This window comes from Noviherbaspirillum sp. (genome assembly GCF_035944575.1).
In the GTDB taxonomy this organism is placed as follows: Bacteria; Pseudomonadota; Gammaproteobacteria; order Burkholderiales; family Burkholderiaceae_D; genus Noviherbaspirillum.
Genome location: NZ_DASZBA010000093.1, coordinates 1 through 42102, shown reverse-complemented (window position 1 = coordinate 42102; position 42102 = coordinate 1). Strand labels below are relative to the sequence as shown.

Genomic DNA, 42102 nt, shown 5'->3' with positions numbered 1-42102 from the left:
TTGGGCTTGACGCTCCAGATGAGATCGTCCATCGTCTTCTGCGCGCTTTGCAGCACTTCCGGCTTGCTGTCCCGCACGCTATGCGCGAGGCCAAGGATGCGCACCCACTGGGTTTCGAGAAACGTTTCGACGAACCCGGCCACTTCGCCGGATTCGATGCGCATCGCCACATCGTTGTCGGCCAGCTCCTTTGCGCGCTGGATGTTTTCCTGGCGGGCTGCGTCGGCGATGGCCCGCGATAAGGCATCGTCGTCCACCAGCGCTTCGCGCGCCAGGAACGATTCGAGATCGGCGGCGGCGGTATCGAACAATTCGATCTGCTGGTCGTATTCCTGCTGCACCCGCTCGACCACCTGCTCGATCATCTGGTACAGCGGGTCATCCCGCCCCTTGGCCGGATCGCAGGCGACGCTCGCGCTGGCCACGGTTTCCACCAGCCGCCGCGCCGGATGGCTGTCGACGAAAAAGAATTCCTGATCGGCGAGGGCCGCCTTCAATACCGGCACCTGGAGGCGCACCAGCAGCCGCTTTATATCGGTCGGGATGTGCTGCTCACGGAAGACGAAATCGAACATCCTGGCCAGCAGTTCGATCGCGTTGCGGTCGGCCTGCGTGAGCGCGCCGCGCGGCGCATTTTTCCCGAGATGGCGCAACAGCGATGCATCGATGACGCCCGCCTTGCCCTTCGGCGGCTCCGGCGCTTCCTGCTGGATCGCGTCCAGGTATCCCGACAGGGCCGGACTGACGGAGCTGCCGCCGGCATCCTGGCCGCCGGGCGACAGCCATTGATTCAGCTTCTGGTACAGCGGCAGATGGCGCCGGCTTTTTGCGGACTTTTTCAGCCGGTATGCGCCGGCCAGTTTCGGCAGCACTCCCTGGCCGACCAGCGTGTCGTTGAGTGCCTGCAGAATCGGCTCCAGCGCCAGGAATACCTCCGGCCGGAGCTGCCGCAGGACGACTTGCTGGGCGCCGGCGAGATCGAAGCGGCTCCATGCGTCGGACACCGCCTTGAGGAAGACGCCGGGACGGAACGGATTCTGCCCGGTGGCGATTTCGTCGCGCTGCAGCAGATGAGCGATGCGCAGGTTCAGCGCATGCAGGGAGTCGGCATTGCTGTCTTCGAGTGCCTGGCCGAGGTTGTCGAGGAGAACCTTCTGCTCCATGGCCTCGAAGGTGACCAGCGACAAGTCCATCGCCTCGGATGCCGGCTGCGGTTTGACCGGCTGCTCGATGGTGCGGATTTCCTGCAGCAGGGCGTCGCTCAGGCAGGCCGCTGTCAGCCGGTGGAAGGTCGTCATGCCGCGGCGCAGGTGCTGCAGCGCGTTCCGGGCCATGTCCGTATCAGCGGATTGCCCGCCCTCATCGGCTTGTGCGGCGAGCGCGTCGCACAGCCGGGCGGCGAATGCCTCGAGCTGGCGCGTCGATTCCGCGGCGGCGACCGCGGCCAGCTTGTTGAATAGCGCCGCCCTGCCGGATGGCGAAAGAACTTGCTCGAGCGGGCGGGTGAGAGGCTCTGCCATGGTGTGCAATAGGGGAAGGTAACGGAGATTTTATTGCGTTCAAGCAATAAAACCTAGCCTTTTACCCTTTGCCTATGCGAAATATGCCACTTGTCTGATCAGGATCACAGTGGATTGACAGATCGACAATCCCGATCACGAGTAGAAGCGTTCAGCCGCAAACGTCAATGCCACGATCAAGGCCACCGCCGCGAGCAGGACGAGCAGCAGACGCCCGAACCTGGGCGGACCGTCCACGCCGGTCGGCTGCTGCTCGGCGGGATGATCCATGGGATTGTCGAGGGGATCTTTCATGGCGCTCAGGGGATCAGGATGGTGGAACCGGTGGTTTTGCGGGATTCGAGGTCGCGATGCGCCTGTCCGGCATCCTTCAGCGCATAACGCTGATTGATGCCGATCACGATTTTCCGGCTTTCGACCATGTGGAACAGGTCGGCCGCCATGCTGTCGAGGTCTTCGCGCTTGGCGGTGTAGTTGAACACGCTGGGACGCGTGATGAACAGCGAGCCGCGCGATGCGAGTTCATTCAGGCTGAATGGCGGCACCGGTCCCGATGCGGCGCCGAAGCTGACCATCATCCCGAGCGGCGACAGGCAATCAAGCGAACCCGTGAAGGTATCCTTGCCGATCGAATCGTAGACGACCGGCACGCCCTTGCCGCCGGTGATTTCCTTCACCCGCTCGACGAAGTCTTCCTTGTTGTAGTTGATCGTGTGCGTGCAGCCGTGGGCTTTCGCGAGTTCGGCCTTTTCATCCGACCCGACGGTACCGATCATGGTGACGCCCAGCGCCTTCGCCCATTGGCAGGCGATCAGCCCGACGCCGCCGGCGGCGGCATGGAACAGGATGGTCTTGCCACCTTGAAGCGGGAAGGTGCGGCGGAACAGGTACTGCACCGTCAGGCCCTGCAACATCATCGCCGCGGCGGTGTCGAAGTCGATCGCGTCCGGCAGCTTGACCAGCACGGACGCCGGCATGTTGCGCAATTCGGCGTAGGCGCCGGGCGGGCGTCCGGCATAGGCGACGCGGTCACCCGGCTTCACATGCGTCACGCCCTCCCCCACCGCCTCCACCACGCCGGCGCCTTCCATGCCGAGGCCCGCGGGCAGCGTCTGCGGATAGGCGCCGGTGCGGAAATACACGTCGATGTAGTTCAGCCCGATGGCCGCCTGCCGCACGCGTGCCTCGCCGGGCCCCGGCTCGCCGACTTCCACATCCACGTATTCCAATACTTCCGGACCGCCGGTTGCCGTCATTCTGATTGCTTTTGCCATGTTGATTTCTCCTTGCCTGGGTCGTTATTTATGGGAATGTCCGTGCGCCGCATGATGCGGCACCAGTTGCTGCAACACTAGGCGTGCGGTAGCCACGTTGGTGGCACAGGGAATGTCATGCACGTCGCAGGCGCGCACCAGCGCGTTGATATCGGGTTCATGCGGCTGCGGCGTCATCGGATCGCGCAGGAAGATGACGCAGTCGATCTTGCCCTCGGCCAGCTCGGCGCCGATCTGCAAATCGCCGCCGAAGGGCCCGGACAACTTGCGCTCGACGTTCAGGCCGACCTCCTGGGCCAGGCGCTTGCCGGTGGTGCCGGTGGCGAGCAGATTGCACTGGCGCAGCAGATCGGCGAACTCGGACGCGAGGTCGACCATGTCGTCTTTTTTCTTGTCGTGGGCGATGAGGGCGATGCGTTTTTTGTTCATGGTGCGGGTGGTCAAGAAGTCTGTCGGGGGATTGGGTTTGGAAACGATGATCTTGGGTGAGAGCGTGGATTCACAACAAAAAAAGCGCTGGAGGAAGTAGTTAGAAAATCTTGCCCGCTTTCGCGCCCATCTGTCAGGTCCCCTCCCCCTTGCAGGGGGATGGTTAGGGTGGGGTTAGCGAGGGCAAATTAATGTATGCAACAGCGCTCAACCTTCACTCCTACGCAGGCAGACGGCATGCTGTCCAAATTCCCCGCTACGCCCCCCTTGGAACGGGGGAAGGAGCCTTGCAAAAATATTAGGCTAGTTGTCAGTCAACATCACAGGTCATTCCTGCTCGCAAATTGCATCTGCACTACAGAACCAAACCGCTCCCTCTTTGAACCCCTACCCCTCAAAAAGTCCCCGGATAATTCCCGCCATCCAGCAATATATTCTGGCCCGTCATATATCCCGCATGCACGCTGCACAGGAATGCGCACGCCGCGCCGAATTCCGCCGGATTGCCGAAACGCTGCGCCGGGATCTGCTGGCGGCGCGCCTCGAAGACCTGCTCAATCGTCTTGCCGGAAGCGCTGGCCGACGCGCCGAGCGTTTTCTTCAGGCGGTCGGTGTCGAACTGGCCGGGCAGCAAGTTGTTGATCGTCACGTTGTGCGCCACCGTCTTGCGTGCCAAGCCGGCGACGAAGCCGGTCAGTCCGGAACGGGCGCCGTTGGACAAACCGAGGATATCGATCGGCGCCTTGACTGCACCGGAAGTGATGTTGACGATGCGGCCGAAGCGGCGGTCGATCATGCCGTCGACGGTGGCCTTGATCAGCTCGATCGGCGTCAGCATGTTGGCGTCGAGCGCGGCGATCCAGTCGTCGCGCGTCCAATCGCGGAAATCGCCCGGCGGCGGGCCGCCCGCGTTGTTGACGAGAATGTCCGGCTGCGGACAGGCTGCGAGCGCTTTCGCGCGGCCCTCCGGCTTGGTGATGTCGCAGGCCACCGCCTGGACGATCGCGCCGGTGGCGCGGCGGATTTCTTCCGCCGTGTTTTCCAGCACATCGGCGGTCCGCGCCACCAGCGTCACCTGCACGCCTTCCGCCGCCAGCGCCTCGGCGCAGCCGCGTCCCAGACCTTTACTTGCGCCGCAGACCAGCGCCGTCTTGCCCTTGATTCCGAAATCCATGTCTTCTCCTAAGTTTTCTTTTTCGACAGCAAATAAATGCCGCTCAATACCAGCGTGGTACCCGCAAGCTGGATCGCGGTGATCGGTTCGTCCAAAATCATTGCGCCCATGAACAGGGTCGACACCGGGCCGACCATGCCGGCCTGCGACGTCGTCGCCGGACCGATACGCTCCACCGCGATCATGGTCAGAAAAACGGGCAGCACGGTGCAAAACACCGCGTTGATCATGGACAAGCCATACACCGGCATCGGCTGCAGCAGTTCGGCCGGCAGCCGCAAGAGGAAGAATTGCACGATGCATGCGACGCTGGAGACGCACATCGCGTAAGCCACCAGCCGTAAGGCACCGACCCGTGCGACCAGTTCGCCGGACATCAGCAGATACAGCGCATAGGAAATTGCGCTTGCCAGCACCAAGGCGCTGCCGAGGGCGACATTGGTGCCGCTGGCCTGGGCGTCATGCATCAGTACAAGAACGGTGCCGAGATAAGCCGCGCCAAGCGCAAGCCACTCCACCAGTGAAATTTTCTTCTTCAGGAAAAAAAAGGAAATAAGCAGGACGAACGAGGGCGTGAGAAACAGGATCAGCCGTTCCAGTCCGGCGGATATGTATTGCAACCCGAGGAAATCGAGGAAGCTCGACAGGTAATAGCCGAGCAGGCCGAGCACGACGATCCTGCCGCGATCGCTGTTGCTCAGCGGCACAGCGGTGCGCGCTTTCCAGACCGCGACGACGGCAAAAAACGGCAGGGAGAACAGCATGCGGAAAGTGATCAGCGTGACGGCGTCGACCTGATAGCGATAGATCAGCTTGGCGACGATCGCTTTTGCAGAAAAGAAAATGGCGCCGACGATGGCGATGGCGAGACCGGTAAGAAATGCTTGTCGGGCGGAAGGCTGGATTGCGCTGGAAGTCATCCCCGGATTGTACGCCGGGCTGCAATTGCGCACATTGCGCCGCTCGCGGCCCGGCTGGGTATATCGGGAACAGGGAAAAAGCGGTGTTTACCGCTTTTTAATGATGGAACCCAACACGCCGCGGATGATCTCGCGTCCGACCGTCGATCCGATGGAGCGCGCCGCCGATTTGACGACCGCCTCGACCACCGTGTCCTTGCGCCGGGACGCGCCGCCGCCGGACCCGAACAGGCCGCCCATGACGTTGCCGAACATATCGCCCATTCCGCCGCCGGACGAGGTGCCCTCCTCGGCGGCAGGCTCCGCCTGCTGCGCACGCGCGGATTTCGATGCGGCCTTGTCCGGCGCGGCCTGCTTGACCACCCGGCCCTTGAGCTTTTCGTGGGCGGACTCCCGGTCCACCGTGTTCTCGTAGACACCGGCCACCACCGAATTGGCCAGGCATTCCTTGCGCTGCTCGTCGCTGATCGGCCCGAGCTGGGAAGCCGGCGGGATGATGAAGGCGCGTTCCACCATGTGCGGCCGGCCCTTTTCATCCAGGAAGGACACCAGCGCTTCGCCGACCGCCAGTTCGGTGATGGCTTGCGCGGTATCGAGCTGAGGATTGGGCCGGAATGTTTCCGCCGCCGCCTGTACCGCTTTCTGGTCGCGCGGGGTAAAGGCGCGCAAGGCATGCTGCACCCGGTTGCCGAGCTGGCCGAGGACCGTGTCGGGGATGTCGAGCGGATTCTGGGTCACGAAGTACACGCCGACGCCCTTCGAGCGGATCAGCCGCACCACCTGCTCGATCTTCTGCAGCAACGGTTTCGGCGCTTCATCGAACAGCAGGTGTGCCTCGTCGAAGAAGAACACCAGCTTCGGCTTGTCCACGTCGCCGACCTCGGGCAGATCCTCGAACAGTTCCGACAGCATCCACAGCAGGAAGATGGCGTACAGGCGCGGCGAGTTCAGCAGCTTGTCGGCCGCCAGGATATTGACGACGCCCTTGCCGTTGGCGTCGGTTTGCATGAAATCCTCGATGTTGAGCATTGGTTCGCCGAAGAAGCGGTCGCCGCCCTGCTCGCCGATCGCGAGCAGCCCGCGCTGGATGGCGCCGATGCTGGCAGCCGAGATGTTGCCGTATTCGGTCTGGAATTCGGACGCATTTTCGCCCACATGCTGCAGCATCGCCCGCAGATCCTTGATGTCGAGCAGCAGCAGGCCGTTATCGTCGGCGATCTTGAATACGAGCTGCAATACTCCTTGCTGTGTATCGTTCAGATTCAGCATGCGCGCCAGCAGCAATGGGCCGAGATCGGAGATGGTGGCCCGTACCGGATGGCCTTTCTCTCCGAACACGTCCCAGAACGTCACCGGACAGCCTTCCCAGGCAGGCTCGTCCAGCTTCAGCATGGTCAGGCGTTCCTTGATCCGTCCGCTCGGCGTTCCCGGCATCGCGATCCCGGACAGATCCCCCTTGACGTCGGCCATGAATACCGGCACGCCGATGTCCGACAAGGCCTGCGCCAGAGCCTGCAGGGTCACGGTCTTGCCGGTGCCGGTAGCGCCGGTGATGCAGCCGTGCCGGTTGGCGAGGCTGGGCAGCAGGGCCAGTTCCTTGTCCTCGTTCTTGGCGATCAGTAGTGGATTGGGCATGGGTGTGGGTACTTTCTGGGCGATTTATATGGGTATCGGTATGGTAAACTTCCGGCTTGTATCCGAGCGGTGAATTATTTTATTTCGGACCATGCAAAATGGCCAAAATTCCAATTTGTCAGTTCCACACTGACGTCGCCGCCGAAATCTAGCATACCCCACATCCGAAAGATCGCTCTCATGGCTGGACATAGCAAATGGGCCAATATCAAGCATAAAAAGGCTGCCACCGACGCCAAGCGCGGCAAGATCTGGACACGCCTCATCAAGGAAATCACGGTTGCCGCGCGCCTGGGCGGCGGCGATATCGCCAGCAACCCCCGGCTGCGCCTCGCGGTGGACAAGGCGGCCGATGCCAACATGCCGAAAGACAACGTCGCCCGCGCCATCCAGCGCGGCACCGGCGGCCTGGACGGCGCCAACTACGAGGAAATCCGCTACGAAGGCTACGGCATCAACGGCGCGGCGATCATCGTCGATTGCATGACCGATAACCGGGTGCGCACCGTGGCCGAGGTCCGGCATGCGTTTTCCAAGTACGGCGGCAACATGGGCACCGAAGGATCGGTTGCCTTCCTGTTCAAGCATTGCGGGCAGTTGCTGTTCTCGCCCGGCACGGATGAAGATGCGCTGATGGAAGCGGCACTCGAAGCCGGCGCGGAAGACGTGGTGACGGACGACGAAGGCGGCATCGAGGTCATCACTCCGCCACATGATTTTTCGGCGGTCAAGGACGCGCTCGAAAAGGCCGGCTTCAAGGCGGAAGTGGCGGAAATCCTGATGAAACCGTCCACCGAAACCGAGTTTACCGGCGACGACGCGGTCAAGATGCAAAAACTTCTCGACGCGCTGGAGAATCTCGACGACGTGCAGGAGGTCTATACCAATGCCATCATCGAGCAGTAATGTTTGCCGTGATTGCCTGTCCTACCGAATTACCTAACGTCGCGCAGGCGCGCTCGCCTGCACGACCCATACAGATCGTTATCCCATGAAAATTCTCGTAGTCGGTTCAGGTGGCCGCGAACATGCCCTGGCTTGGAAGCTTGCGCAATCCGAACGGATCCAGATGGTGTATGTCGCTCCGGGCAACGGCGGCACGGCGGCCGATTCGCGCCTGAAAAACGTGCCGATCACCGATCCGGCGTGGCTGGCGCAATTCGCGATCAAGGAAAACATCGGACTGACGGTTGTCGGTCCGGAAGTGCCGCTGGCAGCCGGTATCGTCAACATCTTCCGTGATCAGGGACTGAAGATCTTCGGTCCGACGAAGGAAGCGGCGCAACTGGAAAGCTCGAAGGACTTTGCCAAGGCGTTCATGAAGCGCCACCGCATCCCGACCGCCGATTACCAGACCTTCTCCGACGTGCAGGCGGCGCACCGTTACATCAACCTGAAAGGCGCGCCGATCGTGATCAAGGCCGACGGCCTCGCCGCCGGCAAGGGTGTGGTGGTGGCGCTGACCATCGACGAAGCGCGTTCGGCAGTGGACATGATGCTGTCGGATAACAAACTCGGCGATGCCGGCGCGCGTGTGGTGATCGAGGAATTCCTCAACGGCGAGGAGGCCAGCTTCATCGTGATGGTGGATGGCAAGAACGTGCTGCCGCTGGCGACCAGCCAGGACCACAAGCGGCTAAAGGACAACGACGAAGGACCGAACACCGGCGGCATGGGCGCCTACTCGCCGGCCCCGATCGTCACACCGTCGCTACATGCGCGGGTGATGCGCGAAATCATCAATCCGACCGTGCTGGGCATGATGAAGGACGGCATTCCCTTCACCGGCTTCCTGTATGCCGGCCTGATGATCGACGCGCGCGGCAACCCGAGGACGCTGGAATTCAACTGCCGGATGGGCGACCCGGAAACGCAGCCGATCATGGCGCGCCTCAAAACAGACCTGGTCACCGTGATGGAACACGCGGTCAACGGCACGCTCGATGCGGTCGAACTGGAATGGGACCGGCGCACCGCGCTCGGCGTCGTGCTGGCTGCAGCCGGTTATCCGGACGCACCCCGCAAGGGCGATGCGATCTCCGCCATCCCGGAAGAAACGCCGGATTGCGTGACCTTTCATGCCGGCACTGAGCTGAAGGATGGACACCTCGTCACCTCGGGAGGCCGCGTGATGTGCGTGGTTGGTCTTGGAGACAGCGTGCGGATCGCGCAGAAGCATGCTTATGACACGGTGGACAGGATTCGTTTCGATGGGATGCAGTATCGGCGGGATATTGGCTGGCGGGCGTTGAAGCGGCCGGGGTGAATGGCTTAAGAACGTCTACCCCTTTTAAATCCAGCCAAGTTGAAGCATCCAAGAAGCAAATTTTTATCCTTCGCAAATAGCGCTAGGGCAGTTGGGGTTCCGCCTGGACGGTGCCGGAAAAGAGGGTGTCAAAGCGGCTAAAGAAGCAAAACCTGTCTGAGCCGCAGGCGAGTTTGTTTCGCTTCCCGCTTTGGCACCCTCTTTTCCGGGTACCCCGCAGGGGCCGGTCCCGGCCAGCCTCGCCAGAGAGTCGCACACGTTGCATTACCAAAGACACTCCGTCGCTCTGGATTCCCGCCGTCACGGGAATGAAAAGCCTCTACAAATTGGCAAGCCTCAAGAATTGGTAAGTTTCTACAAGCGGCAACAAAAACATTGCCCATAATCCCGTGATCATAAATACCACCCAAGTCAAAACCTACCTCCTCGATCTCCAATCCCGCATCATCAGCGCAATGGAGGAAATCGACGGTAAATCATTCATCAGAGACGAATGGCACCGTCCCGAAGGCGAAGGCCCGATCGCCGGCGGCGGCATCTCGCGCCTGCTTGAGGAAGGCAATGTCTTCGAACGCGCCGGCGTCGGTTTCTCCCATGTCAGCGGCATCAGTCTGCCGCCGTCCGCTGCCGCCAACCGTCCGGAAATTGCGGGCCGCAAATGGGAAGCGATGGGCGTGTCGCTGGTATTTCATCCTCGCAACCCGTATGTACCCACCGTGCACATGAATGTGCGCTTCTTCAATGCGACGGAGGAAGGCAAGGACCCGGTCTGGTGGTTCGGCGGCGGCATGGACCTGACGCCCTACTACGGCTTCGAGGAGGATGCGAAGCATTTTCACCAGACCTGCAAGGACGCGTTGGCCCCGTTTCGCGGCGACCTGTATCCTCGCTTCAAGAAATGGTGCGATGACTATTTCTACCTGAAGCACAGGAAGGAACCGCGCGGCGTGGGCGGCATTTTCTTCGACGACTTTCATGCCCTGGGCTTCGACAGCAGCTTCGGGATGATGCAAAGCGTCGGCAACGGCTTCCTCGATGCCTACCGGCCCATCCTGCAACGCCGCAAGGACACGCCCTACGGCGAACGGGAACGGGATTTTCAGGCGTACCGGCGCGGCCGCTATGTCGAATTCAATCTCGTCTTCGACCGCGGCACGCTGTTTGGCCTGCAATCGGGCGGGCGCACCGAATCGATCCTGATGTCGATGCCGCCAATCGTGAAATGGCGTTACAACTGGTCCCCCGAGGAAAACAGCCCGGAAGCGAAGCTGTACACCGATTTCCTGATCCACAGGAACTGGGTATGAGCGCATGAACCGGCGCTGCATCGCCCTGCTGGGCGGAAGCTTCGACCCGGTCCACAACGGCCATGTCGCGCTGGCGAATTACTTTGCCAAACTGCTGTTCCCGGACGAACTGCGGATCATACCCGCCGGCAATCCATGGCAAAAGCAGCCCTTGCGCACCAGCGCCGAGCACCGGGTGGCAATGGTCCGTCTGGCATTCGAAGGCATGCGCATGCCAGTCAGCATCGATACGCAGGAACTGCTGCGGCAAGGACCGAGCTACACCGTCGATACGCTGCGCGCGGTACGCGCCGAGGTCGGTCCCGACGCTTCCGTCATGATGCTGGTAGGGGCCGACCAGTTGCAGCGCCTGCACACTTGGCACGCATGGCGGGAACTGTTCGGTTACACGCATATATGCGCGGCATCCCGGCCCGGATTCGGCCTTGAAACCATGGACCTCGCGCCTGAAGTGGCGCATGAAGTCGCACGGCGTACGGCAACACCGGACCAAATCCGCGCCACGCCGCATGGCCTGATGTATTTCGCCGCGAATCTCGCGGTCAATGTTTCCTCCACTCAAATTCGCACTGCGCTGCAAAGCGGCGATCAGCCCGTCTCGCTGATTCCGCCTGGGGTGCTAGACTATATAAAACAACATCACCTCTATAGAACCTAATGGATATCAAAAAACTGCAAACCCTGGTAATCGACGCACTGGAAGACGTCAAAGGCCACGACATCCGCGCATTCGACACCATGCATCTGACCAGCCTGTTCGACCGCATGGCGATCGCCTCCGGCACCTCGAACCGCCAGACCAAGGCATTGGCAGCATCGGTGCGCGACAAGGTAAAGGAAAACGGCGGCACCATCGTCAGCATCGAAGGCGAAGACACCGGCGAGTGGGTGCTGGTCGATCTGGGGGACATGGTGGTTCACATCATGCAGCCGGCGATCCGCGACTACTACCGCCTCGAAGAGATCTGGGGCGAAAAGGAAATCAAGCTCGGCGCCGCCAAGCGCATCTCCAAGCGTACCGCCTCCGAAGACGGCGGGGAAGCACCGGCAAGAAAAGTATCCCGCCACATCGCCGCCAGCCAGACCACGGTGGACGACGACGAACCGAAGAAGCCCGCCCGCAAGACACCCGCCAAGACTGCTGCCAAGACAGCCGCCAAGGTGCCGACCGGCGGCCGGGTCAAGGTGGCCACCCCGAAAAGCGCTGTCGCACCGAAAAAAGCCCCCGCAAAAACACCTGCAAAAGCACCGGCCAAGCGCGCACCGGCAAGGAAAAAGGCTGCCGAATAGCGTATTCGTTGCAGCGGGAGTGATGTGCGTGCAGAACAACGCGAAGGAAAGTGCGTCGCAGGGACTGCCCTGCATATGCCGGCGATGGCCCGTGGCGGGGTCATGGCCGGGAACCGTACTGCGACTCCGTGCACCCCGCGCGGCGCGTCGGTCCGCCCTGCCGGATTAAGTACCCCATGCAACTCATCATCGCCGCAGTAGGCCACAAGATGCCCGCCTGGATCGAAGACGGGTTCAATGAATATGCCAAGCGCATGCCGCCCGAATGCCGCATCCTGCTCAAGGAAATCAAGCCGGTCGATCGCTCGGGGAGCAGAACGGCGGAAACCGTCATGGCGCAGGAGCGTGCCCGGATCGAGGCAGCCATCCCCAAGGGTGCCCGCATCATTGCGCTGGACGAGCGCGGCAAGGATATTGCGACCGCTCAACTGGCCCAAATGCTGACCCAGTGGCAACAGGACGGCCGGGATGTTACATTCGTCATCGGCGGCGCGGATGGCCTGGATGCCGGATTCAAGGCATCGGCGGATATGCTGGTGCGCATTTCCAGCCTGACGCTGCCGCATGCCATGGTGAGGGTGATCCTGGCTGAACAACTGTACCGTGCGTGGTCGATCACGCAAAATCACCCCTACCACCGAGTGTAGACATCGATGAAACCGGCTGATAACAAGATTTACCTGGCGTCCAAGAGCCCCCGGCGGCGCGAGCTGTTGCGGCAAATCGGGGTCGACTTCGAACTGCTGCTGCTGCGAGACCAGTCGCCGCGCGGTCCGGAAGTAAGCGAAGAAGTCCATCCCGGCGAGAAGGCCGAAGACTACGTGACCCGCGTCACCCGTGAAAAAGCCGAGTACGCCTGCCGGACCATGCTCTGGCGGCGACTGCCGGTGCGCACCGTGCTGGCGGCCGACACCACCGTGACGATCGACGGCCGCATCCTCGGCAAGCCGGCGGACTCCACCGAAGCCGCCGAAATGCTCAGGGCCTTGTCCGGACGTACCCACCAGGTGCTGACCAGCGTGGCGGTGCGGCGCGACGAAACCACCTACGAGGCGCTGCAGATCTCGGACGTGACCTTCGCCGTATTGACCGACGCGATGATCAAGGCATATTGCGCCACATCGGAACCCTACGACAAGGCGGGCGGCTACGGCATCCAAGGCATGGCCGCGGTCTTCATCCAGCATATCAGCGGCAGCCATTCCGGCATCATGGGCCTGCCGTTGCACGAAACCGCGCAGTTGCTTCATCAGGCAGGCATCACGATCCTATGACCGAAGACATCCTCATCAACATCACACCGCAGGAAACCCGCGTCGCGCTGATCCTGCAAGGCGCGGTGCAGGAACTGCATGTCGAGCGCACGCTCTCGCGAGGCATGGCCGGCAATATCTGCCTGGGCAAGGTGGCCCGGGTGCTGCCCGGCATGCAGTCCGCATTCATCGATATCGGCCTGGAGCGGGCAGCGTTCCTGCATGTGGCCGACATCTGGGAAGCGCGCCCGCATGACACGCCCTCCTCGTCGTCGACGGCCCCGACGCCGATCGAGAAACTGCTGTATGACGGCCAATCGATCATGGTGCAGGTCATCAAGGACCCAATCGGCACCAAGGGCGCGCGGCTGTCGACGCAGATCTCCATCGCCGGCCGGATGCTGGTCTACCTGCCGCAGGATTCCCACATCGGCATCTCGCAGCGCATCGAGAACGAAGCCGAGCGCGACATGCTGAAGGAAAAAGTGAAACGCCTCGTGCCGCCCGACGAACGCGGCGGGTTCATCATCCGCACGATGGCTGAGGAAGCGTCGGACGCCGACCTGCAGATGGACATCGACTACCTGCGCAAGACATGGGCCGCGATCACGCAGCAGGCCAAGACCAAGCCCGCCCCTTCGCTGCTGTACCAGGATCTCAGTCTCGCGCAACGCGTGCTGCGCGACTTCGTCAACGACGACACCTCCACCATCCAGGTCGACTCCCGCGAGAACTTCGTCAAGCTGCGTGAATTCGGCACCACCTACACGCCGTCGGTGCTGTCCAAGCTGGTGCACTACACCGGTGAGCGGCCGCTGTTCGACCTGTATGGCGTAGAGGAGGAAATCCAGCGCGCGCTCGGCCGGCGCGTGGACCTGAAGTCCGGCGGCTACCTGATCGTCGATCAGACCGAAGCGATGACCACCATCGACGTCAACACCGGCAGCTACGTCACCGGCCGCAATTTCGACGACACCATCTTCAAGACCAATCTCGAAGCGGCGCATGCGATCGCGCGCCAGCTGCGGCTGCGCAACCTTGGCGGCATCATCATCCTCGACTTCATCGACATGGAAAGCGTGGAGCACCGCAACGCCGTGCTGGCCGAACTGAACAAGGCGCTGTCGCGCGACCGCACCAAGGTATCGGTCTCCGGATTCTCGGCGCTCGGCCTGGTGGAAATGACGCGCAAGCGCACGCGCGAGTCACTGGCGCATATCCTGTGCGAAACCTGCCCTGCCTGCGGCGGCAAGGGACAGGTGAAGACGGCACGCACGGTGTGCTATGAAATCCTGCGTGAGCTGCTGCGCGAAGCGAAGCAATTCAATCCCCGCGAATTCCGCATCCTCGCATCGCAGGTGGTGATTGATATGTTCCTGGAAGAGGAGTCGCCGCATCTGGCGATGTTGGGCGACTTCATCGGCAAGCCGATTTCGCTGCAGGTGGAGACGCTGTATCACCAGGAGCAGTACGACATTATCTTGATGTAGGGATGTGGTTTTACGAGCATCGAACCGCGAACTGACCGGTACGATTACGTGCCAATGTCGAATCAAAAATTGAAATGAGCCTGGAACGTTACTGTCCTGCTACAGGTCGTTTTATCCTGCAGCTACATCCGGTGGTTATAGAACAAACCTGAACTTCATCCTCAAGGCATCTTGCCAGGTCCCGCATAGCCATGTCTTTGGCCTGTCTTCCGGTAGTCAATGCTTTAAACACCTCTTTCGCGACGTTTTTGTCAATTTCTGCCCCTATGGCCGTCAACACATTTGGATGAGCTCGATCCGCAGGCAGACTAGGACGACCGGCTCCTTCAGGTTTCGTCGCGGTCACGCCAATATTCTTCTCAATGTTGTGCCCAATAATGGAACATGCTGCCAATGGCAAGACCATTAACCCGCATACCGCCGTGGAAAGTAAGTTCAGCTTCATCTGATTCTTATACATGCTTCAACCACGAGAATACGGGGTTAGGGAAACACCACCCGAGGATGCGGGATTCCATTCTTGAATCCCATAAATTACATCAACCCTGTTTGGATTGTATTCGCGCTTGAATGACATTAGAGCGCTTTCGGTCTGACTGTGCTAGGCGAGGCCGAGGTGGTTTGCCTGCGGAACAAGGGTGGAGCGGGCAATCAGGCAGCATGCTGCCGCCCGCGAAACGGCATCCGCTTGCAAGCGGATGCGCGCCCTGCAAGGGGGGGGTGACGCGACATGGCGGGCCATGGCAAGGAAGCCTCGGCGGTCCCGCACAACGCAGTGCCGCTGGTAAAGCGCCCGGCATCGACGGTACGGTCAGACCGAAAGCGCTCTAGCGTGAGTTCCGGTTTCTCGACTATTGGATGCAATTCGAGGAACAGGCCAAGCAGAGAATTTGTGATGTACACATCTAGATCATAGGTCGGTTTATGGGTCGTCCGAACTGCAGTCGACTGTATGCGGTGGAATCTTGTCGATCTGTCCCATTCTCAAATTAAACCGCCAGGCTTGCTGTATGTTCTTTACTTCATACCCATCTATTACCTTTTTCCATCTACCTAAAGCAATTATTGGATCGCTTTTGTAGGCAGATGAGGAGCAAAACAGATGGGGAATCAGTTCATATCCACGCCTTGGTTTGGGCAAACGTAATTCGTCAATCACTTGGATATTCCTTATTTTAATAGGCCCAATGAATTTTTCGAAGGTAATCAATTCATGATCCCTGCATGTCAAATGGGTATAGCCAAATTCACTCCTTTCCCCCAGTACCGCGCCGGCAGCTCTGACACATCCTGGCGCCTCTGATGAGCGAGCAGATGTTGTTGCTCCGGAAATTGAAGGAATGTAAAAGGAACAGAGGAGCAATATTCGTAAAAGATTGTGGATCGCTTTTTCTTTAAGCATAGATTTTTATCAGCCGGCTTCTAATTTTATGGCCCGGGATCGAGCAAATAACTGGTGTCATTCCTACAATTTTCATCGCTACACGAGCTAGTTAGAGCTCTCGTGGTCGGCGATGCTCACACAGACAAGGTCGATACGTGTGGTTTCGATTCAATTGCCACATACGAGCCGACGTCTTCAGCAATAGCTTTCTCAACGCCGAGGCTACTTGCGCAATGTACGAAGGAAAGCCATTGGGCCAAAGTCTTTCCAAAGATGCCCGGATTAGTTGCCTTCATCCTCGCCGGGAGCCGTGGCGAGCCTATCGGACTTGAACGCAAGCAGCGAACTCTGTTTCATGAAATTTAACATTTGACATCGGCGTAGCCTTTGTGACGTCCTCTCGATGGAAGGGTTGGGCGTCATTGCTTTCGAGCCCTCTTTTCAAGTACTTCATTGACCAGAGCAGCAGTTTGCTTCCCGTTCGGCCTGGCCTTCTCCAAAAGTTCGGAGAGCTCGGTTGAGTTGGCTCGCAGGGTCTCTGGAGAAGCCTTGCGTAGGACAACAAGGGCGTTTATGACGCCGCTTTGGTTCGCTAGTCGGGTGCTAGCAGCTTCGATTACCTCAGGAACAACCTTTGGATCGCTAGACCATTGCCGAACAAGTTCTGTGGTTGCTTCAATTCTCTTTTGCTTCTCGGAGTTGAAGATGTTCTCTATGAGGTCTTTTCTTTTTTGTCTAGCGCTGTGAGCGCTTCGGACGCTTGGGTCTTCTCCTGTTCGTTGCCCTTGTTTTGGAGAGTTTCGAGGACGCTAGTGGCCTTCAACTTCTCAGCCGAGTTGTGTCACGAAGTTCTGATCAGTAAATGCTGCCATGGTTAGCAGAGCCGCGTCTCTGGTTTCTTGCTTCTGCAGATGTGGAATGAACTTCTCTACGGTCTGTGCGGTAGCAAGGCGACTTTGAAGGAAAGCCACTCCAACCTGCAGCAGTGAAACTACAACGGCTACAGCGGATATCGATATGGTTAGGCGCTGCAACTTCTTCTGCTCAAACTCGAGCTTTTCGCGCTCAAGCTTTGTTCTATCTGCAGCGAGTTGTTCCTGCTTTGCTGAAAGTTCTGCTTCAGTCATAGAGGCCTGAGTGTTAAAGGTAGAACGGTGTTGGTGACGCTCAACGCTTCGTTAATCGGCGCATTCATACGCCCGAATTGAATACCGAGTTAGAGCAGTGTTTCCCCTGACACCCACTGCCCAAATCACCAAGGCACTCGCTATACCACCTGAGATTGCAACCAACCCAACGACGATAGCAAGTGGCCCTGTACCGACCGCCGCAATTCCAAACAGCGCGGCGTGCAGACCGCATGCAACCCCAAACAAGACAAAATTCATTGCTGTGAGCCATCCCTTGCGTACCATTAGAACCAGCAACGGAATACCAGGGAAAACAGCACAGGCGTATGCAAGGGGGACCACCGTGAAGAGAAAAAATAGTCCAAGAGTACCTAGCACTATCACCGCAACTGATCCATGAATCAGCGGAGCAACAAGGTAGCTAGCAACAAGGAGATCCATAGTTCTAACGAGGGTGCAGATTAAATCGTGGCGCGTACAGCACCCGATGGTGCTGCATGACGGTATGCTGCTTCATTGCCATGCCTTGTTCTTCTCCATTCTGACGACACGTCCCCTACGTAATGCCATAGCGGTGGATCTTCAGCAGGTTATGCACCATGCAGTACAGCTTCCACTGAATATTGACCTTTATTTCGCCGCGCAGGCTGAACCGTCGTAATCCCAGGTTGCTGGTTATATTACCAAACACCGGTTCCACAACCGCCAATCGCCGCCCGTACTGTTGCTTGCCTTCGTCACTGTCGATACGCTCCTTCATAAGCGCGGTGTAGCGGCATGCGGGTGCAGTCGCTTTCGCCTTTAGAAACACGACTTGCCGTACGGCTGTTCGCTGCGGATGCCTCAGGCATTTCTCTATTAATGCAAATGGCACGCAGTGCATTTTCCGGCCCGCTGAACTTCACATACTCACTTCCCTTGATATGGCAGCTATGCCCGTTGCGGTACAAAGCTTTACCAGCCGGGCAAACGCAGGTCTGCCAGTCTGGGTCATAAGCGAAATCTGCTGGACGATAGATGCCATGGCGGCTCTGCCTGAGTTCGGACCGGTGCCGTTGCTTGTATTTGGCCACACCGCTGAAGCGTTCATCCCTTTTGCGAAACAGCTTGTCGGCCACATATGCCTGGATGCGCTGGGCGAACAACGCAGTGGAATTGGCTTCGGTATGAAAGCCGCTATCGGCTGCCAGGGCAGTACGTTGGAAGATGTTGGCATGACGGTCTATGGCGATAAAATTCTCTCTGGTGGCTTCCACCATCGGCATCAATAGGTCATGCTCCTGCGGCACCCCAAAGGCTTGCGCATGCACCACCACTTGATGCTTCGCATCGACGGTCGCCACCCCGTCATAGCCCTGCAACGTGCCGTGCGCCGTCTTCATCTTGACCGAGTCGTTGTCCACCACGTTGCTTTTGCGTGGCCCGCCACTACCCTTGCCGGGCTTGTCGTCATGGTCCATCAAAAAACGCTTGATCTTGTTGATCTTGCGGCGCAGCGCCTGCACGCACTGTTCCTGTCTCTTTCTATTGCTATGAGTCTTGTTGGTACTGTCGGCATGCTGATGGGTGGCGAGCATGTTGCGGACTGCCCGCTCCATCTTGCGTACCTTGGCGGCCAGTTCTTCCCTGGTGTCGCTCCATTCCCGCGAGACATTGGCCGGCACCTTGCAGCCATCAATGGCAAACATATCTTTACCAATGAGCCCCATGTCATCACACACCAGCAGCACTTCAAGAAACAGCGGCATGATCTGCTCGTGCATGGTGCTGATGAAACCAGCAATGGTCGTGAAATGGGGACGGCTGTTGCCCGACAGCGCCATGAAGGTGATGTTCTCCCGGCAAGCACGTTCTATCTCGCGGCTGGAAGTCATGCCTCTGGCATACGCGTACAGGATGATCTTGAGCAGCACGCCAAGGTGCCAGGCCGGTGCGCCGCGACCATCGTTGTGGTAACGCGAGTCGAAGATGGACAGGTCGAGTTCGTGATCAATGAGCTCGGCGAGCGTGTGTTCGAAGGTGCCAGGAAAGACTTGTGCGGCAAACGAAACGGGGATGATGCAAGTCTGGTGGTAATCCACCGATTTGTAGCGGGCCATTGTTGCCTCCTCAACGGTTGAGGGGTCTTGCTTCACAATAACCCGGCTGAAGGCAGGTGCTTCAGTCTGAACAGATTCTTATTCTACAGCCTCAACGCCTACGTTGACCGGCGACCTTGGTCACCTGCGTCGAATGAAGGGTTAGCTTCAAAAGCAAGCTCACTCACGCATGGGTCAGACAATCTGTAGCTAATCCGATCTTCAACTCTTTTAGCACCGAGACGCTCGTAGAAAGAAATTCCTCTTTCATTCCATGTTCTAACGGGCCAGTCGATACGCCTACAACCCTTGTCATAAGCGAATCTTGCCATCCACGACATAAGCGATTTTCCTACACCCTGGCTTCTCGCTGAAGACGATACAAATAGTTCTTTCAGCTGACAGTGCTTACGCTGGTCGACTGCAAAGTCTACGAGCGAATAAACCAGCGTAATTGCTGCCAACCCGACTACCTTTCCGTCGTCATTTGTTGCAACGATCAAGTGATGGGGAGATTTTTCGCTTAGCAAGTTTTCAAAGAGATGTTCACGGACCATATCTTGAGATATGACAGAGCCGTTGTTGTAATAGGCATGTACCTCGCACAGAAGCTCTACTAGCGACTCGTGCTGCTTTTCAGAGACTAGCCCAACCCACATATGTTTTCCTTTGAAGCTAACGTTTGACATAAAAGGCGGCGCCCAACTTGCCGGGCGATGTCCTCTTGATGGAAGGGTTAGGCCGCAGCCACATCACTGGCTGTGTGAGGCCAAACCACCTTAAAGCACTGACACAGGACAGGAGTTGAAGCGTCCAGCTTGCCACCCAGTCTCTCGCAAACTTGACCAAAGTACCAGGTATGCGCTTCTCGCCAGTACTTGAGACTACCGTCGCCTTCGCCTTCTATGGCCGCGAACTCAGCGGTGACATCCTGGAACGGCACGACCTCTACTGAGGTGCGTTCGATGATGGCGACCGGGTTTCCGCTGCCGTCAAGGATGATGCTTAGGTCTCCGGACTTGGGAATCGCTTCGCCAATGGACGTGTACTCCACTGGCAGGCTGGCTGTTGCTCGCTTCTTACCTGCCAGCACGAGCGCTGCCAGTTTATCTGCGATTTCGCCTTCGCCGCCGAAGCCAAAGGCATTGGGCTGGGCATGAGTTCTTGGGTCGCCGTCAGGAAGCGAACTAACGAACGCAGTCCAGTAGGCCTTGCATTTTTCTTTGTCTATCGGCATATCGAATCTCGCTTGCCTCGCTATAGCTGCGGTCTACCGCTAAGGTAACCGGCTCGCGGTAAGCGAGTCGGTGTTCACCGCTGTGTTAGGCGCAATCTGTGTACGAACAAAGTCCCAAATCATCCTCGCACCTTCTTCCGGGGTAACTTTTGAAGTGTCAATCTTCATTGAATATTCCCGGTCATAAGCGGGATGCCCAAACTGCGACCGAGCCATACCGTTGCCCCGATCGGATCGATTCCGTTCCCTTTCTTCGAGTACCTCAAGCGGGCAAAAGACACCGATCACAAACGTAGGTCGTCCCGACGATGCATCCAGACAAGCTGAGATCGCAGATTCGTCACGTAGTACCAGGTCGAGCACAATATTGAAATGACTTTCGTTTATTCGGGTTAAGGTTGATGCCAAGTTGTGATGATAGATCGACAACGCCTGGTTTAACTCGTCCTCTGTCCTCATGTCTCGTCTGCGGGACATCTCCACAAATGCATCAAGCGAGACGTGGAAGACGGGCACATCCGAGCCATCTTGAAGCGCTCTTGCGAGGCTACTTTTTCCGGCACTTGTCTTACCGTGTAAGACAATCGCAGTTCGGACCATCGGAAAGCCTAACGCGGAGATGACCGGCGCTCCGCGACCGTGTCAATTGTTGGGTTATGTGACATAGCTAACCCGTGCCGCGCCACTTGCGCTCTTTGGATCATAGGTCGCAGACACTTCACCCCAGGCATGTGTTCCAACCGGAGCACCGCACGCCATGAGATAGGCAACTAACCAACTTACCCCTTGCTTTTCCTTTTCCTCCGACCAGTCGTCCAAACCGGTCCCAAACTTTTCGTGTGCCGCATAAATTTGAAGCACAGGACGGTCTTGCATGTTCCATAATTTGACTGAAACGCTCATACCACCATCTTCTTCACCTTTGAATAGAGGTGTTACAGGACAAGAGCCATTAACACTTTTCGGAAGTGTTCTGCGCCTGTCACGCGGATCAAAAACCGGCTCTCCAGCATTTGTCATGAGACCGCCAGACGACGGATCAAACTTCAACGATGTAGTCATGACGCAAAACTTCACTTAGGGTAAAAAAATTTCTGTCTAACCTGGCGACTTGTCCGCCTAACCTGAAATATTAAATCGCGCAGAAGCGTTATCAGAACTGCATTTCGTCAACAGGCTGTTTTTCATACACTACTAAATAACCACGGAATGCAGACACCTTCCATACATGCCAGCGACACGGCGCATCTGCTCGCTGCCGCAAAGCCTTCGAAGCTCCTTGATCAAGTCAAACGTTGCATTCTCGACAAGCACTATAGCTTACGGACGGAAGAAGCCTATGTCTATTGGATCCGATGGTATATCCATTACCATGGCCTTCGGCATCCCATGGATATGGGAGCAACGGAGGTCGCGGCTTTTTTATCGCATCTGACCAATGAACGGAACGTGAGCGTTTCCACCCATAAGCAGGCCCTGTGTGCGCTGCTGTTCCTGTACAAGCAGGTTCTTCAAACCGATTTCCCCTGGCTGCAGGATATTTACCGCCCCAACCGGCCAGCGCGCCTGCCGACCGTCCTGACCGAGTGGGAAGTGGCTGCGGTGCTGGAGGAGATGAAAGGCGTTCATGCCCTGATGTTCAGACTGCTGTACGGCACCGGCATGCGAATGATGGAACGCATGACGTTGCGGATCAAGAATGTCGATCTCGGTCGGCGCGAAATCATGATTCGTGAAGCTAAGGGTCGTAAAGATCGCGTGACGATGCTGCCGCTTGCACTGGTTGCGCCGCTCAGGGAGCAGATTACCCGGCTCGGCTGTTTTACGATGCAGACCGGGCCGGATCCCGTCCCGGTGTGATGTCGGCCGATGCCCTTGACCGCAAGTATTTGAAGGCGGCGACGCAATGGGGATGGTTCTAACTTTTCCCTTCGGACCACGAGTCGACCGATCCGCGCTCCGGCATCGTGCGTCGTCATCATATGTACGAGCAGACGTTTCAGCGCGCCATCAAGCGAGCTGGCCAGGTAGCACGCATTCAAGGTTCGGACGCCGCTGCTGGAGTAAAATCTTTTTATTCATGATTGGGCGCAACTGTCTTCCTGACATGGGCGTCAAACAGATCGACGCATCACCATGATTAATTCAACATGCCCGAGCGCACGCAAAGCCTACGCAAATCACTCTTCAAGCTGGCCGCCATCGGCCTGATTCCGCTGGCTATCGTCGGAACATGGGGTATCGGCACGACGATCAGCCAGCAGGAACGGGAAATGAAGCGGTCCGCTCTGGATTTATCCCGCGCGCTGGCGTCAGCAGTGAATGCGGAACTCGATTCGACCGTCAGTTCCCTTCGCACGCTTTCCTATACGACGGCGCTCAATGAACACGATACCAGGCAGTTCTACGACATAGCGCAAAAAGCGGTAAAGGCAAAAGAAAGCTGGAGCGGAGTCATCCTCACCGATGCGGGCGGCGAGGTCATATTTAAAACGGTTCTTCCTTTTGGTGAGCCAGGCGGCCGGGTCATCGACCCGAAGAGCCTGCAGCAGGTCATTCAAACCAATGCGCCAGCCGTCGGACCGATCGCCATGGGACAAGTGCCCGGTTATGCATTTCCGGTGAGAGTGCCCGTCATCGTCGACGGACGGCTTACCTACATTCTTACAGCGGCCATAAAGCCCGACCGGCTGCTGGAAATCGTCCAGCGACAAAACGTCCCGAGGAGCTGGGCCATCTCGGTTTTCGACCAGGAAGGGAACCGCGTCGCGCGCTCCAAGGATCATGAAAAGACGGTTGCCACCAAGGCAACCCCGTCCCTTGCGGCACTCATGGCGGAGAATGCTTTGGAAGGTACGGGCATGTCGAAGACGCTGGAAGGCGATGAATCGCTTACCGGCTATTCAAAGCTGGTCGACTACAACTGGAGCGTCGCCGTCGGCATACCGACAGCCGAACTGAGGACGGCTACGTACCGGACGCTCGCCGTCTACGCCTTCGGCATTCTGGTGTCGCTCGCCCTGTGTACCCTACTCGCAATCCGGATGTCCAGGAAGATTCTGGATTCCCTGGAGACGGTACGGAAGCAGGCAGTTCTTTTCGAGCAGGGAAAACCGGTCGATATCGCGCAAAGCCCTTATCCGGAAATCGACGCACTGGCAAACGCTTTAAGGAATGCTTCCCTCGAGCGAGCGGACGTGGAAACGGAGCGCGAGCGATTGCTCGCGTCCTTGAAGGAAGCGCTTGCGCGGGCGGAGGAAGCCAGCCAGGCAAAGGACCAGTTCCTGGCGATCCTGGGACACGAGTTGAGGAATCCGCTTGCGCCGATGGTCACCATACTTCATCTGATGGAGCTGAGGGGCGATACGGCCATGAGCCGCGAACGCCAGATCATGAGCCGGCAGGTTGCGCACATGAAGAGGCTGGTGGACGATTTGCTCGACGTGTCGAGAATCACCCAGGGCCGTCTCGAGATGCAGAACGAGGAAGTATCGCTTGCAGCGGTGATCGAACAGGCAATGGAAGCAGTGGCTTCGCTGCCGTCGGCGAAGGACATCAATGTCCGGCTGCCGGAAAGCCCGGTATGGCTGCGCGGCGACATGTCCCGCCTGGTCCAGGCAATCACTAATCTATTGACCAATGCATTGCGGTTCGATCCATCAGGGAATATTTTGCTTACCGCCACGACCGAAGGCTCCACGGTGCGTATCGCCGTTTCCGACCACGGCACCGGGATTTCGAAGGAAGCGCTGGCGCGGATTTTCGAGCCGTTCTTTCAGGGTCCCCAACAACTCGCCCGCGCATCGGGAGGATTGGGCCTCGGCCTGGCGATCGTCCGGCATATCGTTGAGCGCCACGGCGGCACCGTATCCGCCGCAAGTGGCGGGTCGGGCAAAGGCAGCACCTTCGAAATCCTGCTCCCGACATGCGCGCAGCCTTCCACACGCGTCGACGACAGCGAGCCGCCCGAGAGCGAACATCTCGGACGCATCGCCATTATTGACGACAATGTCGACGCCGCCACCACGATCGCCGAGGCGCTGCGCATCGCCGGACATGATGTATGCATCGGTCACAGCGCCGCGCAGGGATTGCGTCTGGTCGATGAATTCAACCCGGATATCGCCATCCTGGATATCGGACTTCCCGATATGGACGGCTTTGAGCTGGCGCAGTCGATCCGGTCGCAGAACAAGGAATGGAAAGGACGTCTGATCGCTCTCAGCGGCTATGGACAAAAAGCGGACAAGGTGAAAGCGGCCAGTCATGGCTTCGAGGCACACCTGACCAAGCCGGCGAGCATCGCCGAACTGCTGGCGGTCACGGAAGCGCTCCTGGCATCCGGTAAAACGTGATGCGTTGATCGGCGGGCACGGAGGGCTGATGAAGAAGCATGGCAAGCTTGCCTGCCGCGGTGCGCGATTGTCGTATCGTTCTTTCGCCGGCGAGCCGCCTGACCGCCGAGCGGAGTAAACGCTGCGCGCAGCAATGCAAGTACATCAGCACGGCCGGAAGTTCGCCGGCCGTGCTGTGCTTCCGACACTTACCTCAGCGCTTACTTCAACGCTTACTTCAGCGCTTACTTCAGCACATCGCTGGCCTCAGCCGCCGCGATGAGCGCATCGGCATCCTCCTTCAGCAGGAAGCCGCGTGCCATCGCGTTCGCCGCGGCTTTCTTCACCGCTTCCACGTAGCCGGCATGGGAACCGTAGCGCTCCTCCAGCGACGGACGCGGGTCGTTGCTGGCGAGCCGCTGCGCCCTGGTCTTGGCGAACGGCACCATGCCGCCGACATAGTTGCAGATCTGGCCCGCATGAAATGGCCGTGCGCCGCCGGCGGTGATGTTCCATCCAAGGTAGGTGCCCAGTGGTGCATCGAGCAGCACGACCGGCACGCCGCCCACTTCGTTGCCATCCGCATCCACGCGCGGCACCAGCATCTTGATGACCTGCTTGATCGGTGGCGGCGCATTGGTCGGCACACCGGAGGCATCGGTGTAGTTGAAGAGCGGGCCCCAGTCATAGTCCAGCACCGGCATGATGAAGCCGGGCTCCGGTGCCGTGGCACGCAGTCCGGGGATGGTGGGGAAGCCCATCGCCTCCTTGTTGGCCTCGACCAGGTCGGGGATATTGCGGCCCCGGTTCTGCTCGCCGTCCGCCCTTCTGCCGTTCAGGGTCGGATAGACGCTGTCGGGCGGCGCCGTGTTCTTCATCACCCAGTTACGGAAATGCACGCGCAGCGCGTTCACGGTTTGCGTATGCGGCACCGGGTTGGCGGGCAGCACAGCCGAGCCATAGTTGTTGCCCGGGCAGTTGGCGACCGGGGTCGGATTCAGGCTGGTGTTGAATCCGCCGGCGCCGCCGCCATGGGTGGAACTGGCGATGTAGTAGCGGCGCACGTTGTCCGGCAGCGGCAAGTCATTGCGGGCATCGGTGCCGACCCACTCCGGCGTGAGTTTCAGCGCCCACACTTCTGCCGAGCCGAAATGCTCGACGATCTTCGGACAGGTCTTCGTGGCTTCGCAGCGGTCGAGAATGCCGGCGGGCGGCAGGCCGCGCACCTGGTCCGGATGCTTGCTCCACCATTGCGGCCCTTCGCTGCCGGCCTGATAGAGCTCCAGCACGCCGTCGGGTTGGGCCCAGCGGAAGTTCAGGGCGATGCGCCGGCCGGCAATGATCGGCCACATGCCGTCATGCACCTGCCGCCTGTCCTCCGACTGGTTGAAGCCCATGTGCAGCCATCCGCGCAGGTAATTGCCGGATTGCGACACGCCGCGGGCGATGCTGTGGGTGACGCGCCCGGCGATCGGATTGGCCGTGCCGCTATCGTCGGCAGCGGCAGTCTTGAAGAATGCGCCAACGTCGCGCCAGGCGGCGAAGCCAATGCCGAGCACGTAGGGATCTTTCGCCTTGAAGGTTACCTGGTACAGCTTGGCGGGATCGAAGCCGCCCTTGACGCAGATCTGCGTCGGGTCCGGCGTGCCCGGGAACGGATTGGTTTCGCTGCAGCGCGCCCATGCCCAATCCGTGCGCGGCACCTCGACCTCGCCCGTGACGACGCCTTCCATGCTTTCGCCGGTGCGCGTTACCAGCTTCGCGTACTGCGGACTGTTGTCCAGCGTGACGGGCTGATACGGCACCGGATTGGACTGCACGATCAGCGGCTGGGATGCGACGCCCGAACGGTTGATGATGCGGCCGAACACCATGCCGGTGATGGTCGAGCCGTCCGGGTTTTTCGCGATCGGGACCTTGAGCCAATGACGGCCATCGACCGTCATCGTGTCGCGGACCAGCGTTCCGGACGCGGTGGGTCCGTCCGGGCCGGCGGTCACCGTGCCGGCGTTGTCACCCTGCCATGCGCTGGCCAGGCCGATGTCGCCATTGTTGCGCTCCGCCACGACGATGGTCGTCGGACTTCCCCGGTTGGGCACGTCGTGCCACAGCAGGCCGCTGGCCTGATCCATGTTCACCGGCTTGGTTACCACGAAGCTGGCGACATAGCGGACCTTGCCGTCCGGGTCCTTGCCGAGTTCGATGTCTTGGATCAACGCGTTCAACGGATCGCGCGGATCGAGTTCGCCAAACGCGCGGCCGGAGATCTGTTCATAGGCGATGGTCTGGCCGGTTGCATTGGCGAGTGGTTTCTGTTCGTCAATGACGATGCGCGTCACGCGCGCATCGGCAGGCAGCGTGAACGCTGCCGCGCAGCAAGCGGCGGTGAGGGTGAGCATCAGCCGCTTTGGTTGTCGTGAAGATTGAGCATGAATCATTCTGGTCTCCTGATTATTGGTGGTCGGCATCGACGTTGCCGATATCGATTGCGCAGAGCCTTATTCACTACGTATGGATTGGCTCGTTGCGCGTTGGTGCTCCTCCCAATTCGATGACGCATAGAAATGATCCCTCACTCGTCGAAGTGACGGTCCACCCATTTCCTGATTCCCTCCAGGGAACGAAACTCCGTGACTGACCGGCAGTCGATATGCGGATGCGCACGCCGCATCATGTTGGACAACGCAGCACCCGGTCCCAGTTCAAGCGCGATGGTGACGCCCGCTTCCGCGCAGGCATCCATACAGTCCTTCCAGCGGATCGTTTGATCGAGCTGGCGCGCGAGCGTGCCGATGGCGTCGGCCTTGCGCCGGATGACTTCGGAAGATACGCCTGCAACGACTGGATGATCCGGGTCCGCGAAAGGCATCCTGTGCAGTTCTTCCAGAAACGGCGCGACCGCAGGGGTCATCAACGGCGTGTGCGACGCGATGCCCACGGGCAGGAGCGTCGCCGTGCAGCCGGTCTTCAGCAGTTCTTGCTCATACGCCAGCGCGTGCTCGCGCAGTCCCCCGACGATGGCGCTGTCCGCGCCGGTCTCGATGGCGACGAACAATCCGGCACGTGTCGCCGAGTCGGCGATGGATGACAGGTGCATGCCGCTCACCGCCAATAGGCCTTGAGGCTTATCGTTTCCGCAGCTGTCCATCAGGCATGCGCGGACCGCCGCCAGCGACAGTGCTTCGGGTGGCGTGATGGCACCTGCAACTGCATAGGAAGACAGCTCGCCGATGCTGTAGCCGGCGACGATGACGGGTAACGGAAGGGCTGGCTTCAGTGTTTCCCATGTGGCGAGTGTCGCGGCGACGATCAGGGGCTGGGCGATGCGGTTGGAAAATAGTGCTGACGGATTACTTAGGGCGGTATTCAAGGGAAGGTTGATTTTTTCTTCGATCGACCATTGGGCGAGCAGCGTTGTGGCGCGGGCGGCGTTATCGAGGATGTCGAACATCCGCGCATGCTGGCCGCCTTGGCCTGGGCACAGCAGTGCGAGATGTTTTGTCATGGTGATGCTCCGAGCGGTGCTGCGGGGTGTCGATGTATTCGTCAGTACAATGAAGTGCGATTGCGGCCTAAACACGTTCCGTAAGAGGAGGAAGGAGCAGTCCGGAGATGGTTTGTGACGCAGTTGTGCAGTGCTACCCAAACCGCCGCACCGCCTTATACACAAAGCAGGCCGCCCCCAGCAAATCAGCCGCCCCACCCGGCGACAGCCTTTTCTCCATGAAGTACCGATGACAGGCAACCGCATACTCCTTCCAGTCGGCGGCCGCCGTACCGCCGCGTGCCAGGAAGTCGCTGCCACACAGCTTCACGATCTGCGCGCCCGCTTCCCCGCCCCGGTAATACACATTCGTATCACTGACGCTCGCCATCAATGCAAACATTGCTTCGATGCGCGCCCGCTCCCAGCATCCGGTCGTCGCCATCGTGACCTGCAGCCTCGGCAGCGCGACCTTGAACACCGACGGCATGCCCAGCGCCGCTTCCTCGCGTGCCCCGGTGACTGCGTGCCGCTTTGCCACCTGCACCCCGTGCGACCCGGCATCGCCATGCCGCGTATGAGCGATCAGGTCCGTGCCCCATCCGCCGATGAGCGTCTGCCTGATTGCGGGCGGAGAAAAAGAAACCCCTCTACCGTGACAACGGCCCGTGGCTGCGCACAGCATGCCGAGCGCGAAGATCGCGCCGCGATGCGTATTGATGCCGCCGGTCGCCCGCAGCATGCGCGCTTCCGCTTCCATGCCGAGCGCCTTCAATGCATGAAACGGCGCGTCGCGCAGGCCTGCCTCGGTCATCCGGACGAAATAGTGGCGCAGCGAGAACAGGCTGCGGAAGAACGTCTCTGCATTCATGTCCTCATGACTGCCGTTGTCGACCAACGAGACCAAACCGGGCTTTGGATAGAGCACGAGTTCGTCATGCAGGCTGGCGATGGCGATGCGCCCGACTTCCACGCAGAAACTCCTGTCCGGGTTCACGGTCGATCGCAACGGCGACGGCAATCGTTTCGCGGGAAGATGCAATACCATGGCCATGCCGTTTGTCATGCCGTCTCCAGCGTGTCGCGCAATTCCGAAGGCTTGGCGAGGTAGACGCTGCGATAGTCCTTCACCAGGACACGCACGCCGGTTGGCCCGTTGTCCGCCGCCAGCCATTCTTTCCACGCCACCGCCTGACCGGAAGGGAAAACAATCTCGCCATCGAGCGGCACCTGCGCCGCCGTCGCCTGCAATAGCCCAAGCATCACGGTCAGCTGCTCGCGTGTGACCGGATAGCAGAGCACATCGATATCCGATGACGCCGTCAGGTAGGACTGCCCGGTGAGCGCCTGCAGCGCAAGCGATCCGTAGACACGCAGCGCCACGCCCGCCTCGCCGGCCGCCAGCTCCAGTTCCGCGAGCGGACTCCGCCATGACGCCGGGGCGGCGGGAATCGCCTCCTCCATTGCCAGCGGCGGCAGCACTTTGGCGACGTGCGCAAGCGTGGCTTGCAAGGCGAGCCGCCGTTTGTATCCGCTCGCCGGGTCCGGCGGCAGCGCGAGTCCGACAGCGCATTGATCGTCCGTGGCATCCACATCGCGCCTGCGCACGATCGCGGGCCAGTCTGCCTGCCGCCACCGCGCGATGACATCACGGCAACCCGCGCCACATGCTGTTTCGGCCTCCCGCCATCCTTCCGGCGTCAGCCAGGCAAGGCTATGCCGCGCGAGCATGGCCGTCCGCCAATACCGCCTGCACGACCCGCTGCGACCACTTCCTGCCGCCGCGCGCCGCGCCGAGTTCGCTGCGCCGGTCCGCCTGTGTCACCGTGTCCAGCGCCCGTCGCAGGTTTCCGGCGAGATCCTTGTCCCAGATGGCTTCCAGTCCGCCCATCACAAGGTAGTTGTGCGCGCCGGGTGCGAATACCGGGTTGTCCTTTGCGAGTTCGGTGAGTCTTTCCTCCGGCACCTTGGTGATGCGCGCCATCGCCGGCAGGCCCATGACGCGGATGGTGGCGTCCGGCAGCGCATAGCAGGCATCGGCCAGCAGGCCGCTGGTAATGAAGCCGCCGGACAGCGCCTGGTCGTACACCAGTCCGATCACCTTGTGGCCGCGCCGCCGCGCCAGTTCGATGCATTTGCCGAGATGGGCCATATAGCTGTTGATGCCGAGCATTTCATCGCGATGCCGCAGGCGCTGCCCCTGCGTGTCGACCAGGATGACGATGGGCCGACCGGGATGCGAGCGCACCGTGTCCAGCACCGCCTTCGCCTGCGCCAGCGCGATCTCGATGCCGATCGGCGTGTGCCCGGTGGTGCCGATGATCGTCACCGTTTGCGTGGACACGTTTGCCGTACCCGACAGGAAAAAATCCTGTTCGGTGATGTCATGCCCTTCCGGGAACAAGTGCGAAGCGAGCGTCTGCCAGTCCATGTTCAGCGTCCTGTCCGATAGGTTTGCGACACCGTGTTGAATGTCTCGGCGTCCAGCATGGGCACCGCAGCCGGATCGGGAATGCCGAGATCGGTCCATATCTCGACCGGATCGGATAGTTCACCGAACCGCGCAAGCCGTTGCTGCAGCAGGTCCTGTTCGGCTTCCAGTTCGGCCAGCGTGAGTGCCACCTCCGACAGGTCGGCCTGCTGTATCGCGCGGAAGGCGGCGTCGCGGAATGCGCCGATGTCGTCCGGCACGATGACGTGGCAATCGCCCAGCAGATAGCGGTGCTTGCCGCCGGTGGTGCGCCACACCAGTGCGCGGTCACGCGAATCGAATTCCTCGACGCCCGCCGCGGTTTCGATGACTTCCGGTCCCGACATGGCGAGCCGCCCTTCCTCCGACATGATGATGGTGTTGGCGCAGCGGGCGACGATGCCCATGCCGCCGAAGCAGCCGTTGGCGCCGCCGATGAGGACGATGACTGGAATGCCGGCGGCGCGCGTGTCGAGCACCGCGCGCATGACTTCGGACACGGCGATCAGCCCCGCATTCGCTTCATGCAGGCGCACGCCGCCGGTCTCCAGCAGCAGGATGACGGCGCCTGCCTTTTCATTGATGGCTCGTTTGAGCAGGCCGACCAGTTTCGCGCCATGCACCTCGCCGACCGCGCCGCCCATGAACCCGCCTTCCTGTGCCGCCGCCAGCACCGCTGTGCCATGCAGGCGCCCGCTGCCGATCACGACGCCGTCGTCGAACGATACCGGGGCATCCAGTTGTTCGAGATGCGGGCTGGTGAAACGCGTGGCGGGCGGCAGGATTTCCGCGAAGCTGCCCGGATCGAGCAGGCGGTGGATGCGCTCGCGGGCGCTCGATTCGAGATAGCTGCTCATGGCGTTCCCCGGAACATCGATTCAGCGGCCTGGTCGAGGCGCAGGCTGACCACCGCAGGAGTTGCCCCCATGTCGTTGATGGAGATGCGCGTATCGGCGAGCGGCCAGCGCGCATGGAAGTCGGCCATCACCGCGTTCCATATCGGCCCGAAGCCGACGGCGGCGGTTTTTACCTCGATCTCGCAGGCGCCGCCGAGAGACGCCGGTTCCATCAGCACTTCGAGATTGCCGGAGCTCACGACGCCGACCAGCAGCGGCTGCACGCCGCTTTTGCGATTGCCGTTTTCAAAGCGGAATGTCAGTGTTTCCATGATGTGCCTACCAGTTCCTGAAGCGCTTCGGCGGGTCGTACAGTCCGCCCGACGCGCGCACCAGTTCCTTCATGTTCCGTGCGGCGAGCAGGTCGCGCGTGGCAAGCCGCTTGTCGATGCCGAGGTCCTCCGGCCGCCGGATGATGCCCCGGTCGCGCAGGTTCTCGACCATGCGTTTGTCGCGCGCGAGGCCGATCGCGGTATATCCGGCAACGCCGCGGATCGCCTGCTCCCGTTCCTCGTCGCTGCGGCACAGCAGCAGGTTGGCGATGCCCTCCTCCGTCAGCACGTGGGACACGTCTTCGCCGTAGATCATGACCGGCGGAATCGCCATGCCCGCCTGTTCCGCAAGCTGCCAGGCATCCAGTTTTTCCACGAACGCCGGCTGCATGTGTTCGCGGAAGGTTTCCACCATCTGCACCACCAGCTTCTGCCCGCGCGGCATCAGGTTCCTGCCGTCGCGCGCCTGCCGTCCGGCCTGCAGCCACGCCGGGCTGATATGCCGCCGCCCGCGCGCGTCCGCGCCCATGTTCGGCGCGCCGCCGAAGCCGGCGACCCGGCCGATGGTGGCCGTCGATGAATTGCCCTGCAGGTCGATCTGCAGCGTCGATCCGATGAACATGTCGCAGGCGTAATGGCCGGCGGCCTGGCACATCGCCCGGTTGCTGCGCATCGAGCCGTCCGGGCCGACGAAAAAGATGTCCGGCCGGGCGCGGATATAGGCTTCCATGCCCAGCTCGGAGCCGAAGGAATGCACCGATTCGACAAAGCCGGATTCGATCGCCGGGATCAGCGCCGGATGCGGATTGAGCGCCCAGTGCCTGGCGATCTTGCCTTTCAGTCCGAGCGACTCGGCATAGGTCGGCAGCAGCAGTTCGATGGCGGCAGTGTCGAAGCCGATGCCGTGGTTGAGGCGCTCGACGCGGTACTCGGCGTAGATGCCCTTGATGGCCATCATCGCCATCAGCACCTGTATCTCGGATATCTGCGCCGGATCGCGGGTGAACAGCGGCTCGATGTAGTACGGCGTCGGCGACTGCACGACGAAATCGACCCAGTCCGCCGGGATGTCCACCCGCGGCAGGGTGTCGTCGATCCGGTTGACCTGGGCGATCACGATGCCGCTCTTGAATGCGGTCGCCTCGACAATTGCCGGCGTGTCCTCCGTGTTCGGCCCGGTGTACAGGTTGCCGTCCCGGTCGGCCGCTTCCGCGACCACCAGCGACACGCGCGGCGTGAGATCGATGAAGTAGCGCGAAAACAGTTCGAGGTAGGTATGGATCGCGCCGATGTTCAGCTTGCCCGCCGCCGTCAGCCTTGCAAGGCGGGCCGCCTGCGGTCCGGAAAAGGAGAAATCCAGGCGGGAGGCGATGCCGCGTTCGAACACCTCGAGATGCTCGGGCAGCGCGATGACGGACTGCAGCATATGCAGTCCGTTGATCCGCACCGGATCGAGGCCTGCCAATGCCTTGGCGAGAAAATCGGCCTGCTTCTGGTTGTTTCCCTCGATGCAGACCCGGTCCCCCGGCTCCAGCACCGCATGCAGCAGATCCCCGATGCGGCCGGCCGGGCACGCCTTGCCGGACAATGCGCCGTCCAGTGCGCTGCGCACGCGTTCCAGGCGGAGCGCCCGGTTGGCCTGCTGCTGGTTCCAAATGCGGTCGGGCGCACCCATTCGTTTCTCCGGCTCGGGTTGGACTTGTGTACCTGCGCGTGCTCGCGTCAGTCGAGCTTGACGTTTGCGGTTTTCACGACCTTGTTCCACCGGGCCACGTCCGATGCCACGAATTTGCCGAACTCGTCGCGCGACATCGTCGGCACCTCGGAACCCGCATTGGTCCAGTTCGCCTGCAGCTCCGGCGTCGCCAGTGCTTTTTTCACCTCGGAAGCCATGCGCTCCACGAGTTCCGGCGGCGTGCCCTTGGGCGCGAACAGGCCATACCAGGTCGACACTTCATAGTCGGGGACGCCTGCCTCGGCGGCGGTGGGAATGTCGGGGAAGCCCGGTGCGCGCTTGGAGGAAGCGACGGCCAGCGCCTTGATGCGACCGCCCTTGAGATGGGAAGCCGACGATCCGAGCCCGTCGAACATCATGTGGACCTGCCCCGCCACCAGGTCCTGCAGGGCCGGGCCGGCGCCGCGATAGGGAATATGCGTCAGCTGGGTCTTGGTCTGGATCTTGAACAGCTCGCCGGCGAGGTGATGCGACGTGCCGTTGCCGGCGGAGGCGAAATTCACCTTGCCCGGATTCTTCTGCGCATACTCGATGAACGATTTGAGGTCGTTCACCGGGACCTGCTGCGCATTGACCACGATCACCTGCGGCGGCGTTGCCACCAGGGCGACGGGAATGAAGTCCTTCAGGATGTCATAGTCAAGCTTCGGATAGATCGACGGCGCAATCGCATGGTGCGCGGCCCCCATGAAGAAGGTATAGCCGTCAGGCTGCGCTTTCGAGGCCACGCTGGCGCCGAGGGTGCCGCCCGCGCCGCCGCGGTTATCGACGATCACCGATTTTCCAAGCTGCTTGGTCAATTGTGCCGACAGGGGTCTCGCAAAGGCATCGGTGCCGCCGCCCGCGGGGAACGGCACGATGATGGTGACGGGGCGGTCGGGCCATGCCTGCGCGGCACATGTGGCTGAGAAGGCAAGACCGGCTAACAGGAGCAATGCGCGTTTGAACATCATGGTTGTCTCCACCAGAAAGGAGGTTGGTCGGGGCCGCTTCGCGGTCTGTTTTCAGTAAATTTATACAAAATGCGGTTTCATGTATACATAAGCCATTTTTGAATATGCAATTTGCTTGATAAAACTCAAAAAAGGCTTTGCTTTTGAAAATTTGCTAATAAATTTCCCTGGTTTTTGAAGGCGGTTTGCTGTTGGAAATGCCAAAATCATGCAAAACCACGCTTTGCACATACATATCGGGTGATGATGTATACAAAAGCGCGTCAACATCGTCGTACCGATGCTCAACCCTATCCTTGCCTGATTCATGAAGAGCCGCTCCCAATTTCTGCGCGATGCCATCGAAGAACAAATTGCCGTCGGCGAGCTGCGCCCCGGCCAACATCTGGATGAAACCGAACTCGCCGCGCGGTTCGAGGTTTCCCGCACGCCGATCCGCGAGGCGCTGATCCAGCTTGCCTCCATGGGCCTGGTCGTCATTCGGCCGCGGCGCGGTGCCGTCGTCGCGGAAATCACGCCGCAGCAACTGGTGGAAATGTTCGAAGTGATGGCGGAACTCGAAGCGGTGTGCGGCCGGCTGGCCGCGCGGCGCATGTTTTCCGAAGAGCATGCCGAGCTGCTGAAAGCGCACGAGGCGTGCCGGGAGGCGCATGAATCGGGCGATACGGATAATTACTACTACCTGAACGAGGTGTTCCACCACCTGATCTATACCGGCAGCCACAACACCTTTCTGGCCGAGCAGGCGCGCAACCTGCACCGCCGCCTGCGGCCGTACCGGCGCCTGCAGCTACGGGTACGCAATCGGGTCGCGACCTCGTTTTCGGAGCACGACGCCATCGTCAACGCCATCGTGTCCGGCGATGGCGACCGCACCGCCGAGCTGCTCCGCGACCACATCATGATCCAGGGCCAGCGGTTCGCAGATCTCGTCGCCTCGCTGTCGCATCTGGCGACGAAGGCGGCGTAAGGCGCTACCCGCCGATCTGGCGGAACGGATCGAGCGCCAGGTCGATCAGCCGGCGCTGGCGCACCACCATCTCCGACGTTGCCGTCATACCGTAACGCAAGGGATACGTCTGTTCCCCGACCACGTAATGGTCCTGGTCCAGCTTGACCCGCCCTTCGTAGACCGGCTGCTTGGTCTGCTGCGAGGGCTTGGTCGTCAGCGAGATGAATTCGAGCGTACCCTCGATGAGGCCGTAGCGCTGATATGGAAACGCGTTGAACTTCAGCTTCACCGGAATACCTTCGCGCAGGAAGCCGCGGTCGTTCTCCGCGATCTCGACCTTGAGGATGGGGCGCGCATCCTTGGGCGCGATGCCGCCCAGCGGCGTATTGGCCTGCACCTTGTCGCCCTGCTGGGTGGAGATCACGTCGGTGACGACGCCGTCGACCGGCGCAACGACAAGGAGGAAATTATCCTTGTCGATATTTTCGAAGCGGATGCGCGCGGCCGCATCCGCCAGCAGGCGCGCGGTCTGCACCTGGAGACGCAATTTATCTTCCGCACCGGTCATCTCCCGCACCGCCGCTTCATATTGCAGGCGCAGCTTCGCAAGCTCCTGGCCGCTGACTTCAAGCTGGGATTTCGCCTGCTCGAATTCCAGGCTCTGCCGCGCGCCGATTTCGCTCAAGCGCGCCTGCGCGACGCGATAGGCGTTCTCGGCGGCTTGATACGCATTCTTCTTGGCCTGCACCTGCAGCTCCGACACGCCGCCGCCGCCCGGCAGGGATAGCAGGCGGCCGAACTTGTCGGCCTCGTCCTTGGCGGCATCGCGGGCGCGGCGCGCCTCCTCCACATTGGTCCGCGCCTCCTGCGCCTGCGCCCGCTGCCCTTCCGCCAGCTTCGATGTCCCGTCGGCCATGCGCTTCTCGTGCTGGCGTTCCTCCACCTCGATCTGCTGCTTGAGGGCCGCCACCCGGCGTTCCAGCATCGCCTTCCGTTCCGGGAACTGCTTCCATTCGCGCTCCGCGTCTTCGAGCTTCAACTGCGCCTCCAGCGCCCGCGTCGCCGCCTCGATCGCGCCCCGTGCATTCAGGCGCGCGACGACATCGCCCTTCAGGACCGGCTGGCCGGAAGCGATATAGAGATTGGCAAGCTCACCGTCGATAGGCGCATACAGGCGGCGCACCTCGGAGTCCGGCATCAGGCTGCCCTGCGCCGACACGATCACATCGGCACGGCCGAAGAACGACCAGCACAGTGCGGTCAGCACGAGACCCAGCATCGCCAGAATCACCGCCTGCATCAGACGCCACGGCTCGGAACTGAGCAGGGCGATTCCCTCCGCGCTGTGGTCTTCGAGCGCTTCGGACAGGGGTTTGAGAGGGGTGTCTTTCATGGGTCAGGTGCTCCGGGCGACAGGGCCAATCTTCGCGAGGTGAAAAGCTTGCAAGCGGAGCGGCTTCTTCCCCTTTGCTGAGCGGAGGAACCGTTCTCTGATACTTTTAAAGCCAACGATCGAAATCACATTCATACAAGCCTTTCTTTGCACCGTATCTGTTCTCCCCTTGATGGCAGCAAGTCGCTGTTAAGGGGATGAGGTTTATTTCCCTGCCACCTTTAACAAGTCCATCTTCGCCTTCAGTGCAGCTCCATCCGCATTGCCCTGCAATCCCAGCAAGGCATTGCGCTGCTGCGCCATCTCCGCTTCGATCTCGAATTGCAGCGTCTCCCATTGCGCCGGATGCGCCGCCTTCATCTGTTTATGAACCCGCACACCCTGGACCGCGTCATCATGCGCCCGTGACAACAGCCCGGCCTGCGTGCGGAACCGTTCCGATATGCCGGATTCGATACGCAGACCCGCATCGATCGCACCGTTCTCCTGGTATTCCCGCCAGAGCGCCGCGGCGCGCGCGACCTTTTCCTCGGCGCGCTTGAGCACCCTGCCCTTGTTGGCGACGAGATCGCTCTCCACGGCGCGGATGAAGTAATTGTCTTCCCGCGGGTCGAGTACGCCATAGAACGACAACAGGCGTTCGTCGAACCCTTTGTCAGCGCGTGCGCCCTGCAACGCCGCGAACTGCTTCACCACGTTCTGCCTGCGGGCCAGATCGTTCACGACGCTGTCATTCCATGCGCCGCCTTTCACCTTCTCCAGTATGGACAAGGCAGCTTTCGAATCCCCCCGGCTCCATGCATTCGCCGCCTCGGTGTAGCCGGCGAGCAGGTCAGGCGGCGGCAACCGTCCGGACGTTGCCAGCGATTCCATTTTTGCCTTGAACGGCGGCGTCGCGAACTGCACGGTCGCAAGATGATGGGCGAGCGGCGCGATCTGCCGGTCACGCATCGCTTCGTCTATCCGGATGTACTGCTGCAGATCCCGGCGCAGCACATCCATGCCGCCGATGCGCGGATACTTTTCCGCATAGTCGTCGAGCACGGCGGTCAGCGCCGCCGGCCTGTCGCGGCCAAGTTCGGTATCGATGGTGGATTTGAGCCGGTCCATCGCCGCCAGATACACCGCGTTTTCGCTTTGCAGCCGGCGCAGATGGCTCAACGCGGTTGCATACGGCTCCCTGAATTCAGGAACATGCGACACGATGCGCGCGAGCGACCGCTGGTGCCCGCTGGTGTCCTCATCCCAGTAGGCGAGCAGCGCTTTGATCTGCTCTTCATCAGCGAAGATCCGGATCGGCGCGTCGGCCTGCTTCCGGGTAGCGGTGAATTCGCTTAGCTTGCCCATCCACTCCAGCTCGGCGAGCAGCGGCTGCACATCCTTGTTGCTGTTTCCGATCTCCCTCATCGCGGCGAGCATCGTGCCTGCCTGCGCATAATCGCCTTTCTGAAGCGCTTCGAGCCAGCGCGGCAGATGCGCCTTGAGCAAGGCTTCCGTCGCGAGCGCCTGCAATCCGCCATTGTCGGGATCGCCTTCCAGGTCACGGCTGGCCAGCACCGCGGCCTGCTCGTATTCCCCCTGCGCGACCATCTCCTTCAACTGCCCTTCGCCGCCGGCATGAAAATATGCCAGCACGGCAACCACCGACACCATTGCGAATGCGATTGCCGCCCACCAGCGCGTGCGCCGCTTGCCCTTCGTTTCGCCATCGTGAAGCGCCTGTGCGGCGCCCCGCACCATCGAGCTGAACTTCCCCCTGGACCGCGGCTTGCGCGATTCCTTCGCCGCTCCGTCGGCGTCTTTCCTTTCCTCGCTGACCGGTTCCTCCTCCGTCTGTCCGGCCGGTTCGATGCAGAAAATGTCGAGAAAGGAATCCGGCGCGGCGATGAAGGTCGTTTTGTCCATCGCGTCCGGCACCGGCGGCGCCACCTTGGGCGGCGGGTCGCTGATCTTGGTGACGGTCGGGTCGATCGCGGTAGTGTCTTTCTGCAGGCTGACGACGTAGACGAAATGATGGCCGCCGAATGCGAGCACATCGCCGTCGGAAAGGCATGCGGCATGCTCTTCGAGCCGCTTGCCGTTGACGAAGGTGCCGTTGGTGCTGCCGAGGTCTTCCACGCAGGGCGAACCGCCGCGCATGAAGATGTGCGCATGCCGTCGCGACAGGTATTCCACCTGGTGCGGGAACTCGTTCTTGTAGCGGCCGAACACATCGTCGCTCTTGCTGACGAGGAAGGGAAGCTGGGTGATGACGATCGGCTGGATGCCTGTCTCGGTTTTCTGCGGCGTCAGGGTCATGCTGACAAGGCGGGTCGTGTGACGGGGGGCGCGTTCGCGCGTACCCAGCTTCAGCTTGTAAGTCAGCGAGCGGCCGAAGCAGATTTCGTCGCCGTCATGCAGCCTGCTGATCTTCTGCTGGATATTGACGCCGTTGACGGTCGTGCCGTTCTTGCTGTCGAGATCGGCGATGTAGAGCACGCCATACTCGCAGAAAATCCTGGCATGCCGGCGCGACAGGTCCGCCACCTTGTCCTGCGGGTAGGAAACGAAAGGCGGCTCGGTACGGCCGATGGCGAACAGGTTGTCCTCGATGCGTATTTCGCCGAGATCCGGATGGGATACCGGCTGCAGCACGATATCGAAATCGGCGAATCCCTGCTCCGCCCGCGGCGGCATCTCCGCAATTGCCGCGGAATCATTTTTCATTTTGATTCGCCGCCTCCGTAATCCCCGATGCGCCGCTCGCCGCCGCCACCTCCACCGGAGGCCAGCCGCCGCCGAGCGCCTTGTACAGCGTGACGGTATCCGACAGGATCTGTTGATGATTTGCCAGCAGCGCGAGCTGGGCCCCGAGCAGCGAGCGCTCAGTTTCGAACACTTCGAGCTGCGACACCACGCCCTCCTTCACCTGCGCCCGGATCTGCGCCGCGACCACCTGCAGGTTGTCGATCTGCTGCTGCAGTTCGACACGCTGCTTCTTATGGGCATCCAGGTTGACCAGGGCGTTTTCCACCTCTTCCAGCGCGCCGATGACCGTGCGCCGGTATTCTTCCTCCACGACTTTGGTCTGTGCCTCGGTGGTCTTGATGCGGGCCTTGACGCCAGGATCGAAGATCGGGATGTTGATGCTGGGCAGAATGCCGAAGGTGAATGATTTCAGCAGGTCCGTCAGGGCAAAGCTCGACGTGCCGCCCCGGCCGGTAAGGCTGATCGAGGGAAGCTGCGCCAGCTTCGCCTGGCCGACCATGTTGTAACCTTCCAGCACCCTGAACTCGGCAGCGACGACATCCGGCCGGCGCTTGAGCAGTTCCGCGGGCAATCCCGCCGGCACCGGCGGCAACTGCACCTTCTCCTGCAGAAAGCCGACCGGCACCCGGAACTCCCCTGCCGGCACGCCGAGAAGGGTCGCCAGCGCATTGCCCGCAAGCTCCCGTCCCCGCGCCAGCTCGAGCGCATCGTTGCTGAGCCGGTTGATCTCGGCGCGCTGCTGCAATACCCGGGTATTGGGCAGGAGGCCGGACCGGTGCATCGCTTCGTAGGTGACGAGAATCTCCCTGCTCTTTTCCAGCGTTCGCTTCTGCTGCTCGATCTGCTGGTCGAGCTGGAGAATCTGGAAATAGGTAGTGGCAACGCCAGCGACGAGATTCAGATACCCGGCGCGCCAGTCCGCCTCGGTCGCGCGGTATTGGGCGGTTTGCGCCTGCACGCCCCGTTGCGCCTTGCCCCAGACATCGATTTCCCAATTGACCTGGGTGCCGAGATTGAAGTCCTTCGAGAACTTCCGTCCGGTGCTCTTCTCGAAGCTGGCGCCCGCGCCGGCGTCCAGCGTCGGCAGCGCACTGGCGCGGACCTCGCCGATCTGCGACGAGGCAACCTGGATGCGGGCGGCGAGGATCCTCAGGTCAAGGTTGTTCTGGATTGACCTCGTGATGAGGGAGTCGAGATAAGGGTCGCGAAATTCCCTCCACCAGTCGAGCGTGACGGTTGCCGTCGGCGATACGGCAGCCTCCTGCCGCTCCGTCCAGGCTGTCTTCATCGGTGCTTCGGGACGCTGGTAGGGCTGCATGCTGACATCCGCGCAGCCGCCGAGGACGGCGGCGCATAGTCCGGCGACCACGCATTGCCGCCGCAACATGGTCGCATGCGGGACAACCCGTCGCCCCCGCTTCCGGGTCGCATTGCATGAAAGTATGGTGTTAAGCATGTTGTCCTCATCCCTGGCGGAAATCCCGGCGTCGGGCCGGTGAAGATTGGCAAGTCGGCATCGTGTGTTGTCGGGATCGGTCAGGGCGTGGCAGTCATACGGTCCTGCGTGGCCTCCCACGCTCTCGATTCGACGAACACCCGGAACAGGTTGGCGTCGAGCTTTTGCGCGCGGCATTCCGCCGACAGCAGGTCGAGCGCCTTTTCCACCGGCACGGCCTTCTTATACGGCCGGTCGGAAGCGGTCAGCGCATCGTAAATATCGCAGATCGTCAGGATGCGGGTCTGCGTGCTGATCTGCGTTCCCCGCAGTCCCATCGGATAGCCGGAGCCATCAAGCTTCTCGTGGTGCCCGTGCGCTATCGACGGCACGCCCGCCAGGTCTCTCGTCCATGGAATCAGGATGAGAAACGAATAGGAATCCGCCACATGCGATTCGATCTGCCGCCGTTCCTCCGGCGTCAGGCATCCCTTTGCAATGCCCAGCGCATCGAATTCGGAACGCGCCAGCAGCGACAGGAAGGATTCGTCAGATTCATGGCAGCCGTAATCGAGGACGTTCTGCAGGTCGAATGCCTGTTCGCCCGCCGATATGGATGGCTCGTTGGCGCGCCGTATCGAGTCGAGAAAGGTGTCCAGGCGGGCAAACTCGAGCTGCAGACCCTCGTCGATCTCGCGCTTGACCTGCCTGAATGCGGTGATGCTCAATTCCTGCTGCGCATGCATTTCCGCCAGCCTGCGGTAGGCCTGCTTTTCAAGGCAGGCCCGCGCATACTTGAAGCGGTGTTCCAGCAGCAGCATCTCATGATGATGCAGCTTCTTTTCTTTCTGAAGCACATTTTCGCGCACGCCGACCTTGCCGAAGTCGTGAAGCAAGGCGGCGTAGCGGATCTCGCGCAACTGGTCCCTTGTGAAACGGACCTGCCGCAGCACGGGTTCCTCCGAGCGGTCCACTGCCCGCGCGAAGTGCTCGGCATAGGTGGCGACCCGGAAGGAATGGCCGGCCGTGATCGGGTCCCGTTC

General features: G+C 60.6%; 40 protein-coding genes. 11 read left to right on the top strand and 29 right to left on the bottom strand.

Features of this window, described 5'->3' with window-relative positions:
- The 7 genes from VGU61_RS05795 to VGU61_RS05765 all read right to left on the bottom strand — a co-directional run.
- Nucleotides 1-1520: DUF1631 family protein (locus VGU61_RS05795; protein ID WP_326858153.1), on the bottom strand; the 1520-nt coding region annotated here is incomplete at its 3' end.
- A gap of 135 nt (nt 1521-1655) precedes the next feature.
- Nucleotides 1656-1814, bottom strand: coding sequence for a hypothetical protein (locus VGU61_RS05790; RefSeq protein ID WP_326858152.1), 159 nt, complete (start codon nt 1812-1814; stop codon nt 1656-1658).
- A 5-nt stretch (nt 1815-1819) separates the two neighbouring features.
- Entirely contained in the window at nt 1820-2794 is a 975-nt protein-coding gene (locus VGU61_RS05785) for a quinone oxidoreductase (RefSeq protein ID WP_326858151.1), read from the bottom strand.
- A 24-nt stretch (nt 2795-2818) separates the two neighbouring features.
- Entirely contained in the window at nt 2819-3223 is a 405-nt protein-coding gene (locus VGU61_RS05780; protein ID WP_326858156.1) for a methylglyoxal synthase, read from the bottom strand.
- 394 nt (nt 3224-3617) lie between these two features.
- Nucleotides 3618-4397 carry an SDR family oxidoreductase gene (locus VGU61_RS05775; protein WP_326858150.1) on the bottom strand — a complete coding sequence of 260 codons (780 nt, stop codon included), beginning with the start codon at nt 4395-4397 and terminating at the stop codon, nt 3618-3620.
- Between the two features lie 8 nt (nt 4398-4405).
- Nucleotides 4406-5317: a DMT family transporter gene (locus VGU61_RS05770; RefSeq protein WP_326858149.1), complete on the bottom strand. Its 912-nt coding sequence runs from the start codon at nt 5315-5317 to the stop codon at nt 4406-4408.
- Nucleotides 5318-5404: 87 nt separating this feature from the next.
- Nucleotides 5405-6952: a DUF853 domain-containing protein gene (locus VGU61_RS05765; RefSeq protein ID WP_326858148.1), complete on the bottom strand. Its 1548-nt coding sequence runs from the start codon at nt 6950-6952 to the stop codon at nt 5405-5407.
- A gap of 180 nt (nt 6953-7132) precedes the next feature.
- Here VGU61_RS05765 and VGU61_RS05760 point away from each other — a divergent pair, with 180 nt between their 5' ends.
- From VGU61_RS05760 to rng, 8 genes are all read left to right on the top strand, one after another.
- A complete protein-coding gene (locus VGU61_RS05760) occupies nt 7133-7858 on the top strand; it encodes a YebC/PmpR family DNA-binding transcriptional regulator (RefSeq protein ID WP_326858147.1) in 726 nt (241 codons plus the stop codon).
- Nucleotides 7859-7943: 85 nt separating this feature from the next.
- Nucleotides 7944-9218 carry a phosphoribosylamine--glycine ligase gene (purD, locus tag VGU61_RS05755; RefSeq protein WP_326858146.1) on the top strand — a complete coding sequence of 425 codons (1275 nt, stop codon included), beginning with the start codon at nt 7944-7946 and terminating at the stop codon, nt 9216-9218.
- Between the two features lie 389 nt (nt 9219-9607).
- The gene (gene hemF, locus VGU61_RS05750; RefSeq protein WP_326858145.1) at nt 9608-10525 is read left to right on the top strand and encodes an oxygen-dependent coproporphyrinogen oxidase; all 918 of its coding nucleotides are present in this window, start codon (nt 9608-9610) and stop codon (nt 10523-10525) included.
- A 4-nt stretch (nt 10526-10529) separates the two neighbouring features.
- Nucleotides 10530-11183, top strand: coding sequence for a nicotinate-nucleotide adenylyltransferase (locus tag VGU61_RS05745; RefSeq protein ID WP_326858144.1), 654 nt, complete (start codon nt 10530-10532; stop codon nt 11181-11183).
- Nucleotides 11183-11815: a ribosome silencing factor gene (gene rsfS, locus VGU61_RS05740; protein WP_326858143.1), complete on the top strand. Its 633-nt coding sequence runs from the start codon at nt 11183-11185 to the stop codon at nt 11813-11815. Before VGU61_RS05745 ends, rsfS begins: the two co-directional genes overlap by 1 nt.
- A 176-nt stretch (nt 11816-11991) precedes the next feature.
- Complete coding sequence (gene rlmH, locus VGU61_RS05735) at nt 11992-12462, top strand: 23S rRNA (pseudouridine(1915)-N(3))-methyltransferase RlmH (protein WP_326858142.1); 471 nt, start codon at nt 11992-11994, stop codon at nt 12460-12462.
- Between the two features lie 6 nt (nt 12463-12468).
- A complete protein-coding gene (locus VGU61_RS05730) occupies nt 12469-13089 on the top strand; it encodes a Maf family protein (protein ID WP_326858141.1) in 621 nt (206 codons plus the stop codon).
- Nucleotides 13086-14558: a ribonuclease G gene (gene rng / locus VGU61_RS05725; RefSeq protein ID WP_326858140.1), complete on the top strand. Its 1473-nt coding sequence runs from the start codon at nt 13086-13088 to the stop codon at nt 14556-14558. Before VGU61_RS05730 ends, rng begins: the two co-directional genes overlap by 4 nt.
- A gap of 88 nt (nt 14559-14646) precedes the next feature.
- Here the strand turns inward: rng and VGU61_RS05720 are convergent, their stop codons facing one another.
- The 9 genes from VGU61_RS05720 to VGU61_RS05685 all read right to left on the bottom strand — a co-directional run bounded on the left by VGU61_RS05720 (nt 14647) and on the right by VGU61_RS05685 (nt 21449).
- Nucleotides 14647-15003 (bottom strand): hypothetical protein, encoded by a 357-nt coding sequence (locus VGU61_RS05720; RefSeq protein WP_326858139.1) that lies wholly within the window; start codon nt 15001-15003, stop codon nt 14647-14649.
- Between the two features lie 477 nt (nt 15004-15480).
- Entirely contained in the window at nt 15481-15960 is a 480-nt protein-coding gene (locus tag VGU61_RS05715; RefSeq protein WP_326858138.1) for a hypothetical protein, read from the bottom strand.
- An 809-nt stretch (nt 15961-16769) separates the two neighbouring features.
- Nucleotides 16770-17069, bottom strand: a complete 300-nt coding sequence (locus tag VGU61_RS05710) for a hypothetical protein (protein ID WP_326858137.1) — start codon at nt 17067-17069, stop codon at nt 16770-16772.
- Nucleotides 17070-17628: 559 nt separating this feature from the next.
- A complete protein-coding gene (locus VGU61_RS05705; RefSeq protein WP_414691601.1) occupies nt 17629-17883 on the bottom strand; it encodes a transposase in 255 nt (84 codons plus the stop codon).
- Nucleotides 17810-19171 carry a transposase gene (locus VGU61_RS05700; RefSeq protein ID WP_326858136.1) on the bottom strand — a complete coding sequence of 454 codons (1362 nt, stop codon included), beginning with the start codon at nt 19169-19171 and terminating at the stop codon, nt 17810-17812. The genes VGU61_RS05705 and VGU61_RS05700 overlap by 74 nt, the downstream gene beginning before the upstream one ends.
- 98 nt (nt 19172-19269) lie before the next feature.
- On the bottom strand, nt 19270-19839 hold the full coding sequence (locus VGU61_RS05695) for a GNAT family N-acetyltransferase (protein ID WP_326858135.1): 570 nt from the start codon (nt 19837-19839) through the stop codon (nt 19270-19272).
- Between the two features lie 47 nt (nt 19840-19886).
- Nucleotides 19887-20387 (bottom strand): ASCH domain-containing protein, encoded by a 501-nt coding sequence (locus tag VGU61_RS05690; RefSeq protein ID WP_326858134.1) that lies wholly within the window; start codon nt 20385-20387, stop codon nt 19887-19889.
- A gap of 39 nt (nt 20388-20426) precedes the next feature.
- Nucleotides 20427-20987: a chloramphenicol phosphotransferase CPT family protein gene (locus VGU61_RS22615; protein WP_414691600.1), complete on the bottom strand. Its 561-nt coding sequence runs from the start codon at nt 20985-20987 to the stop codon at nt 20427-20429.
- Between the two features lie 54 nt (nt 20988-21041).
- Nucleotides 21042-21449, bottom strand: a complete 408-nt coding sequence (locus VGU61_RS05685; protein ID WP_326858133.1) for a hypothetical protein — start codon at nt 21447-21449, stop codon at nt 21042-21044.
- Between the two features lie 147 nt (nt 21450-21596).
- Between VGU61_RS05685 and VGU61_RS05680 the strand changes: the two genes are divergently transcribed.
- Complete coding sequence (locus VGU61_RS05680; protein WP_326858132.1) at nt 21597-22247, top strand: phage integrase N-terminal SAM-like domain-containing protein; 651 nt, start codon at nt 21597-21599, stop codon at nt 22245-22247.
- Nucleotides 22248-22537: 290 nt separating this feature from the next.
- Nucleotides 22538-24742, top strand: a complete 2205-nt coding sequence (locus VGU61_RS05675; protein ID WP_326858131.1) for a hybrid sensor histidine kinase/response regulator — start codon at nt 22538-22540, stop codon at nt 24740-24742.
- 224 nt (nt 24743-24966) lie between these two features.
- On the opposite strand, the gene VGU61_RS05670 is transcribed toward VGU61_RS05675, so the two are convergent.
- The 9 genes from VGU61_RS05670 to VGU61_RS05630 all read right to left on the bottom strand — a co-directional run bounded on the left by VGU61_RS05670 (nt 24967) and on the right by VGU61_RS05630 (nt 34528).
- Nucleotides 24967-27159: an alpha/beta hydrolase domain-containing protein gene (locus tag VGU61_RS05670; RefSeq protein WP_326858130.1), complete on the bottom strand. Its 2193-nt coding sequence runs from the start codon at nt 27157-27159 to the stop codon at nt 24967-24969.
- Between the two features lie 134 nt (nt 27160-27293).
- Complete coding sequence (locus tag VGU61_RS05665; RefSeq protein ID WP_326858129.1) at nt 27294-28226, bottom strand: ACP S-malonyltransferase; 933 nt, start codon at nt 28224-28226, stop codon at nt 27294-27296.
- A 133-nt stretch (nt 28227-28359) separates the two neighbouring features.
- Nucleotides 28360-29271 carry a triphosphoribosyl-dephospho-CoA synthase MdcB gene (gene mdcB, locus VGU61_RS05660; RefSeq protein ID WP_326858128.1) on the bottom strand — a complete coding sequence of 304 codons (912 nt, stop codon included), beginning with the start codon at nt 29269-29271 and terminating at the stop codon, nt 28360-28362.
- Nucleotides 29268-29936, bottom strand: a complete 669-nt coding sequence (gene mdcG, locus VGU61_RS05655) for a malonate decarboxylase holo-[acyl-carrier-protein] synthase (RefSeq protein WP_326858127.1) — start codon at nt 29934-29936, stop codon at nt 29268-29270. The genes mdcB and mdcG overlap by 4 nt, the downstream gene beginning before the upstream one ends.
- Entirely contained in the window at nt 29920-30636 is a 717-nt protein-coding gene (gene mdcE / locus VGU61_RS05650; RefSeq protein ID WP_326858126.1) for a biotin-independent malonate decarboxylase subunit gamma, read from the bottom strand. Before mdcE ends, mdcG begins: the two co-directional genes overlap by 17 nt.
- A 2-nt stretch (nt 30637-30638) precedes the next feature.
- Nucleotides 30639-31532 carry a biotin-independent malonate decarboxylase subunit beta gene (locus tag VGU61_RS05645; protein WP_326858125.1) on the bottom strand — a complete coding sequence of 298 codons (894 nt, stop codon included), beginning with the start codon at nt 31530-31532 and terminating at the stop codon, nt 30639-30641.
- A complete protein-coding gene (gene mdcC / locus VGU61_RS05640; RefSeq protein ID WP_326858124.1) occupies nt 31529-31843 on the bottom strand; it encodes a malonate decarboxylase acyl carrier protein in 315 nt (104 codons plus the stop codon). Before mdcC ends, VGU61_RS05645 begins: the two co-directional genes overlap by 4 nt.
- A gap of 7 nt (nt 31844-31850) precedes the next feature.
- Nucleotides 31851-33518 carry a malonate decarboxylase subunit alpha gene (gene mdcA, locus VGU61_RS05635; protein WP_326858123.1) on the bottom strand — a complete coding sequence of 556 codons (1668 nt, stop codon included), beginning with the start codon at nt 33516-33518 and terminating at the stop codon, nt 31851-31853.
- Nucleotides 33519-33565: 47 nt separating this feature from the next.
- A complete protein-coding gene (locus VGU61_RS05630; RefSeq protein ID WP_414691602.1) occupies nt 33566-34528 on the bottom strand; it encodes a Bug family tripartite tricarboxylate transporter substrate binding protein in 963 nt (320 codons plus the stop codon).
- A gap of 310 nt (nt 34529-34838) precedes the next feature.
- Between VGU61_RS05630 and VGU61_RS05625 the strand changes: the two genes are divergently transcribed.
- On the top strand, nt 34839-35501 hold the full coding sequence (locus VGU61_RS05625; protein WP_326858121.1) for a GntR family transcriptional regulator: 663 nt from the start codon (nt 34839-34841) through the stop codon (nt 35499-35501).
- A 4-nt stretch (nt 35502-35505) separates the two neighbouring features.
- Here VGU61_RS05625 and VGU61_RS05620 read toward each other — a convergent pair whose 3' ends face one another.
- From VGU61_RS05620 to VGU61_RS05605, 4 genes are all read right to left on the bottom strand, one after another.
- Nucleotides 35506-36876 (bottom strand): HlyD family efflux transporter periplasmic adaptor subunit, encoded by a 1371-nt coding sequence (locus VGU61_RS05620; protein ID WP_326858120.1) that lies wholly within the window; start codon nt 36874-36876, stop codon nt 35506-35508.
- Nucleotides 36877-37080: 204 nt separating this feature from the next.
- On the bottom strand, nt 37081-39582 hold the full coding sequence (locus VGU61_RS05615; protein WP_326858119.1) for an FHA domain-containing protein: 2502 nt from the start codon (nt 39580-39582) through the stop codon (nt 37081-37083).
- Nucleotides 39572-41011, bottom strand: coding sequence for an efflux transporter outer membrane subunit (locus VGU61_RS05610; protein ID WP_326858154.1), 1440 nt, complete (start codon nt 41009-41011; stop codon nt 39572-39574). The genes VGU61_RS05615 and VGU61_RS05610 overlap by 11 nt, the downstream gene beginning before the upstream one ends.
- Nucleotides 41012-41160: 149 nt before the next feature.
- The coding region (locus VGU61_RS05605) for an HD domain-containing phosphohydrolase (RefSeq protein ID WP_326858118.1) at nt 41161-42102 on the bottom strand (942 nt) is incomplete at its 5' end.

What these genes read in the sequence shown, in the direction of transcription:
- VGU61_RS05790 (WP_326858152.1), bottom strand. Translation starts at nt 1,814, where the DNA reads ATGAAAGATCCCCTCGACAATCCCATGGATCATCCCGCCGAGCAGCAG.
- VGU61_RS05785 (WP_326858151.1), bottom strand. Translation starts at nt 2,794, where the DNA reads ATGGCAAAAGCAATCAGAATGACGGCAACCGGCGGTCCGGAAGTATTG.
- VGU61_RS05780 (WP_326858156.1), bottom strand. Translation starts at nt 3,223, where the DNA reads ATGAACAAAAAACGCATCGCCCTCATCGCCCACGACAAGAAAAAAGAC.
- VGU61_RS05775 (WP_326858150.1), bottom strand. Translation starts at nt 4,397, where the DNA reads ATGGATTTCGGAATCAAGGGCAAGACGGCGCTGGTCTGCGGCGCAAGT.
- VGU61_RS05770 (WP_326858149.1), bottom strand. Translation starts at nt 5,317, where the DNA reads ATGACTTCCAGCGCAATCCAGCCTTCCGCCCGACAAGCATTTCTTACC.
- VGU61_RS05765 (WP_326858148.1), bottom strand. Translation starts at nt 6,952, where the DNA reads ATGCCCAATCCACTACTGATCGCCAAGAACGAGGACAAGGAACTGGCC.
- VGU61_RS05760 (WP_326858147.1), top strand. Translation starts at nt 7,133, where the DNA reads ATGGCTGGACATAGCAAATGGGCCAATATCAAGCATAAAAAGGCTGCC.
- purD (WP_326858146.1), top strand. Translation starts at nt 7,944, where the DNA reads ATGAAAATTCTCGTAGTCGGTTCAGGTGGCCGCGAACATGCCCTGGCT.
- VGU61_RS05745 (WP_326858144.1), top strand. Translation starts at nt 10,530, where the DNA reads ATGAACCGGCGCTGCATCGCCCTGCTGGGCGGAAGCTTCGACCCGGTC.
- rsfS (WP_326858143.1), top strand. Translation starts at nt 11,183, where the DNA reads ATGGATATCAAAAAACTGCAAACCCTGGTAATCGACGCACTGGAAGAC.
- rlmH (WP_326858142.1), top strand. Translation starts at nt 11,992, where the DNA reads ATGCAACTCATCATCGCCGCAGTAGGCCACAAGATGCCCGCCTGGATC.
- VGU61_RS05730 (WP_326858141.1), top strand. Translation starts at nt 12,469, where the DNA reads ATGAAACCGGCTGATAACAAGATTTACCTGGCGTCCAAGAGCCCCCGG.
- rng (WP_326858140.1), top strand. Translation starts at nt 13,086, where the DNA reads ATGACCGAAGACATCCTCATCAACATCACACCGCAGGAAACCCGCGTC.
- VGU61_RS05720 (WP_326858139.1), bottom strand. Translation starts at nt 15,003, where the DNA reads ATGAAGCTGAACTTACTTTCCACGGCGGTATGCGGGTTAATGGTCTTG.
- VGU61_RS05715 (WP_326858138.1), bottom strand. Translation starts at nt 15,960, where the DNA reads ATGCTTAAAGAAAAAGCGATCCACAATCTTTTACGAATATTGCTCCTC.
- VGU61_RS05710 (WP_326858137.1), bottom strand. Translation starts at nt 17,069, where the DNA reads ATGACTGAAGCAGAACTTTCAGCAAAGCAGGAACAACTCGCTGCAGAT.
- VGU61_RS05700 (WP_326858136.1), bottom strand. Translation starts at nt 19,171, where the DNA reads ATGGCCCGCTACAAATCGGTGGATTACCACCAGACTTGCATCATCCCC.
- VGU61_RS05695 (WP_326858135.1), bottom strand. Translation starts at nt 19,839, where the DNA reads ATGTCAAACGTTAGCTTCAAAGGAAAACATATGTGGGTTGGGCTAGTC.
- VGU61_RS05690 (WP_326858134.1), bottom strand. Translation starts at nt 20,387, where the DNA reads ATGCCGATAGACAAAGAAAAATGCAAGGCCTACTGGACTGCGTTCGTT.
- VGU61_RS22615 (WP_414691600.1), bottom strand. Translation starts at nt 20,987, where the DNA reads ATGGTCCGAACTGCGATTGTCTTACACGGTAAGACAAGTGCCGGAAAA.
- VGU61_RS05685 (WP_326858133.1), bottom strand. Translation starts at nt 21,449, where the DNA reads ATGACTACATCGTTGAAGTTTGATCCGTCGTCTGGCGGTCTCATGACA.
- VGU61_RS05680 (WP_326858132.1), top strand. Translation starts at nt 21,597, where the DNA reads ATGCAGACACCTTCCATACATGCCAGCGACACGGCGCATCTGCTCGCT.
- VGU61_RS05675 (WP_326858131.1), top strand. Translation starts at nt 22,538, where the DNA reads ATGCCCGAGCGCACGCAAAGCCTACGCAAATCACTCTTCAAGCTGGCC.
- VGU61_RS05670 (WP_326858130.1), bottom strand. Translation starts at nt 27,159, where the DNA reads ATGATTCATGCTCAATCTTCACGACAACCAAAGCGGCTGATGCTCACC.
- VGU61_RS05665 (WP_326858129.1), bottom strand. Translation starts at nt 28,226, where the DNA reads ATGACAAAACATCTCGCACTGCTGTGCCCAGGCCAAGGCGGCCAGCAT.
- mdcB (WP_326858128.1), bottom strand. Translation starts at nt 29,271, where the DNA reads ATGACAAACGGCATGGCCATGGTATTGCATCTTCCCGCGAAACGATTG.
- mdcG (WP_326858127.1), bottom strand. Translation starts at nt 29,936, where the DNA reads ATGCTCGCGCGGCATAGCCTTGCCTGGCTGACGCCGGAAGGATGGCGG.
- mdcE (WP_326858126.1), bottom strand. Translation starts at nt 30,636, where the DNA reads ATGGACTGGCAGACGCTCGCTTCGCACTTGTTCCCGGAAGGGCATGAC.
- VGU61_RS05645 (WP_326858125.1), bottom strand. Translation starts at nt 31,532, where the DNA reads ATGAGCAGCTATCTCGAATCGAGCGCCCGCGAGCGCATCCACCGCCTG.
- mdcC (WP_326858124.1), bottom strand. Translation starts at nt 31,843, where the DNA reads ATGGAAACACTGACATTCCGCTTTGAAAACGGCAATCGCAAAAGCGGC.
- mdcA (WP_326858123.1), bottom strand. Translation starts at nt 33,518, where the DNA reads ATGGGTGCGCCCGACCGCATTTGGAACCAGCAGCAGGCCAACCGGGCG.
- VGU61_RS05630 (WP_414691602.1), bottom strand. Translation starts at nt 34,528, where the DNA reads ATGTTCAAACGCGCATTGCTCCTGTTAGCCGGTCTTGCCTTCTCAGCC.
- VGU61_RS05625 (WP_326858121.1), top strand. Translation starts at nt 34,839, where the DNA reads ATGAAGAGCCGCTCCCAATTTCTGCGCGATGCCATCGAAGAACAAATT.
- VGU61_RS05620 (WP_326858120.1), bottom strand. Translation starts at nt 36,876, where the DNA reads ATGAAAGACACCCCTCTCAAACCCCTGTCCGAAGCGCTCGAAGACCAC.
- VGU61_RS05615 (WP_326858119.1), bottom strand. Translation starts at nt 39,582, where the DNA reads ATGAAAAATGATTCCGCGGCAATTGCGGAGATGCCGCCGCGGGCGGAG.
- VGU61_RS05610 (WP_326858154.1), bottom strand. Translation starts at nt 41,011, where the DNA reads ATGTTGCGGCGGCAATGCGTGGTCGCCGGACTATGCGCCGCCGTCCTC.